This window comes from Agromyces sp. NPDC058110 (assembly GCF_042884735.1).
Lineage (GTDB): Bacteria > Actinomycetota > Actinomycetes > Actinomycetales > Microbacteriaceae > Agromyces.
This window is the reverse complement of the sequence record NZ_JBHVTI010000004.1, coordinates 456,616-512,443: the sequence shown is the minus strand read 5'-3', so window position 1 is coordinate 512,443 and position 55,828 is coordinate 456,616. Positions and strand designations below refer to the sequence as shown.

Annotated in this window: 53 protein-coding genes (1 of these 53 cut by a window edge); 34 read left to right on the top strand and 19 right to left on the bottom strand. The window is 72.1% G+C overall.

Annotation, left to right across the window (positions count from 1 at the left end):
• Positions 1–119: 119 nt before the first annotated feature.
• On the bottom strand, positions 120–1,280 hold the full coding sequence (locus tag ACFVS8_RS12575; RefSeq protein WP_387062466.1) for a Dyp-type peroxidase: 1,161 nt from the start codon (positions 1,278–1,280) through the stop codon (positions 120–122).
• Between the two features lie 37 nt (positions 1,281–1,317).
• Here ACFVS8_RS12575 and ACFVS8_RS12570 point away from each other — a divergent pair, with 37 nt between their 5' ends.
• Complete coding sequence (locus ACFVS8_RS12570) at positions 1,318–2,610, top strand: nitrous oxide reductase family maturation protein NosD (RefSeq protein WP_387062463.1); 1,293 nt, start codon at positions 1,318–1,320, stop codon at positions 2,608–2,610.
• The gene (locus tag ACFVS8_RS12565) at positions 2,607–3,341 is read left to right on the top strand and encodes a hypothetical protein (RefSeq protein WP_387062461.1); all 735 of its coding nucleotides are present in this window, start codon (positions 2,607–2,609) and stop codon (positions 3,339–3,341) included. Before ACFVS8_RS12570 ends, ACFVS8_RS12565 begins: the two co-directional genes overlap by 4 nt.
• 19 nt (positions 3,342–3,360) lie before the next feature.
• Here the strand turns inward: ACFVS8_RS12565 and ACFVS8_RS12560 are convergent, their stop codons facing one another.
• The 5 genes from ACFVS8_RS12560 to ACFVS8_RS12540 form a co-directional block, all read right to left on the bottom strand.
• On the bottom strand, positions 3,361–6,870 hold the full coding sequence (locus tag ACFVS8_RS12560) for a DUF5979 domain-containing protein (protein WP_387062458.1): 3,510 nt from the start codon (positions 6,868–6,870) through the stop codon (positions 3,361–3,363).
• A gap of 137 nt (positions 6,871–7,007) precedes the next feature.
• A complete protein-coding gene (locus ACFVS8_RS12555) occupies positions 7,008–7,436 on the bottom strand; it encodes a CHY zinc finger protein (RefSeq protein ID WP_387062456.1) in 429 nt (142 codons plus the stop codon).
• Between the two features lie 4 nt (positions 7,437–7,440).
• Complete coding sequence (gene ectB, locus ACFVS8_RS12550) at positions 7,441–8,709, bottom strand: diaminobutyrate--2-oxoglutarate transaminase (protein ID WP_387062453.1); 1,269 nt, start codon at positions 8,707–8,709, stop codon at positions 7,441–7,443.
• A gap of 45 nt (positions 8,710–8,754) precedes the next feature.
• The gene (gene sufU / locus ACFVS8_RS12545) at positions 8,755–9,225 is read right to left on the bottom strand and encodes a Fe-S cluster assembly sulfur transfer protein SufU (protein ID WP_387062450.1); all 471 of its coding nucleotides are present in this window, start codon (positions 9,223–9,225) and stop codon (positions 8,755–8,757) included.
• Entirely contained in the window at positions 9,222–10,511 is a 1,290-nt protein-coding gene (locus ACFVS8_RS12540) for a SufS family cysteine desulfurase (RefSeq protein WP_387062620.1), read from the bottom strand. Before ACFVS8_RS12540 ends, sufU begins: the two co-directional genes overlap by 4 nt.
• 189 nt (positions 10,512–10,700) lie before the next feature.
• On the opposite strand from ACFVS8_RS12540, the gene ACFVS8_RS12535 reads away from it, so the two are divergent.
• Positions 10,701–11,354 carry a glyoxalase gene (locus ACFVS8_RS12535; RefSeq protein WP_387062447.1) on the top strand — a complete coding sequence of 218 codons (654 nt, stop codon included), beginning with the start codon at positions 10,701–10,703 and terminating at the stop codon, positions 11,352–11,354.
• 40 nt (positions 11,355–11,394) lie between these two features.
• Here ACFVS8_RS12535 and ACFVS8_RS12530 read toward each other — a convergent pair whose 3' ends face one another.
• The gene (locus tag ACFVS8_RS12530) at positions 11,395–12,213 is read right to left on the bottom strand and encodes an SGNH/GDSL hydrolase family protein (RefSeq protein WP_387062444.1); all 819 of its coding nucleotides are present in this window, start codon (positions 12,211–12,213) and stop codon (positions 11,395–11,397) included.
• A 14-nt stretch (positions 12,214–12,227) separates the two neighbouring features.
• Positions 12,228–13,211: a hypothetical protein gene (locus tag ACFVS8_RS12525; protein WP_387062441.1), complete on the bottom strand. Its 984-nt coding sequence runs from the start codon at positions 13,209–13,211 to the stop codon at positions 12,228–12,230.
• A 141-nt stretch (positions 13,212–13,352) separates the two neighbouring features.
• Between ACFVS8_RS12525 and ACFVS8_RS12520 the strand changes: the two genes are divergently transcribed.
• The 4 genes from ACFVS8_RS12520 (at position 13,353) to ACFVS8_RS12505 (ending at position 18,248) form a co-directional block, all read left to right on the top strand.
• Positions 13,353–13,943 carry a TetR/AcrR family transcriptional regulator gene (locus tag ACFVS8_RS12520; protein WP_387062438.1) on the top strand — a complete coding sequence of 197 codons (591 nt, stop codon included), beginning with the start codon at positions 13,353–13,355 and terminating at the stop codon, positions 13,941–13,943.
• Between the two features lie 104 nt (positions 13,944–14,047).
• Positions 14,048–15,439 carry a cytosine permease gene (locus tag ACFVS8_RS12515; RefSeq protein WP_387062435.1) on the top strand — a complete coding sequence of 464 codons (1,392 nt, stop codon included), beginning with the start codon at positions 14,048–14,050 and terminating at the stop codon, positions 15,437–15,439.
• Positions 15,436–16,635, top strand: a complete 1,200-nt coding sequence (locus tag ACFVS8_RS12510) for a DUF917 domain-containing protein (RefSeq protein ID WP_387062432.1) — start codon at positions 15,436–15,438, stop codon at positions 16,633–16,635. Before ACFVS8_RS12515 ends, ACFVS8_RS12510 begins: the two co-directional genes overlap by 4 nt.
• On the top strand, positions 16,635–18,248 hold the full coding sequence (locus ACFVS8_RS12505; RefSeq protein ID WP_387062429.1) for a hydantoinase/oxoprolinase N-terminal domain-containing protein: 1,614 nt from the start codon (positions 16,635–16,637) through the stop codon (positions 18,246–18,248). The genes ACFVS8_RS12510 and ACFVS8_RS12505 overlap by 1 nt, the downstream gene beginning before the upstream one ends.
• A 33-nt stretch (positions 18,249–18,281) precedes the next feature.
• On the opposite strand, the gene ACFVS8_RS12500 is transcribed toward ACFVS8_RS12505, so the two are convergent.
• The 4 genes from ACFVS8_RS12500 to ACFVS8_RS12485 form a co-directional block, all read right to left on the bottom strand.
• Positions 18,282–18,863: a GNAT family N-acetyltransferase gene (locus ACFVS8_RS12500; RefSeq protein WP_387062426.1), complete on the bottom strand. Its 582-nt coding sequence runs from the start codon at positions 18,861–18,863 to the stop codon at positions 18,282–18,284.
• A gap of 110 nt (positions 18,864–18,973) precedes the next feature.
• Positions 18,974–19,381, bottom strand: a complete 408-nt coding sequence (locus tag ACFVS8_RS12495; RefSeq protein WP_387062423.1) for a nitroreductase/quinone reductase family protein — start codon at positions 19,379–19,381, stop codon at positions 18,974–18,976.
• A gap of 62 nt (positions 19,382–19,443) precedes the next feature.
• Positions 19,444–19,734 carry a DUF4287 domain-containing protein gene (locus tag ACFVS8_RS12490; protein WP_387062420.1) on the bottom strand — a complete coding sequence of 97 codons (291 nt, stop codon included), beginning with the start codon at positions 19,732–19,734 and terminating at the stop codon, positions 19,444–19,446.
• Between the two features lie 23 nt (positions 19,735–19,757).
• On the bottom strand, positions 19,758–20,165 hold the full coding sequence (locus ACFVS8_RS12485; protein WP_387062418.1) for a cupin domain-containing protein: 408 nt from the start codon (positions 20,163–20,165) through the stop codon (positions 19,758–19,760).
• 95 nt (positions 20,166–20,260) lie between these two features.
• Here ACFVS8_RS12485 and ACFVS8_RS12480 point away from each other — a divergent pair, with 95 nt between their 5' ends.
• Positions 20,261–21,253 (top strand): DUF5937 family protein, encoded by a 993-nt coding sequence (locus tag ACFVS8_RS12480; RefSeq protein ID WP_387062415.1) that lies wholly within the window; start codon positions 20,261–20,263, stop codon positions 21,251–21,253.
• A 4-nt stretch (positions 21,254–21,257) separates the two neighbouring features.
• On the opposite strand, the gene ACFVS8_RS12475 is transcribed toward ACFVS8_RS12480, so the two are convergent.
• Positions 21,258–22,274 (bottom strand): LacI family DNA-binding transcriptional regulator, encoded by a 1,017-nt coding sequence (locus tag ACFVS8_RS12475; protein ID WP_387062412.1) that lies wholly within the window; start codon positions 22,272–22,274, stop codon positions 21,258–21,260.
• Positions 22,275–22,463: 189 nt separating this feature from the next.
• On the opposite strand from ACFVS8_RS12475, the gene ACFVS8_RS12470 reads away from it, so the two are divergent.
• The 8 genes from ACFVS8_RS12470 (at position 22,464) to ACFVS8_RS12435 (ending at position 31,846) form a co-directional block, all read left to right on the top strand.
• Entirely contained in the window at positions 22,464–23,738 is a 1,275-nt protein-coding gene (locus ACFVS8_RS12470) for an ABC transporter substrate-binding protein (RefSeq protein WP_387062410.1), read from the top strand.
• A 62-nt stretch (positions 23,739–23,800) separates the two neighbouring features.
• On the top strand, positions 23,801–24,826 hold the full coding sequence (locus ACFVS8_RS12465) for a carbohydrate ABC transporter permease (RefSeq protein ID WP_387062407.1): 1,026 nt from the start codon (positions 23,801–23,803) through the stop codon (positions 24,824–24,826).
• Complete coding sequence (locus ACFVS8_RS12460; protein WP_387062404.1) at positions 24,823–25,752, top strand: carbohydrate ABC transporter permease; 930 nt, start codon at positions 24,823–24,825, stop codon at positions 25,750–25,752. Before ACFVS8_RS12465 ends, ACFVS8_RS12460 begins: the two co-directional genes overlap by 4 nt.
• A 50-nt stretch (positions 25,753–25,802) precedes the next feature.
• On the top strand, positions 25,803–28,148 hold the full coding sequence (locus tag ACFVS8_RS12455) for a glycoside hydrolase family 3 N-terminal domain-containing protein (protein WP_387062401.1): 2,346 nt from the start codon (positions 25,803–25,805) through the stop codon (positions 28,146–28,148).
• A gap of 80 nt (positions 28,149–28,228) precedes the next feature.
• The gene (locus tag ACFVS8_RS12450) at positions 28,229–30,025 is read left to right on the top strand and encodes a hypothetical protein (protein ID WP_387062398.1); all 1,797 of its coding nucleotides are present in this window, start codon (positions 28,229–28,231) and stop codon (positions 30,023–30,025) included.
• Between the two features lie 164 nt (positions 30,026–30,189).
• Positions 30,190–30,627, top strand: coding sequence for an ArsR/SmtB family transcription factor (locus tag ACFVS8_RS12445; RefSeq protein WP_387062395.1), 438 nt, complete (start codon positions 30,190–30,192; stop codon positions 30,625–30,627).
• The gene (locus tag ACFVS8_RS12440) at positions 30,624–31,055 is read left to right on the top strand and encodes an SRPBCC domain-containing protein (protein ID WP_387062392.1); all 432 of its coding nucleotides are present in this window, start codon (positions 30,624–30,626) and stop codon (positions 31,053–31,055) included. Before ACFVS8_RS12445 ends, ACFVS8_RS12440 begins: the two co-directional genes overlap by 4 nt.
• On the top strand, positions 31,055–31,846 hold the full coding sequence (locus ACFVS8_RS12435; RefSeq protein WP_387062389.1) for an SDR family NAD(P)-dependent oxidoreductase: 792 nt from the start codon (positions 31,055–31,057) through the stop codon (positions 31,844–31,846). The genes ACFVS8_RS12440 and ACFVS8_RS12435 overlap by 1 nt, the downstream gene beginning before the upstream one ends.
• Before the next feature lie 74 nt (positions 31,847–31,920).
• On the opposite strand, the gene ACFVS8_RS12430 is transcribed toward ACFVS8_RS12435, so the two are convergent.
• On the bottom strand, positions 31,921–32,670 hold the full coding sequence (locus ACFVS8_RS12430) for a FadR/GntR family transcriptional regulator (RefSeq protein WP_387062387.1): 750 nt from the start codon (positions 32,668–32,670) through the stop codon (positions 31,921–31,923).
• A 135-nt stretch (positions 32,671–32,805) separates the two neighbouring features.
• On the opposite strand from ACFVS8_RS12430, the gene ACFVS8_RS12425 reads away from it, so the two are divergent.
• From ACFVS8_RS12425 to ACFVS8_RS12375, 11 genes are all read left to right on the top strand, one after another.
• A complete protein-coding gene (locus ACFVS8_RS12425) occupies positions 32,806–34,173 on the top strand; it encodes an ABC transporter substrate-binding protein (protein WP_387062385.1) in 1,368 nt (455 codons plus the stop codon).
• Positions 34,174–34,181: 8 nt separating this feature from the next.
• Positions 34,182–35,126: a carbohydrate ABC transporter permease gene (locus ACFVS8_RS12420; RefSeq protein WP_387062383.1), complete on the top strand. Its 945-nt coding sequence runs from the start codon at positions 34,182–34,184 to the stop codon at positions 35,124–35,126.
• A complete protein-coding gene (locus ACFVS8_RS12415; protein WP_387062381.1) occupies positions 35,119–36,063 on the top strand; it encodes a carbohydrate ABC transporter permease in 945 nt (314 codons plus the stop codon). The genes ACFVS8_RS12420 and ACFVS8_RS12415 overlap by 8 nt, the downstream gene beginning before the upstream one ends.
• A 4-nt stretch (positions 36,064–36,067) precedes the next feature.
• Positions 36,068–37,219, top strand: a complete 1,152-nt coding sequence (locus ACFVS8_RS12410; protein ID WP_387062377.1) for a mandelate racemase/muconate lactonizing enzyme family protein — start codon at positions 36,068–36,070, stop codon at positions 37,217–37,219.
• Positions 37,216–38,232: an MBL fold metallo-hydrolase gene (locus ACFVS8_RS12405; RefSeq protein WP_387062374.1), complete on the top strand. Its 1,017-nt coding sequence runs from the start codon at positions 37,216–37,218 to the stop codon at positions 38,230–38,232. Before ACFVS8_RS12410 ends, ACFVS8_RS12405 begins: the two co-directional genes overlap by 4 nt.
• Positions 38,229–39,302: a Gfo/Idh/MocA family protein gene (locus ACFVS8_RS12400; RefSeq protein ID WP_387062371.1), complete on the top strand. Its 1,074-nt coding sequence runs from the start codon at positions 38,229–38,231 to the stop codon at positions 39,300–39,302. Before ACFVS8_RS12405 ends, ACFVS8_RS12400 begins: the two co-directional genes overlap by 4 nt.
• Positions 39,299–40,537, top strand: a complete 1,239-nt coding sequence (locus tag ACFVS8_RS12395; RefSeq protein ID WP_387062368.1) for a CaiB/BaiF CoA transferase family protein — start codon at positions 39,299–39,301, stop codon at positions 40,535–40,537. The genes ACFVS8_RS12400 and ACFVS8_RS12395 overlap by 4 nt, the downstream gene beginning before the upstream one ends.
• Entirely contained in the window at positions 40,537–41,697 is a 1,161-nt protein-coding gene (locus ACFVS8_RS12390; protein WP_387062365.1) for a hypothetical protein, read from the top strand. Before ACFVS8_RS12395 ends, ACFVS8_RS12390 begins: the two co-directional genes overlap by 1 nt.
• Positions 41,694–42,476, top strand: coding sequence for an enoyl-CoA hydratase/isomerase family protein (locus ACFVS8_RS12385; protein WP_387062362.1), 783 nt, complete (start codon positions 41,694–41,696; stop codon positions 42,474–42,476). Before ACFVS8_RS12390 ends, ACFVS8_RS12385 begins: the two co-directional genes overlap by 4 nt.
• A 73-nt stretch (positions 42,477–42,549) precedes the next feature.
• Complete coding sequence (locus ACFVS8_RS12380; RefSeq protein WP_387062360.1) at positions 42,550–43,719, top strand: fumarylacetoacetate hydrolase family protein; 1,170 nt, start codon at positions 42,550–42,552, stop codon at positions 43,717–43,719.
• A gap of 38 nt (positions 43,720–43,757) precedes the next feature.
• Positions 43,758–45,293, top strand: coding sequence for an aldehyde dehydrogenase (NADP(+)) (locus tag ACFVS8_RS12375; protein WP_387062357.1), 1,536 nt, complete (start codon positions 43,758–43,760; stop codon positions 45,291–45,293).
• A gap of 127 nt (positions 45,294–45,420) precedes the next feature.
• On the opposite strand, the gene ACFVS8_RS12370 is transcribed toward ACFVS8_RS12375, so the two are convergent.
• Both ACFVS8_RS12370 and ACFVS8_RS12365 read right to left on the bottom strand, forming a co-directional pair.
• The gene (locus ACFVS8_RS12370; protein WP_387062354.1) at positions 45,421–46,179 is read right to left on the bottom strand and encodes an SDR family oxidoreductase; all 759 of its coding nucleotides are present in this window, start codon (positions 46,177–46,179) and stop codon (positions 45,421–45,423) included.
• Positions 46,176–47,261: a zinc-binding dehydrogenase gene (locus tag ACFVS8_RS12365; protein WP_387062352.1), complete on the bottom strand. Its 1,086-nt coding sequence runs from the start codon at positions 47,259–47,261 to the stop codon at positions 46,176–46,178. Before ACFVS8_RS12365 ends, ACFVS8_RS12370 begins: the two co-directional genes overlap by 4 nt.
• Positions 47,262–47,411: 150 nt before the next feature.
• Between ACFVS8_RS12365 and ACFVS8_RS12360 the strand changes: the two genes are divergently transcribed.
• Complete coding sequence (locus ACFVS8_RS12360) at positions 47,412–48,386, top strand: aldo/keto reductase (protein WP_387062349.1); 975 nt, start codon at positions 47,412–47,414, stop codon at positions 48,384–48,386.
• A 22-nt stretch (positions 48,387–48,408) separates the two neighbouring features.
• Here ACFVS8_RS12360 and ACFVS8_RS12355 read toward each other — a convergent pair whose 3' ends face one another.
• Complete coding sequence (locus ACFVS8_RS12355) at positions 48,409–49,227, bottom strand: FadR/GntR family transcriptional regulator (RefSeq protein WP_387062346.1); 819 nt, start codon at positions 49,225–49,227, stop codon at positions 48,409–48,411.
• 98 nt (positions 49,228–49,325) lie between these two features.
• On the opposite strand from ACFVS8_RS12355, the gene ACFVS8_RS12350 reads away from it, so the two are divergent.
• From ACFVS8_RS12350 to ACFVS8_RS12325, 6 genes are all read left to right on the top strand, one after another.
• Positions 49,326–50,213 (top strand): amidohydrolase family protein, encoded by an 888-nt coding sequence (locus tag ACFVS8_RS12350; RefSeq protein ID WP_387062343.1) that lies wholly within the window; start codon positions 49,326–49,328, stop codon positions 50,211–50,213.
• 62 nt (positions 50,214–50,275) lie between these two features.
• Positions 50,276–51,136 (top strand): fumarylacetoacetate hydrolase family protein, encoded by an 861-nt coding sequence (locus ACFVS8_RS12345; RefSeq protein WP_387062340.1) that lies wholly within the window; start codon positions 50,276–50,278, stop codon positions 51,134–51,136.
• Entirely contained in the window at positions 51,133–51,975 is an 843-nt protein-coding gene (locus ACFVS8_RS12340) for an SDR family NAD(P)-dependent oxidoreductase (protein WP_387062338.1), read from the top strand. The genes ACFVS8_RS12345 and ACFVS8_RS12340 overlap by 4 nt, the downstream gene beginning before the upstream one ends.
• A complete protein-coding gene (locus ACFVS8_RS12335) occupies positions 51,972–52,295 on the top strand; it encodes an L-rhamnose mutarotase (RefSeq protein ID WP_387062336.1) in 324 nt (107 codons plus the stop codon). Before ACFVS8_RS12340 ends, ACFVS8_RS12335 begins: the two co-directional genes overlap by 4 nt.
• A gap of 32 nt (positions 52,296–52,327) precedes the next feature.
• Complete coding sequence (locus ACFVS8_RS12330) at positions 52,328–53,125, top strand: alpha/beta fold hydrolase (protein WP_387062333.1); 798 nt, start codon at positions 52,328–52,330, stop codon at positions 53,123–53,125.
• A gap of 91 nt (positions 53,126–53,216) precedes the next feature.
• The gene (locus ACFVS8_RS12325; protein ID WP_387062331.1) at positions 53,217–53,627 is read left to right on the top strand and encodes a pyridoxamine 5'-phosphate oxidase family protein; all 411 of its coding nucleotides are present in this window, start codon (positions 53,217–53,219) and stop codon (positions 53,625–53,627) included.
• An 83-nt stretch (positions 53,628–53,710) separates the two neighbouring features.
• On the opposite strand, the gene ACFVS8_RS12320 is transcribed toward ACFVS8_RS12325, so the two are convergent.
• Both ACFVS8_RS12320 and ACFVS8_RS12315 read right to left on the bottom strand, forming a co-directional pair.
• The gene (locus ACFVS8_RS12320; protein WP_387062618.1) at positions 53,711–54,826 is read right to left on the bottom strand and encodes a DNA glycosylase AlkZ-like family protein; all 1,116 of its coding nucleotides are present in this window, start codon (positions 54,824–54,826) and stop codon (positions 53,711–53,713) included.
• A 5-nt stretch (positions 54,827–54,831) separates the two neighbouring features.
• Positions 54,832–55,828 carry the 3' portion of an FAD-binding oxidoreductase gene (locus ACFVS8_RS12315; RefSeq protein WP_387062328.1) on the bottom strand. The gene runs 380 nt beyond the window's last position, so only the last 997 of its 1,377 coding nucleotides appear in the window; its start codon lies off the right edge, out of view; the stop codon is at positions 54,832–54,834.

Sequence of the window (55,828 nt, the reverse complement as noted above, 5' to 3'; positions counted from 1 at the left end):
CGGCCCTCAGGTTAGGGAAGGCTCACCCGCGGCGGGTCGCCGAGATCGCGGGCACCTGAGGCGGGCCTAGCGCGAGCTCGGAGCGGCGCTCGTCGCGGCGGCTCGGCGGCGGCCAGACGTCAGGCCCGCAGCGCGGAACCGAGCGGACGCTCGGCCGTGAATCCCGGAAGCACGACGAACGCGGCCGATGCCGTCGTGCGTGTGAGATCGAGCAGCGCGTCGCCCTCGTCGAGGCGCTGCTGGGTGCGCACGAAGAACTCACGGTCGCGCTGGAACGACACGAAGACCGCCCCCTGGTCTTCAGGCCCGGCGCTGTAGGAATAGCTGCGCCGCAGCATCAGCCCGTCGAGGCCGGCCGGCAGCGGATGCGCGCGTCGCACATGCGCGTCGACCGGGATGTCGGGCACCCCGGAAGCGGACTTCGCGTGCAGGTCGGGGTCGTCGAGTGCGCTCCCGCCGGAGAGCGGCGCACCGCTCGACCGCTTCCGCCCGACCAGGCGCTCCTGATCGGGCACAGCCAGGGACTCGATCGCGGCGGTGTCGATCGGCATGACCCGGATGACGGCGACCGTGCCGTCGGCGAACGGGCCTTCGGGAACCCAGACCGACTCCTGCAGCTCCGTCGGCGTGCGGGGGATGCTGAGCCCGTCGTGGAATCCGATGAGGTTGCGGGTGGCCGGCCCGTCTGGAGCCGAGGTGAACCCGTCGCTGCGCCAGCGCTCGGTGCCGCCGACGACCCCGCAGAGGGTACTGCGCGCGAGCGAGGCGACGGCGCCGTCGTCGGCCCGGCAGAGCAGGAGGAGATCGCCGCCGGTGCGCTCGTCGGGGATCTCGTCGCGGCGGAACGCGGGCAGCTCGGTCGCGGGCGCCTCGAGCCCGAGCGCAGCGAGGACGCGGCCGCCCACGCCCACCGTCACCGTGAGCCTCGACGGGTCGAGTCCGGCGAGCGCGGGATCGGCCCCCGTCGCGAGGTCGGCGATGCGTGCACCGACCGCGTCGAGCAGGTCGGCGAGCCGCGCCGCCTCGACGTCGAGCACCGACAGCGCGAGATGGCGCTGCAGGACCTCGGGTCGGTCGACGCCCGCCTGGTGCGCTCCGCCGGGCTCGATCGTGGTGGGCCGGGAGTCGCCCCGCGGCTCGCCGTCGGTCCCGGTGGACGAGCCCCCGACGGCCAACCCGGCTGCCGCCCCGGCGACCACTCCGGCGACCCCAGCCCCGACTCCGGCGAGCAGGAATCCGCGTCTGCTGGTGCCCGTCGGCGAGTGGTCGTCCGGGGACATAGGTTCACCTTAAGTGGGCGTCGATAGGATGACAAGCATGCCCGCGCGAACCCTCGTTGCACTGTTCGCGTCGGCTGCGCTGCTGCTCGGCGGCTGTGCGCAAGCGGCCCCCGAGGCCTCGACCTCGCCGCGCACGATCGACGTGCCGGGCGACGCTGACACGATCCAGGCCGCGGTCGACCAGGCGCGTCCGGGCGACCGCATCGAGGTGGCCGCCGGGGTCTACGAGGAGTCCGTCGCGATCTCGACGCCCGAGATCGTGCTGCACGGCACCGACCGCGACGGCGTCGTGATCGACGGCGGGGGGCTCCGCCCGAACGGCATCGTGGTGACGGCGCCCGGGGTCGCCGTCGAGAACCTCACGGTGCGCGACCACACGCTGAACGGCGTGCTCGTGACCGGGCTCACCGAAGACGGCGGGCTCGCGCGCGGCAGCGACGGGTACACGCGACTCGACCCCGACGAGTACCCGCCCCTCCAGGGGTTCGCCGTCCGGTACGTGACCGCGTCGAACAACGGACTGTACGGCATCTACGCCTTCGACGCCCAGCACGGCGTCATCGAGGAGAACTACGCCTCGGGTCACGCGGACTCCGGCATCTACGTCGGGCAGTGCCTCGAGTGCGACATCGTCGTGCGTTCGAACGTGGCCGAGTCCAACGCGGTCGGCTACGAGCAGACCAACGCCAGCGCCCCCGTGACCGTCGTGCAGAACCGGTTCACGGGCAACCGGGTGGGCGCCTCGATCCTCTCCGACTACCAGGAGGCGTTCGTGCCGCAGAGCGGCACGACGTTCGCCGGCAACCTGGTCTCCGACAACGCGCGTGCCGAGACCCCCGAGGAGGCGAACGGCGCGTTCGGCATCGGCGTCGCGATCTCCGGCGGTCAAGACGACCTCCTGCTCCGCAACCTGGTGTCGGGGCATCCGACCGCGGGCGTCATGATCGGGTCGAGCGAGGACATCCCGCCCGATCGCAATCGCCTCGAGGCCAACGTCCTCGACCGCAACGTGCTCGACCTCGCGTACACGGCATCGGAGCGCGCTCCCGGTGCAGGCCTCTGCGCGACCGGCGACACCATCACGACGACCTCGCCGTCGGGTCTCCTCACCGGGTGGGACTGCGCCGCCGGCGGCAGCCCGCGCGCTGCCGGCGTCGCGATCACGGGTGCGGCCGCACCGGCGGGCATCCCGTTCACCGACGTGGTCGCCCCGCCGCCGCAGCCGTCGATGCCGAGCGATGCCGATCCGGGCATCGCCGTGCCCGAGATCGATCTCGAGGCGATCGGCGTGCCCGGCGACGACCTGCTCCTCGATCGGACCGCTCGATGACGCACCGACCCGCCGCCGCGCCCGCCGTGCTCGCCGCGGTGCTCGCCCTCGTCGCCCTGCTCACCGGCTGCACGGCGTCGAGCCCGAGCCCCGCGCCGACGCCGAGCGAGACCGAACGCCCCGTCACGCAGGAGGAGTCCGAACGGCTCGCGGTGGCACGGTTCCGCGTGTACGAGCAGCAGCGGGTGCGGCTGTCGGCGACGGTGCCCGTCGACGGCCAGGTGCTGCACCTCGACGGTCGCGCCGACATGCGCGCCCACGAGGCGACCGCGGCGGTCGACGCCGGTGACGGCCGGTGGGCCCTGCTGCAGTGGACGCTGTCGGGGAAAGCCGTGCAGGAGGTCGCCGCGGAGCCCGACCTCGATGCCGCGCTGCCCGACGGCGAGTGGACCACGGCGCCGCTCGTCGCCGACGACCCGCTCGACTCGGCGCTCGCGTTCGTGCTGAACCTCGCGTCGGATCGCCCCGAGAACCCCCTGCTGCTCCGTCAGAACGGTGCACTGCTCATCGGCGGCGACGAGGTCGACAGGGTCGAGGTCGACGTCTACGTCGCGCCCGGGCAGGACGAGCGCGTCAACCGCCTCGTCACCTACGCGGTCGACCGCGACGGACTGCTCCGCCGGGTCGTCGCCCAGACCGGCGGCTCCGAACCGCTCGTGGTCGTGCTCGAGCCCGACGCATCGGAGGCGGTCATCCCACTCGTTCCCGACCTCGCGACGCCGGCGGGCTGACCCGAGGGCAAGACGCGCGTCAGGAGCGATCCGCGCGTCGTCGGAGTCGGCTGCCGAAGGCGAGCAGGAGCCCGGCCGCGAGGAGCGCGATGCCCGCCGCGAGCGGCGCGGTGGCGTCGACACCGGTGTTGGGGAGCGGCGTGGGCGGCCGATAGCTGTTCGTCACCGTCACCACCGGCACGGTCGCACCGGTCGGGCCGAGCGTGACCGTTCCGGAGACGCTGCGCTGCCAGGTGCCGGCGAGCCCCGAGGCTCCGGGGTCCTCGGAGACCGTGCATTCCGAACCGACCGGGAGGTCGGTCGCCAGCGGGACCGTGGTCCCGTCGGCTGCGAGGCTCCAGGTGCCGGAGCCCACCGGCTGCCCGCGGAACGTGCACGACCACTCGCCGGTGTACGTGGTGCCCGCAGGAACCGAACCGCTCGGGTCTTCCACCCGCTTGAGGATCTCGAACCCGGTGGATGCGACGACGAACGCGTTCGTGACCGTGACGACCTCGACGTCGCCGCCGTCGGGTCCGAGCGTCACGGTCGCCGGGGCGACGGCGGAGGGCTGCCAGTCGCCGTCGGTCGTGGTCGACGGCGGGTCCTCGGCGATCGTGCAGGTCGCGCCGACCCGTATGGCATCGTCGAAGACGTGCGTCGTGGCGCCGGCCTCGACCTGCCAGGTGCCGGACCCGGCAGGGCCCCCCTCGAACGTGCACTCCCAGGTGCCGGTGTAGACGGTGTCGGAGGGCACGACGCCGAACGGATCGTAGAGCGCCTTCGTGATGTCGAACCCGGCGGGGAGCACCCGGGTGTTCGTCGCGGTGATGGTGGTCACCGGGCTGCCGCCCTCGACGAGCACCCATCCGGCGGGATCGACCACGACGGAGTGGTTGGGGTCGGTCGCCTCGGTCACCTGCACCTGCGTTCCGACCGGGATCCCGGTGATGGTCTGCGAGCCGCCCACGGGGAGCGTCACCGTCGACGGGGTCACGACGTAAGGATCGCCGCGGAAGTCGCGGCCCTCGATGTCGAGCGTGTACGTGCCGGGCAGCGGCTGCGGATCGCCCGCCGCCTTGGCCACCACGAAGGAGGTCTCCGCGTAGAACCCCGCGTCGAGGTTCGGGTCGTTCTCACCGGGGCCGCCGGCCGTGTACGGCACCACGCCGGTCGCGGGATCCGCATCGGAATCGATCGTCGGATCGGATCCGGCGCCCTGCAGTGTGAAGGTCACCGCCGACCACGGCACGGTGCCGAATCGGGCGTCTCCGTCGAACAGGTCGCCCGAGGTCGGCTTCACGAACGTCACCGTGTAGTCGCCGCCGCCGGGGACGAACCCGGCCGTGTCGTTGACGCCGCCCGACCCGGCCGAGCTGAAGTAGTACTGTCCCGCGGCATCCGTGGTCGTCGTGCCGATCACCGTGCCCGCCGGATCGCGCAGCTCGACGGTGACACCGGGCACCGGAGGCTCATCGGGGTCTTGGAGGCCGTCGTGGTCGGCGTCGTACCAGGCCACGTTGCCGATCTGCAGCGGAGCGAGCTGCAGCAGCGCGGAGACGTCGCCGAGCCCGCCGGCCTTGGCCAGCGAACCCTCGATCGGCATCGAGGTCATCCTGCCGCGCACGGGCTGACCGTCGTCGGTGTCGAACCAGGCGAAGCCGTTGGTGCGGAACTCGCTCACCGTGTCATAGCCCGACGACAGGATCTGGTCGGCGCCGGGGAGTGCCGCGAGGCCGCCGGTCGTGTTCTCCTGGTGCTCGTCGCGGCGGCCGACGTCGGTGGCGAAGACGTTGCTGTCGTTGAAGAACTCGGCGCCGCCCGGGCCCTGCGGGAGGGGGCCGGTGCTACCGGCGGTCGTCTTGCCGCCGACCGTGCCGTCGTTCTCGAGGGTGAACGAGCCGTCGGGGTTCGCCGACGCCGTCAGCAGGTCGCCCGCGGAGAACACCTGGTACGCCACCGTCGGTTCCACCGCCGATCCCAGGAACGGCGCGACGTTCTGGTATCCGATCTGGAACGACATGCGGTCGGCGAATCCGAGCACGAGGTCGCCGTCGGCCGACAGCGCGAGGTCGGAGAGGATCGGCTGCGGCCACGCGATGTTGGTGTCGGTCGGGTCGTTCAAGCCGAACTCGGCGGCGTCGAAGGTGTCGCGCCACGGATGCCACACACAGGAGTGCATGTTCTGAGCGATCGCGCACGTCGAGGAGCCCGGTGCGAACGCCTGGCCCTTCTGGTAGTCGAGGTCGGCTCGGAGCACTTCCGACCCGGGCGACGCGAGGTCCGCAGGCGATGATTCGGGGGCGGCGCGCACGACGGCCTTCACGCCGTCGATGCCGGCGGCCGTCGAGTCCTCGATGTACCCGACGACGAGTCGGCCGTGCAGCACGGCCAGCGCCCACGGCCGGTCGGCGTCCGCGAGGCCGAGCGGGATCGACGTGCGCAGCGTCTTCGAGGCGATGTCGATGACCTCGATGCGCTTCTGCGCGAGGTTCATGACGTACAGGGCCGACTGGTCGCTCGAGATCGCCATTCCGCCGATGCCGATCTTCCCGGCCCCGACGTAGGCGGCGTCGTCGCCGGCCGGGTCCTGCGGTCGGATGAAGCCGCCGGGGTTGCCGTTGCCGTAGGGCAGCCCGCGCGCCGTGTAGTCGGTGTCGAAGGTGCCGAAGTCGATGCCGAGGGTCGAGAGGTCGAGCCAGGTCTCGACCGCTCCGGGGGTGCCGATGCGTCCGGTCGCCGGATCCATGACGGTCGGCACGCGGTAGATCGCGGCGAACCCGCCGGGGCCGAAGTCGACCTGGCGGCGGAGCACCGAGGCCGCGAAGACGTCGCCCGTGCTCTTCTGGCCGACCGTGGCCCAGAGCGCCCCGGTCTGGTCGAACGTCGCGAGAGCGGTCCGGCCGTCGGGCAGGCCGAAGTACGGCCCGGGATACGCGCCGTCGTTCACGAAGTTGAAGTCGTTCGCGGCGCTCGGGCTCGTCGACCCGGTCTGCCAGGGGTAGGCCGCCAGCGAAACGCCCTGCTCGGGGTTCGCGGCGTTCACCTGGAACTGGCGCTGGCCGGCGTACACGATCGGCGAGACGACCGGCGTGTCGAGCCCGGCCCCGGAGTAGTCGTCGGGGGCGTTGACGCCGAAGTCGATGCCGGTCGCGCCGAGGGTCGTGATGCGGACGTTGGAGCCCGACTGGCCGGGTGAGGGGTTCAGCACCGAGAACGAGGGGTACATGCCGATGGGCAGGTCGGTGAACTGCACGCGGATCTGATCGGTGTATGCGGCCGTGACGCTGAGCGTGTAGGTGCCGTCGGCGGCGGAGACGGCGGTGCCGACCGCGGTGTCGTGCGCGTCGTACGCCGTGACGGTCACCCCGGCGAGGCCGCGTTCGCGCGGCGCGGCGGGGTCGGTCGGCGCCGGGTCGAACACCCCGTCGGAGTCGTAGTCCTGGAAGACGGTGCCCGAGACGCTGCCGTCGGCGGCCGTGGCGGCGAGCGGACCGGTCGCGAGGGGGGCCGCGACGACCGCACCCGCCGCGAGCAGCGCCCACAGCACAGGAATCGACGGACGCGAATGCGTCCGTCTGCCATCGGCCTGCCTGCCGAGTACCGTCATGGACCCTCCCCCCGGGTCCCTCCAGTATTACCGACCCCGTGGGAGGGCGCCATCATCCCGCCGCCGGGGCGGGCGGCTCACAGCTCGAAGTAGAGGTGCGTGTGCAGGGCGCATCCGGGGTTGAACGGCGCCTCGCAGCGGGGGCAGTCTGCGGCACCGAGATACTCGTCGATCGTGAGCTCCGAACCGCAGACCCCGCACAGCACGGCGCGCTCGTCACGTCGATCGAGGGGCCACTGGGATGCCGCGTGCCCGGCCGCCTGCGCATGGCACAGATGGCACGGGTAGTACTCCCCGCAGCAGAAGAACCTCATCGCGACGACGTCGAGCTCGGTGCGGTAGTGCACGCACCGGGTCTGGTCGTCGACGACGGGTCCGAGCACGCGCGGCCGGCCTTCGGGCGCGACGGTTGCGCCGCGCGGCGCGGCCGCGGGAGCGCCGGGCGACGCGGCCGCGGTTGCGCCGGGCGAGGCGCTCCCGTGCGCCTCGGCCGGCCGCGCGGTCATCGCGTCACTCGGCCAGGGCTGCCGCGAGGCTCTCGCGCACGATCGCGAGACCGGCGCGGAGTTCGTCTTCGGTGATCGTGAGCGCGGGCAGGAACTTCAGCACCTCGTCGTAGGCGCCGGAGGTCTCGATCACGAGGCCGCGCGTGAACGCCTGCTTCGAGATGCGGGCCGCGAGGCCGCGGTCGGCGTCGCACGCGAGGCCGTACATGAGGCCGCGACCGCGCACGACGAAGTCCTGCTGGGGGTTCGCTGCGGCGATCTGCTCGAGCTCGGCGCGCAGCAGCGCCGACTTCTCGGCGACGCCGTCGACGAGTGCGGTGTCGGCCCAGTAGTTCTCGAGGGCCGCGCGCGCCGAAACGAACGCCAGGTTGTTGCCGCGGAAGGTGCCGGTGTGGGCGCCGGGCTTCCAGACGTCGACCTCGGGGCGCAACAGCACGAGCGACATCGGCAGACCCGAGCCCGAGATCGACTTGGAGACGGTCACGATGTCGGGAACGATGCCCGACTCCTCGAACGCGAAGAACTCGCCGGTGCGGCCGACGCCCGCCTGGATCTCGTCGAGGATCAGCAGGATGCCGCGTTCAGCCGTGATGGCCCGCAGGCGCTGCAGCCACGCGGCGCTCGCGACGTTGATGCCGCCCTCGCCCTGCACGGCCTCGACGATGACGGCGGCGGGCAGGTCGACGCCCGAACCCGGGTCGTCGAGCATCTTCTCGAGCAGGTCGAGGGTGTCGACGTCGGCTCCGAGATAGCCGTCGTAGGGCAGGCGCGTGACGTTGTCGAGCGTGATGCCCGCGGCGCCGCGGTAGTGGCTGTTGCCGGTCGCGGCCAGTGCGCCCGTGCTCAGCCCGTGGAACGCGTTCGTGAAGGCGACGACGTTCGTGCGGCCGGTGGCCTGGCGTGCGACCTTGAGCGCCGCCTCGACGGCGTTCGCGCCGGTCGGGCCGGTGAACTGGAGCTTGTGGTCGAGCCCGCGGGGTTCGAGCACGAGACGCTCGAAGGCCTCGATGAACGCCTTCTTGGCCGAGGTGGCCATGTCGAGGCCGTGGATGATGCCGTCGCGCTCGAGGTACTCGATGAGGGCACGCGTGAACAGGGGGTTGTTGTGCCCGTAGTTGAGCACGCCGGCGCCCGCGAAGAAGTCGAGGTACTCGCGGCCGTCTTCGCCCACCAGCGTCGAGCCGACGGCCCGGTCGAACACGACCGGGAACGCGCGCACGTAGCCGCGCACCTCGGACTCGCGGCGGTTGAAGACTTCGAGTTCGTCGCTCATGGCAGGGGGAACCTCTTTCAGGTCGGCGTCGGCGGTGCTACGAGCCTAAGCCTCTTGGCTGGGCGTCTTCACCGCGGCGCCGGCCTCGACGAGGCACGCTTCGAGCGCGACCCACGAGAGCATCGCGCACTTGACGCGCATGACGTACTTCGAGACCCCGTGGAACGCGATGGCGTCGCCGAGCAGCTCCTCGTCGGGCTCGCCGGCGCCCCGGGAGCGCAGCATCGTGCGGAATCCGTCGATGAGCTCGCGCACGTGCGCGGTGTCGGCGCCGACCACGAGCTCGGTGAGCGCCGAGGCCGAGGCCATCGAGATGCTGCATCCGTCGCCCTCCCACCCGAGGGCCTCGACCGTCGTGCCGGTGGGGTCGAGCCGGATGCCGAGCGTGATCTCGTCGCCGCACGTGGGGTTCAGCTCGTGGTGCGACGCCTGCGGGTCGGCGAGGGCGCCGTCGCCGACGCGACGCTTGGAGTGGTCGAGGATGAGCTCCTGGTAGAGGCCCGACAGGTCGCTCATGCGTTCACCCCGAAGAAGTCGCGCACCTCGGCGAGGGCGGCCGTGAACCGGCGCACCTCGTCGGCGGTCGTGTAGACGTAGGCGCTCGCGCGGGTCGTGGCCCGCAGGCCGAGTCGGCGGTGCAGCGGCTGCGCGCAGTGGTGCCCGACGCGCACGGCGATGCCGCGGGAGTCGAGGAACTGGCCCACGTCGTGCGCATGCACGCCGGGCACGTCGACGCTCGCGAGGGCGCCGCGCTCGACACCGGGGCCGCTGCCCACGAGCCGGATGCCGTCGAGGCGCGAGACCTCGTCGACGAGCAGTGCCGCGAGCTCGACCTCGTGCTCGTGCACGCGGCGCATGTCGAGCCGCTCGAGGTAGCGCACGGCCTCGGCGAGCCCGACCGCCTGCGACACGGGCTGCGTGCCGGCTTCGAATCGCTGCGGCGACGGCAGGAAGTCGGCGGTCTCCATGGTCACGGTCGTGATCGTCGAACCGCCCGTGCGGGCGGGCGGCAGCGCGTCGAGCAGGTGCTCGCGGCCGTAGAGCACGCCGATGCCGTTCGGGCCGAGCATCTTGTGCGCCGAGAAGGCCGCGAAGTCGACGCCGAGCGCGGCGAAGTCGGTCGGGCGGTGCGGCACCGACTGGCAGGCGTCGAGCAGCACGAGGGCGCCGTGGCGGTGGGCGAGCTCGACGACCTCGGCGACGGGTGCGATGTGCCCGGTGACGTTCGACACGTGCGCGAAGGCCACGAGCCTGGTGTTCGGCCCGATGACCGACGCCGCGTCGTCGATGGTCCACGTGCCGTCGTCGTGCACGGGGATCCACCGCAGCGTCGCGCCCGTCTTCGCGGCGAGCCGCTGCCACGGGATGAGGTCGGCATGGTGCTCGGCCTCGGTCACGACGATCTCGTCGCCCTGGGCGAGCCGGAACACGTCGGCCTCCGAGCCGCCGAGGCCGGCCGCGGCATCCGCCATGCCGAGCGCGACGATGTTGATCGCGTCGGTCGCGTTCTCGGCCCAGACGATCTCGCGCTCGCCGGCGCCGACGAAGCGGGCGACCGTCGCGCGCGCATCTTCGAACGCCATGGTCGAGGTGCCTACGAGCGTCGAGGCGCCGCGGTGTACGGCCGCATTCGCCTGCTCGAGGAACGCGCGTTCGGCGTCGAGCACCTGCACGGGGCGCTGGGCGGTGGCGCCCGAGTCGAGGTACGCGAGCGGGAAGCCGTTCAGCTCCTGCGCGAGGTACGGGAAGTCGGCGCGGATGCTCGCGATGTCGAGCGGCTCGGTCGCCGTCTGCGGAATCAAGGTCACGGTGGGTTCTCCTGCGCCCTGGCCTGCGCGAGGGTTCGCGGACGGCGGCGCACTTCCAGTCTGACGCACTTCGGCTGGGAGAGGCCCGCCCCGGGGCAGATCGTCCGGGTGCGGCATCCGGGTGCGGCATCCGGTCAGGAATCGAGAAGCGGGGTGCACCGCCCGGTTCGTAGCGTGAACAACATGAACACCATCGACTCCATCATCATCGAGGCGACCGACGTCACAGCCGCCGAAGCCTTCTACGACAGCGCCTTCGGGCTCGGCGACCGGGTTCGCGTGCGGCGATCGGATGCCGCGAGCAGCGGGTTCCGCGGGTTCACGCTCTCGCTGGTCGCCGCCCAGCCGGCCGACGTCCATTCGCTGTTCGACGCCGCGGTCGCCGCGGGAGGCACGCCGATCAAGCCCGTCACGAAGTCCATGTGGGGCCACGGCGGAACCGTGCGCGCCCCCGACGGCACCATCTGGAAGATCGCCACCTCGGCGAAGAAGGACACCCGTCCGGCCTCGCGCGCGGTCGAGTCCGTCGTGCTGCTGCTCGGCTCGGGCGACGTCGGCGCGAGCAAGCGCTTCTACACCGAGCAGGGCCTGCGCGTCGGCAAGAGCTTCGGCGCCTACGCCGAGTTCTCGATGGACGAAAGCCCGATCCGGCTCGGCCTCTACGCCCGCAAGGCGCTCGCGAAAGACGCGGGCGTGCCGATCGAGGGCAGCGGTTCGCACCGCATCGTCATCGTCGGCGACGGCGGGGCGGCGACCGATCCCGACGGGTTCCGCTGGGAGGCCGCAGCGCCGCGCCCGGCTCCGACCGCGACCGCCGACGCGACGGCCACCGCCTGAGGCGTCCCAGGCCGGTGAGGTGGATGCCGCGGCATCCGCCTCACCGGTCTGCGCACGCGCCCGGACCGACGGCGCAGATGGCCGCCAGCCGTGACGTGACGGCCGGTCGGAACGCGTCGGCCCAGATGCGGTACCCGCGGTCGTTCGGGTGGAACAGGTCGCCCGCGAACTGCGTCGTCACGCCCCACATGCCCTGACGGTTCGTGCGGGCGAACAGCGGCACCACCGTCAGCCCGCGCGCGGCGGCCGCGGCGCGCAGCCTGCGGTTGGCGGCCCGCACCTTCGCCTGCGCGGGCGGGAAGTAGAAGCTCGGCAGGTCGGCCACGATCGCGTGGTCGGGCAACGCGCCGAACAGCTCGCGGATCTCGCGTTCGAACCGTTCGACGTCGAAGTCCGCGATGTCGTTCGCGCCGATGCAGACCGTGAGCACGTCGGGCTCGAGCCGTTCGAGCACCGGTAGCTCCGAGTCCAGTGCGATGCGCAGCGTCGCCCCCGAGATGCCGAGGTTGACGGTGCGCACCGGGCGACCGGATGCCGCGGCGATCGCCCGCCCGATGAATCCGACGTAGCTGTGGGAGGGCCTGCTCGCCCCGATGCCCTGCGCGGCGGAGTCGCCGATCGCGACGTAGAGCAGCTCGCCCGGCCCGGCGCGCTGCTCGCGCCAGTACGCCGAGTTCACCGGGATCGCCTCGGCGAGGGCCGTGCGCCAGTGGTGTTGGCGACGCGCGAGCCACCGCCACCACAGGGCGACTGCGGCCGCGGCGGCCGCGAGCAGCACGGCGACGACCGCGCCCCGCCCCCGACGCGCGGGCCTCGGGCGTGCGGGGCGCTTCGCGCTCGCGGGGCGGGACGGTCGCACGATCGTTCGCCGCCCTATTCGGCGGGCGGCAGCAGCTCGTCGAGCGCGTCGGGTCGCGCCCAGCGCAGCACGCGTCGGGCGCGCAGCGTGTTCCACGGGCTGGGCTCGCCGGGTGCGGCGTCGAGCGCGAAGAACACGGCCCCGTTCCAGGGGTCGCCCGCGGCCCAGGTGCCGCCGTCGCGGCGGTGCTCGAGCAGCAGGTCGACCGCGGGCGCCAGGCGCGGATCGGGGGCCGTGCCGTCGACGAGCCCCGCTGCGCGGAAGTGGTCGAGCGAGCGCAGCACGTCGTAGACCCAGTACGGCGGGAAGATGAAGTTCTCGTAGCGTTCGCGCACGATGCCGCCGGTCGACTTGCGGCGGTAGAGGTTGCGCTCGAGCAGGTACTCCTCGCCGCGGTGGCGGGCGTCGATCAGGGCGGCATCGGGTGCCGAACCGGCTGCCGTCGACGCGACCTCATGGGCGAGCAGCCCCTCGAGCACGCAGAGCGTCGAGTCGAACGACGAGCGCCTCGATTCCTCGATCGGCTCGCAGTTCCAGCCGCCGTCGTCGAGCTGCCCGTCGAGGAGCAGCCCGACCATGCGTTCGGCGCCCTCGCCGAGCACCCCGAAGTAGGCGGATGCCGCGAGCACCCCGCCGTTGACGCACGCCTCGACCTCGCCGTCGAAGAAGGGGAGCCCGCCGTCATCCTCGTTGAAGCGCACTCCCGCAGTCACCCGGTCGATCGCGGTGCGGACGGCCTCGGCCTCGGGGTCGACGCCGAGGCGGCGCAGCGACTGCAGGGTCCACATCACGCTGCGGCGGTCGCCGTCGATGCCGTAGGCCTCGCCGCCCCAGTACCCGTCGGCCGTCTGCAGCGAGAGCAGCCGTGCGGCGGAGCCCTCGTTCGCGACGCGCGAGCGCTCGGCGGCGACGACGTCGTCGGGCTCGTCGAGCAGGTCGCGCATGACCTGCCAGCGCACGGAGGGGTCGGACTCGAGCAGCCAGTCGGTGACATCCATCGCTCCATCGTGGCCCGACCCGCCGACGTTGCCAAGGGGCCCTGGCGCATCCGGCGTCACACCTCTTGCGGACCGGGGCGCGACCGCCTATCGTTCCCCTAACTAACGATCGTTAGGCAGTCGACAGGCGGGCGGAACGCGATGACCAGAGCACGGATCGTCACCGAGGCGCGCCGCGCATTCGGGCGCAAGGGGTACGCCGAGACGAGCCTGCGCGAGATCGCCGAGGCCGTCGGCATCAAGACGCCCTCGCTCTACGCGCACTTCGCCAGCAAGGAGGCGCTCTACGAGGCGACCTACGCCGAGGTCGTGGTCGAGCACACCGCCTACTTCGAAGCCCTCGCCAGACGGAGCAGCAGCATGGAACCCCTCGATCGACTGCACCACCTGCTCGGCGGCATCGAGTCGTACTATCGCGACCGCACCGACTACGCCGAGTTCAGCCTGCGCGCCGCGGTCGCCGAGATCGCGCCCGACGGAGAGGGCCTGCGCGAGATCTTCCTCGACTCCGAGTCCGCGCTCGCCGAGGCGGTGCGGGAGGCCTACGACGACGGCGTCGCGGCCGGCAGCTTCACGCCGGGCGACGCCGACGGCTTCACGGCGCTCGTGTTCGTCATCATGGACGGCCTGTTCCTGCAGCTGACCCATTACAGCCCCGAGCTCCACCGCGAGCGCTTCGACCAGGCATGGCGGTACCTCTCCGCGATCCTCACCGCGAGCCGTCCCCGATGAGCATCGCGCCGCGCCGGAGCCACGAGCTCCTGGCTAGCGGCCGTCGCCCTCACGCGGCCTGCACCCACCCCCACCGTTCGACCCCCCACTCCCAAGGAACCCACATGAACACCACGGACTACGAACACGACGCCGTGCCCCACGACCAGCGGAAGGGCTGGATCTCGATCGCGGCCGTCTGGATCGCCATCGGCATCGACCTCTCGGGCGCCTTCCTCGGCGTGCAGCTCGCGAACGGCATGGACTTCTGGACGGCGATCGGGGCGACGATGCTCGGCTCGCTGCTCCTCGGCCTGCTCGCCATGGCCTGCGCCTACGTCGGCGCGGCGACCGGCTTCTCGTCGGCGGTCATCGCCCGTGCGGTGTTCGGCCGCATCGGCGGGGCGGTGCTCGCCCTCGCCATCTCGATCAGCCTGGTCGGCTGGTTCGCCGTGCAGGCCGGGTTCTTCGGCCTCAACGCCCAGATCGCGGTGACCCAGTTCACCGGCGTCGAGGTGCCCGTGCAGGTGTTCACCGCGATCGGCGGCGTGCTCATGGCGCTCACCGCGTTCTGGGGCTACCGAGCGATCAGCCGGCTGAGCTCGCTCGCCGTGCCGCTGCTGCTCGGGCTGCTCGTCGTCGGCATCGTGGTCGCCTTCGTCGTGAACGGCACCGCCGGCCTCGACGCGCCGGTCGAGACCGCCATCTCGTTCGGCGCCGCCGTGTCGCTCGTCATGGGCATCTTCGTGCTCGGCGTGGTGCTCGCGCCCGACATGGCGCGCTGGGCGAAGACCCCGAAGCAGTCCATGGCCGCCGGATTCGTCGGGTTCTTCTTCGGCAACTCGATCATCCTCGTCGTCGCGATCGTGCTGGCCCGCATCGTGAACGAGTCCGAGCTCATGCTCATCTTCTTCGTGCTCGGGCTCGGCGCCGTCGCGGTGGTCGTGCTCATCCTCGCCCAGTGGACGACGAACACGACCAACCTCTACTCGGCCGGCCTCGCCTTCGCGTCGATCAGCGAGCGCCTGCCGCGTCGCGCGTCGACCATCGGCCTCGGCATCATCAGCATCGTGCTCGGCGTGCTCGGTGCCGCCGACTACTTCGTGCCGTTCATCCTGCTCATCGGCACGATCATCGCCCCGTACGGCGGCGTGTACCTGGCCTCGTACTTCACGGCCCGCCGCGCGGCGCGCTGGCAGCACGGTTCGGATGCCCCGCTCATCCACGTCTGGGCCGTGGTGGCATGGGCGGTCGGCATCCTCGTCGCGCTCGCGACGACCGACCCCGCCGCGGGCCCCGGATTCGGCTGGTTCTCGCTCACGACGATCTCGGCGCTCGACGGGCTCCTCGCGGGCTTCGTCGCCTACCTCGTCCTGCTGCCGCTGCACCGCCGCGGCGGCCGCGATGCCGCGGTCTCGGCCGAGGCGGCCGAGGCGGCCGAGGCCGGCGATGCCGTCGAGTCCGGCCTGCCCGGCGACCGCGTCGCCGACGGCCGCGCCGACGAGGTGCTGGCATGACCGCACGGCACACCTCCTCCGAGGCATCCGGCCGGGTGATCACCGAGGCCGACATCGACGAGATCGCGGTCGGCGCCACCGTGCTCGGCACCGGCGGCGGCGGAGACCCGCACGTCGGCGCGCTCATCGCGAAGCGGCTCATCCGGTTGCACGGCGACGTTCCGATGCTCGCGGTCGACGACCTCTCCGATGACGACTTCGTGGTGCCGATCGGCGGCATCGGCGCGCCGTCGGTCGGCGTCGAGCGCATCCAGTCGGAGTCCGAGCTGCTCCTGGCGCTTCAGGCCATCGAGCGTGCGACCGGTCGCACGCCGACGGCCGTGATGCCCATCGAGGTCGGCGGCGGCAACTCGATGGTGCCGATCGCGACCGCGGCGATCGCCGGGCTCCCCATCGTCGACGGCGACGCCATGGGGCGCGCCTTCCCCGAGGCGCAGATGGTGACGTTCCACCTCGCGGGCCACGGCCCGGGGGCGACCGTGCTCGTCGACCACCACGGCAACGAGATCGTCATGCGCCCCGTCGACGGCGCGTGGTCGGAGCGCCTCGCGCGCGCCGCGACGGTCGAGATGGGCGGCGGCGCCACGATGATCGACTACGCGTACGGCGGCGACGTCGTGCGCGACTGCGCGATCCCCGAGACGCTGACGCTCGCGAAGCGCATCGGCGGCATCCTGGGCGGCCGGGGCGCCGGCGGCGGCGAACTGCGCGACGACCAGAAGATCGCCGCGCTCTGCGACGAGCTCGACGCGGTGCGGCTCTTCGACGGCAAGGTCGTCGACCTGCAGCGCGCCGTCGAGGGCGGCTTCACGCGTGGAGCCGCCGAGCTCGACGGCGTCGGGGTCGATCGCGGCAGCTCCTTCCGCCTCGACTTCCAGAACGAGATGCTGCTCGCGCGACGCGACGGCGAGCTCGCCGCGGTCACGCCCGACCTGGTCGCAGTGCTCGACCTCGCGACCGGCATGCCGATCACGACCGAGGCCCTGCGCTACGGCGCGCGCGTCTCGATCATCGCGATGCCCTGCCACGAGAAGTGGCGCACCCCCATCGGGCTCGAGACCGCCGGGCCCGCCCACTTCGGCTACGACGTCGACTGGGTGCCGGTCGAGGACCTCGCGAAGGCCAGGGCCGCGACCGAGGCCGAGGCCGGTTCCGCCGGCGGTTCGAGTGCCCGCGCACGGAAGGAGGCGGCGTGATGGACGCCCGCACGATCACCCCCGGCTACCGCATCGGCATCGACGTCGGCGGCACCAACACCGACGCGGTCGTGCTCGACGAGCGGCTCGCCGTGGTCGCCTCGGTCAAGCGGCCGACCACGGCCGACACGGGCGACGGCGTGGCTGCGGCCATCGACGCCGTGCTCGAGGCATCCGGCGTCGACCCCTCGCTCGTGACCCACGCGATGCTCGGCACGACGCACTGCACGAACGCGATCGTCGAGCGGCGCGGCCTCGGCCGGGTCGGCATCCTGCGACTCGGTGCGCCAGCTACGACGGCCGTTCCGCCGCTCGAGGGCTGGCCCGCCGACCTCCGTGCGGCGATCGGCGAGCACGCGTACCTGATCAGGGGTGGATACGAGATCGACGGTCGCGTGCTCGCGCCGCTCGACGAGCAGGCCGTGCGCGACGCGTGCGCGCGCATGCGCGGGGAGGTCGATGCGGTCGCCGTGGTGGGCGTGTTCTCGCCCATCGACGAGCACCAGGAGGAGCGCGTCGCCGAGATCGTCGCCTCCGAGCTCGACGTGCCGATCTCGCGGTCAGCGCGCATCGGGTCGCTCGGCCTGCTCGAGCGCGAGAACGCCACCGTGCTGAACGCCGCCCTCATGCGCACCCTGCGGCAGATGGCCGCCGGGTTCGTCGCGGCGCTGCGCGACCGGGGCATCCCGGCGACCCCGTACTTCGGGCAGAACGACGGCACGCTGATGACCCTCGACTACGCGCTCGAGTTCCCGGTGTTCACGATCGGCTGCGGACCCACCAACTCGATCCGCGGCGCGGCGCACCTCTCGGGCGCCACCGACGCGCTCGTGGTCGACATCGGCGGCACCACGACCGACATCGGCGTGCTCGTCGACGGGTTCCCGCGGCAGTCGTCGCACGCGGTCGAGATCGGCGGCATCCGCACGAACTTCCGCATGCCCGACGTGCTCTCGGTCGGGCTCGGCGGCGGTTCGATCGTGCGCGCGGGCGCCGTCGGCGACGGGCGGGGCGCTGGTTCCGATGCCGACGCAGACGCCGGCGCCGGAGATGTGACGGTCGGGCCCGACAGCGTCGGCTACCGGCTGCCAGAGGAGGGCCTCGCCTTCGGCGGACGCACGCTGACGGCGACGGATGTCGCGCTCGCCGTCGGCGGAGCGAGCATCGACGGCCTCGAGCCGCCCGTGATCGAGCCCGGGCTCGGAGCCGCCGCCTGGGCCGCGATGCGGGAACTCCTCGAGGACACCATCGACCGGATGAAGCCGAACGCCGAGCCCGTGCCGGTCATTCTCGTGGGCGGCGGCAGCATCGTCGCCCCCGACGAGCTCGCCGGCGTCGGCGACCTGATCCGGCCCGCGCACTTCGGCGCCGCGAACGCCGTCGGTGCCGCGCTCGGCGAGGTGGCCGGCCAGGTCGAGAAGGTCTACCGCGTGGTCGGCGACGGCCGGGCGTCGCGCGACGACGCCGCGCGCGAGGCCTCGGACCGGGCCAGGCTCGCCGGGGCCGATCCGGCGACGATCGAGGTCGTGGCGATCGAGGAGCTGCCGGTGGCCTACACCGACGGGCAGGCCGTGCTGATCCGGGCGCGCGCGGTCGGACGGCTCGCCGCGTAGACGCCGGCGCCGGTCGGGCGGCGGAGCGTTCCGCTACCCGGCCGGCGCGAGGTCGAGGCGCATCAGCACGCGCGGGAAGCCGTTGATCACCGACGTCGTGTCGGCGGCCTTCTCGAAGCCTGCTCGCTCGAAGAGCTTGCGCGTGCCCACGTAGGCCATGGTGAGGTCGACCTTCTTGCCCCGGTTGTCGACCGGGTACCCCTCGATCGCGGGTGCGCCGCGATCGCGCGCGAAGTCGACGGCCCCGGCGAGCAGGGCGTGCGAGATGCCCGCACCTCGGTGCCCCGGGCGCACGCGGATGCACCACACCGACCACACGTCGAGGTCGTCGACGTGCGGGATCTTGCGGTTGCGCGCGAAGCTCGTGTCGGCGCGCGGGTGCACCGCGGCCCAGCCGACGACCTCGTCGCCGTCGTAGGCGAGCACCCCCGGCGGCGGGTCTTCGGCGCAGAGCTCCCGCACGCGCTCGCCTCGGGCGGGCCCCTTCAGCGCGAGGTTCTCCTTCGACCCGATGCGGTAGCTCAGGCAGAAGCAGACGTTCGCGTCGGGGCGCTTCGGCCCGACCATGGTCGCCACGTCGTCGAACACGGTTGCCGGTCGGACCTCGATGCCCATGGGAGCAGCATGCCGCCACCCTCCGACATCCGACATCCGACCCGCTGCCATCCGGCCTGCCGGCATCCGGCCCGACGGCCCGACGGCCCGCCGGCGCGGCGGACGCGCGGTCAGGCCGCAGGCCGCCGCTCGAGGCGCACCACCGGCAGCGTGCGGTCGACCTTCGCCTGATGGTCGGCGAAGAACGGCGCGAGCTGCAGGATCGAGTCCCAGGCGCGGTCGCGCTCGGCTCCACCCAGCACGACCGCGGTCGCGTCGTAGGCCGCGCCGTCGACCTCGACGTGCACGCGGGGGTCGACGAGGAGGTTGCGAAGCCACTCCGGGTCCTCGGGCGCGGCGTTCGCCGAGCCGACGACGTGGTCGGCGTCGGGCAGGGCGAGGCGCATCATGGGCGTCGTGTGCGGCTCGCCCGTGCGTCGCCCGGTGGTGGTGAGCAGCAGCAGCCGTTCCCGGTGCATGCCGGGCGGGGTGCGGCCCGCCCGGAAGTCGGCGACGACGGCATCGTCCGTTTCGGTCATGCCCCCATCGTCGACGGGAACGGCCGCGCTCGGCACTCCCTTGCGCGATGGGGCGCCGCGCGCTAGAGGTTCGGGTTCGTCGCGGCCCCGTCGAGCCAGAGGGTGTCGGTCGGGTCGCTGTGCGCGGTGCCCGACTCGACGTGCTTCGCGCTGATCTGCGGGCCCTTGGTGATGACGTGCACGAGCGCCATCGCGTGGCCGCGGCCGAGGCCGTAGTCCTCGGCGAGCCACGCGACGATCGGCGTGGCCTTCGTGGTCTCGTCGAACCCGCGCTCGTGCGCGAGCTCGACGAACTGGCGGGGCGTGAGGCCGGTCTTCGTCTCGATGTTGTCGAGGTAGGCCTGGAAGCTCATGGTGTTCCTCTCGAAGGGCGGGCTCAGTCGGCCCACGTCTGGATGATGACGGCCGAGGCGTGGATGCACAAGACCTCGAGCCGTGTCGTGCCGGTGTTCTCGAACTTGTGCCACACGCCCGTGGGCACGGTCGCGGTGTCGCCCGCCGTCGCCGCCACCCGGCGGTCGCCGATCGTGAGCGTCGCGTCGCCCGAGAGCACGACCCAGGTCTCGGGGTAGGGGTGCCAGTGCAGGTCGGTGCCCTCGCCCGGCTCGTAGTCGACGTGGAAGTACGACACGCCCGACCCGTGCTCGACGCCGACGAAGCGGCGCGTGCGGCCGGTGCCGATGCGCAGCTCGTCGTCGGTCACGAGGTCGGCGACGGCCGGCTTCACGGGCGGGTCGGTCGTGGGGGCGAGGGTGATCTCGGCGGGGCCGGATGCGGTGATCATGAGCGGTCTCGATTCGTCTGAGGGGAGCGGATGCCGGTGGTCGGCCTGTGCTGCAAGGCTCCGCCCGCGGCATCCGCCCGCGTTATTGTTTCGATGTGGATCGAAACATCGTGGAGTTCCATCTCGCGCCGGGCGACGTCTCGGCCATCCGCTTCGGCGTCTCGCCGGGGCACGAGCTCTGCAACGCCATCCGCGTGCTGCAGCGGCCCGAGGAGCACCCGCTGCAGTGGGGGTGGCTCCGGAGCGTGCGCTCGACGCTGCCGGGCGACGCCTTCGACCTGATGCGGGTCGTGATCGGCGCCGAGGGGTACTTCCCCGACTTCTTCACGGCGACGCCCGCCTGGGACATGCAGCCGGGCGACGAGTTCGCGCGGCTCCGCGAGGTGCCGGCCGAGCTCGTCAGGGCCGACCTCGCGAAGATGATCGCGCGGTCGACGGGGGAGCGGCAGCGCGCCATCCGCCGCATGCACGACGAACCGCTGCGGGCGCGGGCCATGATCGCCGACGCCTTCGAGCAGATGTGGCAGGCCGTGCTCGCCCCCGTCTGGCCGCAGCTCGAGCGCATCCTGCGCGCCGACATCGCCGTGCGGTCCAGGCGCATCGCGACCGAGGGCCTCGGCGGCATGGTCGGCTCGCTGCACCGCACGGTCGAGTGGGGCGACGACGCCGTGCGCGTGGAGCTCCGCATGCACCGCGAGGCGCTCGACTGCCGCGGCAGCGGGCTCGTGCTCGTGCCGGCGGTCATGACCTGGACGCACGGATGCTCCGTGCTCACCGAGCCGCCGGCGCAGCCCACGCTGTTCTACCCCGCCCAGGGTGTGACCGAGACGTGGGCGCGCGACCCGGGTTCAGCGGCCGCGGCCCTCGGAGCGCTGCTCGGGCCGGCGCGTGCCGAGATCCTGCTCGCGGCGCATGCCGAGCGCACGACCTCGCAGGTCGCGGTCGACGCGGGGCTCGCGATCTCGACGGCCTCGCATCATCTCGCGGTGCTGCGGGGGAGCGGGCTCGTCGCGAGCCGCCGCGAGGGCGCGCGCGTGCTGCACCTGCGCACGCCGCTCGGCGAGGCGGTGGTCGGCGCGGCGCTCTGACCGCTCAGCGCGAGCGGGTCGGCGGCGGTGCGGTCGAGTCGCGCACCACGAGCGAGGTCGCGAGCTCGATGCGCCGCGAGGGCTCCACCTCGACGTCGGGGTCGCCGAGCTCGAGCACCATGCGCGTCGCCTCGCGGGCCATGTCGCCGAGCGGCTGGCGCACGGTCGTGAGGTTCGGCGAGATCCACTTGCAGAGGTCGACGTCGTCGAAGCCCACGACCGACAGGTCGCGGGGGATCGACAGCCCGGCCCGCTGCGCGGCGAGGTACACGCCGTGCGCCTGGTGGTCGGAGCCGGCGAAGATCGCGGTCGGCCGGTCGTCGAGGGCGAAGAACCGCTCGGCGCCGGCCTCGCCGCCCGCCACGCGGAAGTCGCCGTAGACGACGAGGTCGGGATCGAAGGGGATGTCGGCGCGCGAGAGCGCGGCGCGGTACCCGTCGAGGCGGTCGCGCGAGCAGGCGAGGCGTTCGGGGCCGGTGACGATGCCGATGCGGCGGTGCCCGAGCGAGAGCAGGTGCTCGGTGGCGGTGAGCCCGCCGGCCCAGTTGGTGGCGGCCACGATCGGTGCCGTGGAGTCGGCGCCGCCGTGCGAGTCGATGAGCACGATCGGGGTGTTGAGCCGGGCGAGCTCGGCCTCGGCGCCGGCCTGCAGCTCGGAGACGACGAGCACGATGCCGTCGGAGCGCCTGGCCGAGAGCTGCCGGATCCAGTGCCGGTTGCCCGCCCTGCGTCCGTGGGTGGAGGTCACCACGAGCCCGACGCCGGCACGCGCGGCCTCGCTCTCGGCGCCGATGATGAGCTGGTGCGCCCACGTGGTCGACAGGTCGAAGATGACGAAGTCGACGAGGCCGACGCGCTGCCTGGCCGACGCACCCCGGCGCGCGTAGTCGTGCTCGCTCAGCAGTTCGAGCACCCGGTCGCGGGTCTCGGCCGAGACGCCCGGTCGGCCGTTCAGCACCTTCGAGACTGTGGGCACCGAGACCTCCGCCATGCTCGCGATCTCGGCGATAGTGACGCGCATTGGCCGCTCCTTCAGTGCTCAATCGAGAGAAAGTTTCGTATGGGTTTCGGTCGAGTTGTTCGCTCGGCTTGAGCATCATTCTGCACCACCGTTAGCGTGCATTCCACGGAAGGATCGAAGAAAGTTGCCCATGGCTTTCTTCGATCTTTCCTCCCCCCACCACAGCACTTCTTCTCAAAGGAGAGAGACATGAGATCACGTCGCCTCGCGGCCGCGGGAGTCGCGGCCCTCGCGACCGCCGGCCTCCTGGCCGGATGCTCCGGCGCGACCGACGCGCCGAGCGCGGACGGCGAACTGCCCACCGGCCAGACCCTCAGCGTCTGGACCTTCGGCGCGACCGGCCTCGAGGACTCCATGCAGGCCTGGGCCGACGAGACCGGCAACACGGTCGAGATCAAGACGAGCGAGTTCGACCCCCACCACGAGCAGCTGCTCACCGCGCTCGCGTCCGGGGCGGTTCCGGATGTCGCGCTCGTCGAGACCGGGTACAGCTCGGCGTTCAAGCCGAGCGCCGACTACTTCGTCGACCTGCGCGATCTCGGCGCCGACGACCTGAAGGCCGACTTCCTCGACTGGCGCTGGGAGCAGGGCGTCGGACCGGAGGGCCAGGTCTTCGGCCTGCCCACCGATGTCGGCGGCCTCGCGCTCGCCTACCGCACCGACCTGTTCGAGGCGGCCGGCCTGCCGAGCGACAGCGCAGGTGTCGAGGGGCTCTGGTCGAGCTGGGAGGACTTCGTCGACGTCGGCGAGCAGTACACCGAGCAGACCGGCAAGCCGTTCCTCGACGACGCGGGGCTCTTCTTCCAGACCGTCTACAACCAGGGCGACGAGAAGTTCTACGCCGACGAGGACACCCTCGTGTACGACACCAACCCGCAGGTGCAGAAGGCGTGGGACCTCGCCTCGAGCGCGAAGGGCATCTCGGCCAACCTCGCCGCCTTCAGCCCCGAGTGGAACACCGCCATGGCCAACGGCGACTACGCGGTGCAGCTCGCCCCCGCGTGGATGATGAACTACATCCAGGGCCAGGCGCCCGACACCGCCGGGAAGTGGAACGTCGTCACCCTGCCCGAGGGCGGCGGCAACTGGGGCGGTTCGCAGATGACCGTGCCGAAGAACGCGAAGAACCCCGAGCTCGCCTACGACATGCTGCAGACGATCCTGACCCCCGAGAACCAGCTCGCGGTGTTCAAGGAGTTCGGCAACTTCCCGTCGACCCCCGAGCTGTACACCGACGAGGCGCTCACGGGCTTCACGAGCGAGTTCTTCTCCGGTGCCCCGGTCGGCAAGATCTACTCCGACAGCGTGCTCGCACTGAAGCCCGTCTACGAGGGCCCGAAGGAGCGCGCGATCCTGCGCGAGTTCGGCCTCGGCATCGACCGCGTCGAGAGCGGCGAGGAGACGCCCGACCAGGCGTGGGACTCGACGATGGACGCCATCGCGCTCGAGCTCGACAGCAAGTAACCCCCTCACCCGGCCGGAGCCGTGCCTCGTCGCGGCTCCGGCCCATGCCCCTCGGAGGCACTGTGGCCACGACCACCATCGCCGACGCGCCGCGCGTTGGCGCAGCGGAACCCGAACGGCCGCCGGCATCGCGGCGCCGCCACCGGGTGCCGATCACCCCTTACCTCTACATCGCGCCGTTCTTCATCGTGTTCGGACTGTTCGGGCTGTTCCCGCTCGTCTACACCGCGGTGATCTCGCTCTTCGAGTGGAACCCGATCGGAGACAAGACCTTCATCGGCCTCGAGAACTACGCCTTCCTCGTCGCCGACCCACGGTTCTGGAACGCCGCGGGCAACACGCTCAGCATCTGGGTGCTCTCGACCGTGCCGCAGCTGGCGTTCGCGCTCGTGCTCGCCGCGGTGCTGAACCAGGCCCTCCTCAAGTTCAAGACCGGGTTCCGCATGGCCGTGCTCGTGCCGAACATCACCTCGGTGCTGGCCGTCGGCATCGTCTTCACCCAGTTGTTCGGGCGCGACTACGGCATGATCAACACCGTCATCGAGGCGTTCGGAGGTTCCCGCATCGACTGGGTGCGCGAGGGCTTCGCGAGCCAGGTCGCCATCTCGACGATGATCATGTGGCGCTGGACCGGCTACAACGCGCTCATCTACCTCGCCGCCATGCAGTCCATCCCGAGGTCGCTCTACGAGAGCGCGGAGATCGACGGCGCCGGGCGCATCCGCCAGTTCTTCGCCGTGACGATCCCGCAGGTGCGTCCCACCATCATCTTCACCGTCATCGTGTCGACCATCGGCGGCCTGCAGGTGTTCGCCGAGCCGCTCATCTTCGGCGGGCAGGGCGGCGTGACGGGCGGCCAGTCGCGGCAGTTCCAGACGCTCGCGCTCTTCCTCTACGAACAGGGGTTCCGCAACCTCGACTTCGGCTACGGCTCCGCCATCGCGTGGGCGCTGTTCCTCATCATCGTGGTGCTCACGGTGGTCAACCTCACGCTCTCGAGCCGCATCGCCTCCGACGAGACGCGGCCGAATGGCCTCGGCCGGGTTCGCCTGCGTGGCCGCATGACCAGGAAGGAGGGGGCGAAGTGACCACCACCGCCCTCGCGGAGACCGTCTCCCGCGACCTGCCCGACGCGCTCTCCGGGCGCGGACCGAGCCGTCGCGCACCCCGCACGCGGCGCCGGCGCGGTACTCCCGGGAGGGTCGGCTGGTTCACCTACCTGGTGCTCGGCGTCACGACCCTGCTCTCGCTGTTCCCCCTGTACTGGATGTTCGTGGTCGCCTCGAACGACTCGTCGTCGGTGAACAAGGTGCCGCCGGTGCTCGTGCCGGGCGACCAGTTCCTCGCCAACACCGCCCAGGTGTTCGAGGCGGTGCCGTTCGGGCTGAACCTCCTGAACAGCGTGCTCGTCTCGGGCGCGATCGCGATCGGCCAGGTGCTGCTCTCGGCGCTCGCCGGGTTCGCGTTCGCGAAGCTGCGCTTCCCGGGTCGCAACGCCCTGCTCGTGCTCGTGGTCGGCACCATGACGGTGCCACTGCAGCTCGCGGTCGTGCCGCAGTTCATGATCGTCACCCAGCTCGGCTGGGTGAACGACCTGCGGGCGCTCATCGTGCCGGGGCTCGTGACCGCGTTCGGGGTCTTCTGGATGCGCCAGGCCATCGACAACTCGCTGCCCGACGAACTGGTCGACGCCGCCCGACTCGACGGTGCGCGGAGCCTGCGCGTCTTCTGGAGCATCGCGCTGCCGTCGATCCGGCCCGCCGCATCGGTGCTCGGCCTGTTCGCGTTCATGGGCGCGTGGAACGACTTCTTCTGGCCGCTCATCGTGCTGAACTCGCCCGACGCGTTCACGGTGCAGGTCGCGCTGCGGCAGCTGCAGTCGCAGGCCTACGTCACCGACTACGGCGTGCAGATGGCGGGCACCGTGCTCGCGACCGTGCCGCTGCTGCTCATCTTCGTGCTCCTCGGCCGGCAGATCGTCGGCGGCATCATGGACGGCGCGCTGAAGTCGTGACGGCCGCCCCTCTTCCTTCCTCCCTCACCGACGTCACCGAAACGAGCCGCATGAGCGACACCCTCGACCTGTCCGACGACCTCCTCGAGCGGATGCCGCGGCTCGCGCCCGTGGCATCCGACCGCGTCCGCGACCTGCTCGCGCAGATGTCCCTCGACGAGAAGCTCGCCCAGCTCGTGGGGTTCTGGGTCGACGAGGGCGGGGCGGTCGTCGCCCCGCTGCAGGACGAGATGGTCGAGGCCGTCGACCTCGAGCGCTTCGCGGCGAACGGGCTCGGCCACCTGACCCGTGTGTTCGGCACGGCGCCGGTCGACCCGATCGAGCGCGCGGCGTGGCTGCGCGCCTTCCAGCGGCACCTCGTGGCGAACACCCGCCTCGGCATCCCAGCCATCGCGCACGAGGAGTGCCTCACCGGCCTCGCGGCCTGGCGGGCCACGACGTTCCCGACCCCGCTCGCGTGGGGTGCGGCGTTCGACCCCGGGCTCGTCGAGCGCATGGGCGCCGCGATCGGCGAGTCGATGGCCGCGATCGGCGTGCACCAGGGCCTCTCGCCTGTGCTCGACGTGATCCGCGACCCGCGCTGGGGGCGCGTCGAGGAGTGCATCTCCGAGGACCCGTACCTCGTCGGCACGCTGGGCTCCGCCTACGTGCGCGGGCTGCAGTCGCAGGGCATCGTCGCGACGCTCAAGCACTTCGTCGGCTACTCGGCCTCGAAGTCGGGGCGCAACCTCGCCCCCGTCTCCGCCGGGCCGCGGGAGGTCGCCGACACCCTGCTGATCCCGTTCGAGATGGCCGTGCTCGACGCGGGCGCGCGATCGGTGATGCCCTCGTACGCCGAGATCGACGGCGTGCCGGTCGCGGCGGACCCCGCGCTGCTCACCGGGCTGCTGCGCGAGCGCTGGGGCTTCGACGGCACCGTCGTCGCCGACTACTTCGAGGTCGCGTTCCTGCACTCCCTGCACCAGGTGGCGCCCGACCTCGGGCGTGCCGCTGCGGCCGCGCTCGCCGCCGGCGTCGACATCGAGCTGCCGACCGGCGACGCCTACCTCGAGCCGCTCGCCGCGCTCGTGCGGGCCGGCGCGGTCGAAGAGGGTCTTGTCGACCGCGCCGTGGTGCGCGTGCTCGCCGAGAAGGAGCGGCTCGGCCTGCTCGACGCCACGTTCGCCGAGCCCGAGGGCGACGCCGCCCCCATCGACCTCGACCCGCCGGCGCACCGTGCGATCGCGGCAGAGCTCGCCGAGGCATCCGTGATCCTGCTCGCCAACGACGGCGTGCTGCCGCTCGCCGCGCCGGGCCGCATCGCCGTGATCGGGCCCAACGCCGACCGCAGCGCCGCGCTCTTCGGCTGCTACTCGTTCACGAACCACGTGCTCGGCCACCACCCCGAGGTGCCCATGGGCATCGCGGCGCCGACCGTGCTCGAAGCGTTGCGCGCGGCCTCCGCGGCGACCGACGGCCCCCTCGCCGGAGCCGTGCTCGTGCACGAAGCGGGCTGCGCCGTCGACGACGCCGACCGCAGCGGAATCCCCGACGCGGTCGCGGCGGCCGCCGGTTCCGAGCTGGCGATCGTCGTCGTCGGCGACCAGGCCGGCCTGTTCGGCCGGGGCACGGTGGGCGAGGGCTGCGACCGCGACGACCTCGAACTGCCGGGCGTGCAGCGCGAACTCGTCGAGGCGGTGCTCGCGACGGGGACCCCCGTCGTGCTGGTGCTCCTCACGGGTCGGCCCTACGTGATCGACTGGGCGCTCGAGGGCTGCGCCGCCGTCGTGCAGTCGTTCTTCCCCGGCGAGGAGGGCGCCGCCGCGATCGTGCGCGTGCTCGGCGGCGAGGTCAACCCGTCGGGCCGGCTGCCCGTGACCATGCCGCGATCGGCGGGGGCGCAGCCATTCACGTACCTGCATCCGACGCTCGGTGCGCCGTCGAACGTGAGCACCGTGGCGACGACGCCGGTGCTGCCCTTCGGGTTCGGCCTCTCGTACACGTCGTTCGAGCAGGAGCTCGTGCGGGTGCGCGCCGAGGTGCCGACCGACAGCAGCCTCGAGGCATCCGTCGCCGTGACGAACACGGGCGACCGCGCGGGCGCGCACGTCGTGCAGCTCTACGCGCGCGACGAGTACGCCTCGGTCACGCGGCCGTTGTCGCAGCTCGTGGCGTACGCGCGCGTGCACCTCGAACCGGGGGAGCGGTGCGTCGTCGACTTCGTCGTGCCCGCCACGAGGCTCGCGTTCTCGGGCGTCGACCTCGCCCGCATCGTCGAACCCGGCTCGGTGCTGCTCGCCGCGGGCGAGTCGTGCACCGACCTCGACCGGGCGCAGCGCGTCGAGCTCACGGGCCCGGTGCACGCGGTCTCCGTCGACGACGAGCGGATGTCGCGCGCCACGGTCCGAGACGTTTGACGCGGCCCGCCTCGCAACCCACCCCGAAGATCCACCCCGCCCGCGATCGCGTGCGGGCCAGTCTCGAATCCGGAGGAGCCATGAAGCAACGAAGCCTCATCACCACCCTGATCGTGGGGGCGCTGTTCGTCGGCGCGCTGCCGACCGCGGCGGCGGCCGCCCCCGCCGCACCATCCCCGATGGCCGCGGCGTCGACGGGCGGCGGTCGCGACCCGCTCGCCGGTGCCGTCAACCTCCCGAAGCAGGGCAAGGTCGACTTCATCCTCGGCCAGGACGGCGGAACGCTCGAGACGTTCGCATCGACCGTGCTCGACGCCGATCGCCGGTTCCCGCAGCCGAGCGGTGTCTCGCTGTTCACGAGCGTCAACGGGCTGACGCCGCTCAACGGCCTGTGGAGCCCCGTCGACTACCGTGTGGGCCGCACGGACTTCGAGGAGGTGCTGAGCCGCTACGACGGCGCGCTCACGATCGGGCTCGAGCTCATCGACTACTCGCAGGACCTCGGCACGCCGGGACGCAACCTCGGGCTGCGCGCGATCGCGGGCGACGCGAGCGTCGACGCGGCGACCATGGCGAAGTACCGCGGTTGGATCGACGAGCTCATCGGGTACGCGGATGCCACGAAGCGCGACGTGTTCCTCAAGATCGGCTACGAGTTCGACGGGCACTGGAACGGGTACGACCCGGAGTCCTACGTCGCCGCGTTCCGCTACATCGCGCACCGCATCGACGTGCTGAAGGCGAAGCGCGTCGCGACCGTCTGGCAGACGGCGGCGTGGGGTGCGGCGATCCCAGAGCAGGCCGTCGTCGGCGCCGGGGCGTACGACGCGGCGGGCGCGATCGTCGCCGGCGACGCGGCATCCCACTGGAACCGCTGGTACCCGGGCGACGACGCCGTCGACTGGATGGGCCTCTCGCGGTTCGCCGCCGAGAGCTCGTCGAAGCCCGGTCGTCCGTGGTCGTGCGACCGGGGCGAGCCCGGCGCACCCGACACGACGGTTGCCCCGCCCCGCGTCGTGCAGGACTCGCTGCTCGACTTCGCCCGCGCGCACGCGAAGCCCGTGATCGTCGCCGAGGCGTCCCCGCAGGGCTACGACCTCGGCGAGCTCACGGTATCGTGCATCTTCGCGAACGGCTCGCCGGCTCCCTACGCGCAGCGCACGCCCGTGAGCGTCGACGAGGTCTGGAGCGAGTGGTTCGCGCCGACCTTCGACTTCGTGCGGGCGAACCGCGACGTCATCCGCTCGTTCACGTACATCAACACGGACTGGGACGCCCAGGGCAACTGGGCGTGCACCGGTCCCGGCGCCTGCAATGCGGGGTACTGGGGCGACAGCCGACTCGAGGCGAACCCGCAGATCCTCGAGCGCGTGAAGGCCGAGCTCTCGGACCAACGGTTCTGGACCGGCGCCGATCGACGCGCGAAGGCGTTCACGGCACCCGACTTCTCGAAGGGCCGCGGCGTGTACGAGGCCGAGTACGCCGAGGCCTCGACCTGGCTCGACTGCTGCGGGCTCGGCGGGCTGCCGCAGACCGCCGCGAACGCGTCGAACGGGCGCGAGGTGATGCTCATGAACTTCGGTGACGGCGGTGCCGGAACGTACGGCATCACCTTCGAGGGCGTCGATCCGGGGCGCCGCGTCGACGTGACGCTGAACTCGATTCGCGACGGATTCGAGCAGTCGGATGCCACGTTCAGCCTGCTCGTCGACGGCAAGGCCGTGGGCGGCCCGGTGCTCGTGCCGAAGCTTCCCGCCGGTCAGTACGCGACGGTCTCGTTCGACGTTCGCGTCAAGAACCGGTCGGACGTCACGGTGCAGCTGAACTCGAACACGGGCGGCAACCTCATCTGGGTCGATCGCATCGTCGTGCGCTGACCCGCTGCCGCTTCCAACGGGCAGAACTCCGGATGCCGCGGGCGACACGCCGCGCGCCAGGTCGGTCCGGGCGGCGTGTCGCCCGCGGCATCCGGAGTTGCGCACGGGGGTGGATGACCTCCGGGTGATTGACGTCCGCCCGCGGCCGGCGTATATTCACCCGTATGGGTGAATATACGTTGGACGCCGTGCTCAGCGCGGTGGCGGACCCGACCAGGCGGGCGATCCTCGACCGCCTGCTCGACGGCGACGCGCGGGTCACAGACCTGGCACGCGAGTTCCCGATCTCGCTCAACTCCACGAGCAAGCACATCAAGGTGCTCGAGCGCGCCGAGCTCGTGCATCGCGACGTGCGCGGGCGCGAGCACGTGCTCTCGCTGCGGGCCCAGTCGCTCGGCAACGCCGTCGCCTGGATGGAGCGCTACCGGGCGTTCTGGGAGGAGCGGCTGGCCGCCCTCGAGGCGTTCGTCACGTCCGACGAGGCCGACGTCGCGCAGGCCGTCGGCGTCCCGCAGCCCGTCGGCGTCCCGGGCGGCTCGGGCGTCGCGGTCGGCGATGCGCCGGGCGGCGACGAAGCGACTGAAGGCGGGGCAGCCCGATGAGCGCGGTGGTGACGGTGAGCCGGCGGATCGCGGCATCCGCCGACCGGCTCTTCGACGCGTGGCTCGATCCCTCGGCGCTCGCCGTGTGGATGCGCCGCGACGGCAGCGAGCCGTCGACCGCGGTGATCGATCCGCGCGTGGGCGGCGCGTTCGCCATCACGATGAACGACCCGGAGGGCGCGTTCCTGCACGGCGGCACCTACACCGTGATCGACCGGCCGCGCCGGCTCGAGTTCACCTGGAGGTCGGATGCCACGCACCAGACGGACTCCGTCGTGCGCGTGAGCTTCGAGCCCGACGGCGACGCGACGGTCGTCGAGGTGAGGCACGAACAGCTGCCCGACGCGCTCGCCGTGCAGCTGCACACCGGGGGATGGACCGAGATCATGTCGGGGTTCGCCCGGCGCTATGCGGAGGAGGCGGCCTGATGCTGCTCGAGGGGAAGGTCGCCGTGATCCACGGCGGCGGGGGATCGATCGGATCGACGACGGCGCGCGTGTTCGCCCGCGAGGGTGCACGCCTGCATCTCGCGGGGCGGAGCCTGCCACGGCTGGAGGCTGCGGCATCCGCGATTCGCGAGCTGGGCGGCGAGGTCTCCATCGCCGTCGTCGACGCCATGGACCAAGCCGCGGTCGACGCGCACGCCGACGACGTGCTCGCGCGGGAGGGGCGCATCGACGTCGCGCTCAACGCGGTCGGCTTCGACCACGTGCAGGGGCTCGCGATCGCCGACACGTCGCTCGACGACTACCTGCACCCGATCACCGGCTACCTGCGCACGAACTTCGTCACGGCCAAGGCCGCGTCGCGCATCATGAGCGCGCAGGGGAGCGGCGTGATCCTCACGATCTCGACGCCCGGCGCCAGGCTCACCGGCCGGGGCCTCATCGGCAACGCCGCGCAGAGCGCCGGGCTCGAGGGGTTCTCGCGGGCGCTCGCCGGCGAGCTCGGCCCCGCCGGCGTGCGGGTCGTGTGCGTGCGCCCGCACGCGTTCCGCGACGCATCCGACTCGTACACGCTCGACATGTTCGGACGGATCGCGGATGCCGGCGGCACGAGTCTCGACGACTGGTGGAGCGGCCTCGCGTCGACCACGCTGCTCGGGCGGCTGCCGGCCGTCGACGAGGTGGCGGAGTACCTCGCGTTCGCGGCATCCGATCGAGCGGCGTCGATGACGGGCGTCGTGTCGAACCTGACGGCGGGGGCGCTCGTCGACTGACGCGGGGGAGGCAGCGGCGGTGGCGCCGATGCGGCCCGGGTGCGCATCGCACCCGGGCCGCTCCGGCGTTCGGATCAGCGCTTCGGGTTCGGCGGGCGGCGGCGCTCCCACGCGTCGATGATGTGCGCGCGCATCGCGGCCTCGGCCTCGTCGGGGTCGCCCGCCTCGATCGCGGCGAAGACCCGCTCGTGCTCCTCGAGCGTGATGTCGAGGCTGCTGTGCAGGTGGAAGCGGGCGCTCTCGCGCGCCTCGGCGAAGAGCGTGCGCACGATGCTGTCGGCGAGGCGGTTGGCCGTGATCTCGCCGACGACGCGGTGGAAGACGACGTCGGCCTCGCTGAACGCGGGCTCGTCGTCGATGGTCTCGCGCATGAGCTCGAGTGCGGCGCGCAGGCGTTCGAGCTGCTCGGGCGTGCGGCGCGCCGCGGCGTCTCTGGCGATGACGGCCTCGAGGCTCGCGCGCACGACGCTGAGGTCGTCGAGCGTGCCGAGGCTGGCGTCGTGGGCGACGAGGGCGGCGAGCACGGTCGCGTCGATCATCTTCCACGAGTCGGGCGAGAGCACCTGGGTGCCTCGGCCCTGGGCGACGGTGACGAGCCCCTTCTCCTCGAGGCGCTTGACCGATTCGCGGATGACGGTGCGGCTGACGCCGAACTGCTCGCAGAGCACGGCCTCGGGGGGCAGCGAGGTGCCGGGTTCGAGGTCGCCGCGCACGATCGCGTCGACGAGGGCCCCGACGACGGACTCGCCGAGGCGGGGTGCGCGGGTGCGGGCGGCGAGCGTGGGGTACTCGGCCACGGGTGCCGGCGCCATCGATTCGGACATGGCGACAGCATAGCGCCCGGAATTAGTAATACCTATGACGTCTCTTGCGGTGTTGATAAGACGTATGATGTAATCAGTTCGCCCCGCCCCCTGGGGTGCATGTCGTCAGAGACGCCGACCAGAACAGGATGCGAAATGTCACAGCACTCGTCCTCCCGCCGCCGAGCCCTCCGGCTCACGGTGGCCGCAGCCGCCGCAGCGGGGCTCCTCGCCCTCACCGCGTGCTCCTCCGACTCCTCGGGCGGCGGTGACACGTCGCTCGGCTTCACCCAGGCCGAGCAGGTCGCCGACAGCCCCATCACCGTGTGGGTCGACGCGTCGCGCGAGCCGGCCGTCACCGCGTTCCAGGAGAAGTACCCCGACATCGACGTCACGCTCGAGACCTACGACGGCAACGCCGGCGGCAGCGGCTCGTTCCAGAGCAAGATCGCCCTCATGGACCAGGCAGGCGAGGGTTGGCCCGACGTCGTGTTCTCCACCCAGCAGAACGACGCGATCTGGGCGTCGAAGCAGACCACGAGCGGCGAGCAGGGCTTCGCCGCGCCGCTCAACAAGGGCTTCATCGAGCAGGACTTCCTCGACGGCTTCGCCGCCGGCTCGCTCGACTACACGACCATCGACGGCACCGTCTACGGCCTCCGCAACGACCTCGCGCAGACGGTCTTCTACTACGACCAGAAACTCCTCGACGAGTTCGGCTACGACGAGCCCACCACGTGGGAGGAGTACGGTGAGCTCGGCGACAAGCTCGCCGCCGAGCACCCCGGCTACATCCTCGGCAGCATGGGCGACAGCTTCATGACCTACGTCTACTACGGCGGCTCGGAGTCGCCCGTGTTCCAGTCGCCCGAGGCGAACGTGTTCCACTCCGACACGGCCGACGCGAACTCGGAGAAGATCTCGAAGATCATCGACGGCATGCTCGCCAACGGCACGCTCGTGCAGGACAGCTTCTTCAGCGCCGACTTCGCCTCGAAGTACGCGGGCAAGCTCGTCGGCGTACCCGGCCCGGTCTGGTACACGGGCGCCATCTTCCAGGGCGGTCTCGCGGTACCCGCGGGCCAGATCGGCGTCAGCGCGCCGCTCACCTGGGAGGGGGGCGAGGTCGCGGCCGGCAACGTGGGCGGCGGCGTCTGGTACGCCTCGAGCCACTCGAAGAACCTCGACGCCGTGAAGACCTTCCTCGAATTCGTCACGAGCGCCGACGAGTTCCAGGTCGACGCCTCCTCCGGCTACCCGGCGTACACGTCGGCCGCCGAGAAGTGGCTCGACAAGCAGGCCGAGGCCGGCTACTTCGTGAACGACGACTTCAAGACCGTGATGTCGGATGCCGCGGGCCAGGTCTGGTCGGGCTGGAACGTCACCTCGTGGAGCCCCGAGACCGCATGGGCCAAGGTCGTGATCCCCGGCATCGCCGAGGGCAAGACCGTCGAGTCGCTGCTGCCGGCCTGGCAGAAGGAGCTCGAGAACGAGGCCACCGTCAACGGGTACTCGGTCGAGTAAGCAGCACCGTGACCGTCACCGCACCTCCGGTTCCGGTCGACGCCGTCCCCTCGGGGCGGCGTCGGCCGGAGTCCCGGCGCGCCTCGCGCGTCAACGCCGGCCAAGCCCGCTTCGGGTACGTCTTCGTCAGCGGCTACACCCTGCTGCTGCTGGCCTTCGGGCTCCTGCCCACGCTGTACGCGCTCTACCTCTCGTTCACCCGCAACGGCCAGTTCGTCGGCGTCGACAACTTCGTGCGCGTGTTCGGCGACTACCGCTTCCTCCCGGCCGTCGGGCACGTCGCGCTGTACGTGCTGTTCTGGCTCGTGAGCCTCATCGTGCTCGTGGTCGTGCTCGCCATCGTGGTGCACGGCATCCGCGTGCGCTGGCTCGGCGCGTCCGCCCGGTTCCTCTTCTACATCCCGGGCGCCATCGCCGGGGCATCCAGCGTGCTGCTCTGGCTGTTCGTGCTCGACCCGACGGTCAGCCCGGTCTCGGCGCTGCTGCACGCGTTCGGCTTCGAGTCGCTCGTGAACGTCGTCGCCGTCGGCAACCTGCCCGTCGTCTTCACGGTCATCGCCTTCTGGGCCGGCGCAGGCTCGTGGATCGTCATCATGTACGGCGCCCTCAACAACATCCCGGTCGAGGTCATGGAGGCCGCGCGCATCGACGGCGCCGGACCCGTGCAGACCGCGTGGCACATCCAGCTGCCCATGCTCACGAAGTGGATCAGCTACATGGGCGTCATGTCGCTCGCGGCGGGCACCCAGCTCTTCGTCGAGCCGAAGATCCTCGCGCAGGCGACCAAGAACGTCGTGCCCGAGGACTACTCCCTGAACCAGCTCGCCTACCTCTACGCCTTCCGGCAGAACGACTTCTCGGGCTCGGCCGCCATCTCGGTCATGCTGCTCGTGGTCGCGCTGGGGCTGTCGGCGATCTTCATCTTCCGCGGAAAGCTGTTCGAACGTGACTGACCTGACCACTCGCGCCCTCGTGACCGGCGAGTCCCGCCGACGCGCGGAACGCCGCGAACGCCACACCCTCACCCCCGGCGAATGGATCGGGCGGGCCGTCGTCGTGCTCGTGCTCCTCGTGTTCGCGGCCTTCTTCATCCTCCCGATCGTGTGGCTGCTGCTCGCCCCGACGAAGACCAACAAGCAGCTGCTGCTCGACGGCCCGTTCGCGTTCGGGTCGTTCGACCAGCTCGCGGCGAACTGGAACGAGCTGTTCGCCTTCGGCAGCGGCGTGTTCACGACCTGGATGGGCAACTCGGCGTTCTACTCGTTCGCTGCGCTCGCCATCACCCTGGTCGTCAGCATCCCGGCGGGCTACGCGCTCGCGCTCATCGAGTTCAAGGGCCGCAGGCTGCTGCTCGTCGTGACGCTCATCGTCATGCTCATCCCGAACACGGCGCTCGTGCTGCCGATCTTCCTCGAACTCTCGGCGGCGAAGCTCATCGGAAGCCCGCTCGCGGTGATCCTGCCGTTCTCGTTCTTCCCGTTCGGCGTGTACCTGACGTACATCTACTTCTCGACCGCGGTCTCGCGCGACCTGTTGAACGCCGCGCGCATCGACGGCGCCGGCGAGCTGCGCGTGTTCGCGCAGGTCGCGATGCCGCTCGCGACGCCCGTGATCGCGCTCGTCGGCTTCTTCAGCTTCGTCGCGAACTGGAACAACTACTTCCTGCCATTCCTCGTGGTCGGCGGCACGAAGATCCCGGTGCAGGTGGGACTGGCCAACCTGCTCGCCAACGTGCCGGCGTTCAACCCGACCACGGCGTCGAGCATCGTCATCCAGCTGCCGACGCTCGCGCTCGCGACGCTCATCTCGGTCGCACCGATCCTGCTCATCTTCCTGTTCGCACAGCGGTTCCTCGTCTCGGGCATGACCGCCGGCGGCACCAAGGAGTGACCCCATGAAGATCACCGGGTACCGTACCCTCACCGCCCAGCAGCACTGGCGCCGCTCCATCGGCGACGCGAACGGCCACATCACCGAGGCCGTCACCGAAGTGCCCATCGTCATCATCGAGACCGACGAGGGCGTCGAGGGCGTGGGCATCGGCTCGCACGCCGACCTCGCACGCCTGTTCCCCGCGATCGACGGCGAAGACCCGCGCGGCGTCGCGGCCCTCTTCGACCGCATGCTCGCGCAGGTGTTCAAGTCGGGCCACGCAGGGGCGACCTACGGCGGTGTCGCGACGTTCGACGCCGCGCTGTGGGACCTCAAGGCGAAGGCCGCGGGCGAACCGCTCTGGCGTCTGCTCGGCGGCCGCGACCGGTTCGTGCCCGGCTACGCGTCGGGACTCGACATCGCGCTCGGCGACGACGAGCTCGCCGCGTTCTACGGCGAGTTCGCCTCGCGCGGATTCGTGGCGGGCAAGCTCAAGGGCGGTCTCGACTTCGACGCCGACCTCCGTCGCCTCGGCATCCTCGCCGATGCGCTCGGGGCCAACACCTCGCGCCCCGGCCTCATGTTCGACGCGAACGAGTCCTGGCAGGTCAAGCAGGCCGTGCGATACGTGAGCGCGCTCGAGGAGCACGTCGACCTGCTCTGGGTCGAGGAGCCGCTGCGTCGGTGGGACGCCGAGGGCCACGCCCGGCTCAGCACGGCCATCCGCGCCGCGGTCGCGACGGGCGAGAACCTCACGGGCGTCGACCAGTTCAAGCCGTTCTTCGAGGCCGGCGCGCCCGACGTCGTGCAGGCCGGGGCCATCTGGGGCGTGAGCCACATGCACCGCCTGGCGCTCGCCGCGGCCGCCCGCGACCTGCCGATCAGCCCGGTCGGCTACAACGCCAACCCGGCCGTCGCGCACGTCATGACGGCCGTGCCGAACCACCTCACCACCGAGGTGCAGGCGGTCGAGTTCGCCGACGGCATCGACGTCGACCACGAGTTCGCCGACGGCGGCATCGTCTTGAGCGACGAGCCGGGTGCCGGCATCCGCATCGACGAGGTCGCCATCGAGGGCGCCCGCCGCGGCGAGGGCTGGGCGAACCCGGCCGGCCCGCACATGCGGCCGGTGCGCGCGGGCCTGCGCGTCGTGCTCGACGGGGTCGAGCGATGAGCGGCGCGGCCGGCGGAGCGGCGGAGCAGACCGCGACCGGCGCGATCCACGGCGAGGTCCGCCCCGGACTGCACCGCATCCAGGCGCCGCTGGGCGAGCGGTTCGTCGCCCTGTACCTGCTCGTCGGCGACGACGCGGCACTGCTCGTCGACACCGGCATCCGCGAGTCGATCACCGAGACGCTGCTGCCGTACCTCGACGCTGTGGGCATTCCGCGCGAGAAGCTGCGCTGGGCGGTCAACACCCACTGCGACTACGACCACACGGGCGGCAACGGTGCGCTCAAGGCCGCGATCCCGACGGCGTCGATCGTCGCGCACGCGCTCGACTCCGACCTCGTCGAAGACGTGCAGCGGCTCATCGACGAGCGGTACGGCGAGTTCCGCGCCACTGACGGCTTCGACGACCCGCCCGAGACCACCGAGTACCTGCGGGCCGTCTCCGACCTGGTGCCGGTCGACCTGCGGGTCGCGGGCGGCGAGGAGTTCGACCTCGGCGGCCGCACCGTGCGCGTGCTGCACGTGCCCGGCCACAGCCCCGGACACGTCGCCGTGTACGACGAGGCCAATCGCGCCCTGCTCATCGGCGACGCGACGCTCGGCGCGAGCGTGCTGTTCGCCGACGGGCGCCCGGCGTTCCCGCCCACGTACCGCGACACCGACCCGTACGTCGAGAGTCTCCGGGCGTTCCGCGCGCTCGACGCCGACCTGCTGCTCACCGCGCACTACCCGGTCTACGAGGGCGAGGGCGTCGCCCGGTTCCTCGACGAGAGCGAGGCGTACACCGAGCGCATCGACGTGATCCTGTCGGAGCTGCTCGCCGCACGCGCGGAGCCTGCGACCACGCTCGAGCTCGTGCGCGAGGCGGGCTCGGCCCTCGGCCCGTGGGGCGCCGACGCGCTCGATTACTCGGTCTTCCCGGTGACGGGCAACCTCGAGCGCCTCGAGCAGCGCGGGCTCGTGGCATCCGCCGTCGACGGCGACGGTCGCCGCACGTGGAGGTGGGTGCGATGAGCCGCGTGCGACTGGGCGCCGTGGGCGCCGGCTGGTGGGCGACGAGCAACCACTTCCCGATCTTCGCCGCGCGCGATGACGTCGACCTCGTCGGAGTCTGCGGCATCGGGCCCGAGCTCGACGCCGTGCGCGACCAGTTCGGCTTCGGCATGGCCACGACCGACTACGACGACCTGCTCGCGCAGGAGCTCGACGCCATGGTGATCGCGACCCCGCACGACCTGCACCACCCGCAGGCCGTCGCCGCGATCGAGCGAGGCCTGCACGTGCTCGTCGAGAAGCCCGTCACGCTCGACGCCGCGCAGGGCTGGGACCTCGCGGTCAAGGTGCGCGAGCACGGCGTGCACTTCCTCGCGCCCTACGGCTGGAACTACAAGCCGTTCATCGTCGAGGCCAAGCGCCTCGTCGAGGCCGGGCACCTGGGCGAGATCCAGCACGTCGTGTGCGTCATGGCCTCGCCGACGCGCGGCCTGTTCGCGGGCGACACGAACCACATCCGCGCGCTCTGGGACTCGAAGACGAGCGGCCCCGACCCCCGCACCTGGCAGTCGCCGGCGCGCGGCGGCGGCTACGCGCACGGGCAGGTCACGCATTCGAGCGCCCTCATGTTCTGGTTGAGCGAGCTGCGTGCGGCATCTGTCATGGCGAAGGTCTCGAACGCCGGAGCCGCGGTCGACCTCTTCAACGCCGCCGTGATCACCTTCGACACCGGTGCGCTCGGCGCGCTGTCGGGTGCGGCGACGGTGCCCGACGGCGACCCGTACCAGGTCGACATCCGCATCTTCGGAACCGAAGGCGTGCTCATGCTCGACACCGAGCGCGAACGCGCCTGGGTGCACCGCTACGACGGCACGCGTTTCGACATCGACGTGGAGCCCGGCGCGGGCGCGTACGAGTGCATCGTGCCGCCGAACCGGTTCATCGACCTCATCACCGGGGCGAGCACCGAGAACAACTCCGACGTCGAGGTGGCGGCCCGCTCGGTGGAACTGATCGACGCCATGCTGCGCAGCGCCGCTGCGGGAGGAGCAGAAGTGAACGTGCACGACCACGAGGAGCAGGCCGCATGACCGGGCACGAGACGGGCGCGCGGGGCGTGCTCGACGGGTACCGGGTGCTCGACTGCTCGATCGCCATGGCGGGGCCGTTCGCGGCGCAGCGCCTCGGCGACCTCGGCGCCGACGTGGTGAAGGTCGAGCCCACGACGGGCGAGTGGCAGCGCCACGCGGCCGCCGGCGGCGCGGCGGGCAACGAGATCAACGTGTCGTTCCTGTCGCTGAACCGCAACAAGCGCTCGGTCGCGCTCGACCTCAAGTCGCCGGAGGGCAAGGCCGCGCTCCGCGAACTCGTCGCCGGGGCCGACGTGTTCCTCCAGAACTACCGGCCGGGCGTGGCCGCACGTCTCGGCGTCGACTACGAGTCGCTCCGGGCGATCAACCCGTCGATCGTCTACGTGTCGATCTCGGGCTACGGCGAAGACGGCCCGTACCGCGACCGCCCAGGCCAGGACCTGCTGCTGCAGGCCATGTCGGGTGCCATGTACTCCGCGGGCCGCGACGGCGACGAGCCCTCGCCCGCCGGGCAGTACCTCGCCGACGCGATCACCGCGTCGACCGCGTTCGAGGGCGTGCTGGCCGCGCTGCTGCACCGCGAGCGCACGGGCGAGGGCCAGCTCGTCACGGTCAACATGCTCGACGCGCTCACCACGCTGCAGATGCAGGAGCTCTCGGTGTACACGGTCGGCCGCAAGGCCCAGCAGCGCTCGGCCGAGCCGCACGCGCACGTCTACATCCGCGCGCCCTACGGCGTCTTCGAGACGAGCGACGGCTACGTCGCGCTCGCGTTCGCCGACCTGCACGAGCTCGGCCGCCTCATCGAGGAGCCGTCGTTCGAGGGCTGGTCGAGCGAGGTCGAGGGGTGGAGCAGGCGCGACGAGATCCACGCGAAGACCGCCGCGAAGCTCCGGCAGCAGACGGCGGCGCACTGGATCGCCCTGCTCGGCGGCGCCGGCATGTGGATCGGCCCGGTCAACGACTACGCCGGCCTCGTCGAAGACCCGCAGATCGTGCACAACGGCACCTTCATCGAGTACGAGCACCCGACCGAGGGGCTCGTGAAGACCCCCGGGTTCCCGTATCGCTTCTCGGCGACGCCGCCCCGGCTCGACCGCGGCGCGCCGCGCGTCGGCGAGCACACCCGCGAGGTGCTGCGCGAGGCCGGCTTCGACGATGCCGCGATCGACGCGCTGCTCGCCTCGGGCGCGGCGCGGGCGACGGATGCCGCGGCCGCCGTCGCCGGCGTCTGATGACCGGCTACCGGGGTCTCACCTGGGACCACCCGCGGGGGCGGGACGCGCTCGAGGCGGCGGCCGGTGCCGCGGCCGGTGCGAGCTCATCCGAGGCCGAGCCGCTCATCACGTGGGACGTGCACTCGCTCGAAGGCTTCGAGTCGGCCCCCATCGCCGAGCTGGCCGAGACGTACGACGTGATCGTGCTCGACCACCCGCACCTCGGCGACGCGCTCGCCGCAGGCGTGCTGCGGCCCATCGACGATCTCTACCCGCCGACCTACGTCGCCGGTCTGCGGTCGGCCGCCGTCGGCCCGAGCACGCCGTCGTACACGCTCGACGGCCGCCTGTGGGCGCTGCCGCTCGACGCCGCGACCCAGGTCGCCGTTCGCCTGCCCGAGCGGCTCGACGCGGCGCCCGCGACGTGGGCCGAGGTGCTCGAACTGGCGGAGCGCGGCGGCGCGCCCGTCGCGCTGAGCCTGGCCGGCCCCCACGCGCTGCTCACCCTCATGTCGGCGTGCGTGGCGTTCGGGCAGGAGCCCGCGACCGCTCCCGGCTGCGGCCTGCTCGACGTCGAGGTCGCGACGACGGCGATCGAGGTGCTCGCCGCGATCGCCCGCCGCGCCCCGGCCGGCAGCGACCTGCTGAACCCGATCGGGCTGCTGGAGCGCATGCGACGCGACCGCGACATCGCCTACATCCCGCTCGTCTACGGCTACGTGAACTACGCCGTCGGTGCCGGGGGAGCGCTGCGATTCCACGACGCCCCGGCGACGACGGCGTTCGGGCGCCGCGGTTCGACGATCGGCGGCACCGGCATCGCCTTCACGACCCGTCGCGAGCCGTCGCGCGCACTGCTCGACCACCTCGGCGGACTGCTCGCGCCCGCGGCGCAGGCCGGGTTCATCCCGGAGCACCACGGCCAGCCGAGCCTGCGTTCCGCCTGGCGCGACGACGCCGTGAACGCGGCATCCGGAGGCTTCTACCGCGACACGCTCGCGACGATCGAGCAGTCCTGGGTGCGCCCCCGCGTGCCCGGCTACACGCCCTTCCAGTCCGCGGCATCCGCCCTGGTGCGAGACGCCGTGCTCGACGGCGCCCCGGCCCGGGCGACGATCGCCGCCGTCAACACCCGCTTCGACGCCCTCGCGTCGATCGCCGAACGGAGCCACGCATGAGCGCACCCCAGCACGAGCAGATCCGCACCGAGGTCGACGGCCACGTCGCGATCATCACGATCGACCGCCCCGAGAAGCTCAACTCGGTCACCCCCGAGATGTCGTACGCGCTCGTCGACGCGATCGAGTGGGCGGATGCCGCGGCCGAGGTCCGGGCGATCGTGCTCACGGGTGCGGGCGAGCGCGCGTTCTGCGCGGGCTCCGACATCCGCACGCTCGACACGTATGCGACGCCGTGGGAGTTCCGCAACCGCACCGACTACTGCGACGCGATCCGCGCCGCGCGCAAGCCCGTGATCGCCGCGGTCAACGGGTACGCGTTCGGCGGCGGCCTCGAGACCTCCCTCATCTGCGACATCCGCCTCGCCTCGACGACGGCGAGCTTCGCCGCACCCGAGATCAAGCTCGGCTGGATCGGCGGCGGCGGCATGTCGACGTTCCTGGCGCACTCGATCGGGCCCTCGAACGCGGCCGTGATGCTCATGACGGGCGACCCGATCGACGCCGAGATGGCGCTCAGGTGGGGCCTCGTGAGCGAGCTCGTCGAGCCCTCGCGCCTGCTCGAGCGCGCCGTCGAGCTGGCGCGCGTCATCGCCTCGCGCCCGCCGATCGCCGCCGAGACCGCGAAGGCGAACCTGCGCGCCGCGTTCAACATGACGCAGGATGAGGCCATGCGCTACGAACGCGACCTGCAGACCGTGACGTTCGCCACCGACGACGCGCACGAGGGGCGCGCGGCGTTCGCCGAGAAGCGCGCCGGCGTCTTCCATCGTCGCTGAGCGCGCGCCGCACGGCCCACCACGTCCACCGCACCGCAGACCACCGCACCGCAGAACACCGAGGAACCGCATCATGACCTGGCCAGCGCCCCGCGACATCCTTCCCGTCGATGCCGACCGCGCGACCCTCGTGGGCCGCGCCTGGACGCGCGAGGGCCCTGTCGTCGTCGTGCTCCGCCCCGAGGGCGCCGTCGACGTCTCCCGCACGTTCCCGACCGTTCGGGCGCTCACCGAGCACGCCGATCCGGTCGCAGCGCTCGCCGCAGCCGACGGGCCGGTGATCGGCACGCTCGACGAGCTCCTCGCGAACACGCCGCCCGAGACGCGCGACGATGCGCGCCCGTGGCTGCTCTCGCCGATCGACCTGCACGTGGTCAAGGCCGCCGGCGTCACGTTCCCGGTGTCGATGCTCGAGCGCGTCATCGAGGAGCGTGCGCGCGGCGACCAGGACGCGGCGGCCACGATCCGCGCCGAGATCCTCGGCACGATCGGCGGCTCGCTCGACGACCTGAAGCCGGGCTCGCCCGAGGCATCCGCCCTCAAGGACCTGCTGCTCGAACGCGGCTGGTGGAGCCAGTACCTCGAGGTGGGCATCGGCCCCGACGCCGAGGTGTTCACGAAGGCGCCCGTGCTCGCCACCGTCGGCACGAACGTCGACGTCGGCGTGCATCCGGCCTCGAAGTGGAACAACCCCGAGCCCGAGGTCGTGCTCGTCGTGAGCTCCGACGCGCGGATCGTGGGTGCGAGCCTCGGCAACGACGTGAACCTGCGCGACGTCGAGGGCCGCAGCGCGCTGCTGCTCGGCAAGGCGAAGGACAACAACGCGTCAGCCTCGGTCGGCCCGTTCATCCGGCTGTTCGACGACGCCTACACGCTCGACGACCTGCGCGCCTCGGTCGTCTCGCTGACGATCGACGGCGCCGACGGCTACCGTCTCGACGGCACGAGCGAGCTCGCCCGCATCAGCCGCGACCCGGCCGACCTCGTCGCCCAGGTCGTCGGCGCCCACCACGGGTACCCCGACGGCTTCGTGCTCTACCTCGGCACGATGTTCGCCCCGGTCGACGACCGCGACGTGCCCGGTCGCGGGTTCACCCACCACGACGGCGACCTCGTGCGCATCGCGGAGCCCCGCCTCGGCGCACTCGTCAACCGCGTGCGCCCGACCGATGCGGCGGAGCCGTGGACCTTCGGCATCGACGCCCTCTACCGATCCCTCGCCGCGCGCGGCCTGCTGCGCTGAGCGCGCCGACCTCGCCCACCACCGACCTCGGAGACCCCATGCTCACCACCACCGACCCCCGCACCGGCACCGTCACCGACACCGTGCTCGACGCGACCGCTCCCGAGCAGACCGACGCCGTCGTGCGGGCCGCGCAGGCAGCGTTCGACGAGCTCGCGACCCGCGATCGCGGCTGGCGCGCGGGCCTGCTCGACGCGCTCGCCGACGCGCTCGACGCCGACCGTGCCGCCCTCGTCGAGGTCGCCGACCGCGAGACCGGACTCGGCCCGGCCCGGCTCGACGGCGAGGTCTCGCGTGCCGCGTTCCAGTTCCGCCTGTTCGCGGAGGCGGTGCGCGAGGGCGGCTACCTCGAGGCGGCGATCGACCACGGCGGGCAGACCGCGCTCGGCCCGGCACCCGAGATCCGGCGCCTGCTCGTGCCCATCGGCCCGGTCGCCGTCTTCGGGTCGAGCAACTTCCCGTTCGCGTTCTCGGTGGCCGGGGGCGACACGGCGTCGGCCCTCGCGGGCGGCAACCCCGTCGTGCTGAAGGCGCACTCCTCCCACCTCGAGACCTCCGCGCGCTCGTTCGCCGTGCTCTCGGCCGCCGCGTCGGCGTACGGTGCCCCCGACGGGGTGCTCGGCATCGTCTACGGCACGGGCGCAGGCGGGGCGCTCGTCTCGCACCCGCTCGTGCGCGCCGTCGGCTTCACCGGATCGCTCGGCGGCGGGCAGGCGCTGATGGACCTCATCGCACGCCGCGACGAGCCCATCCCCTTCTACGGCGAACTGTCGAGCCTGAACCCGCTCGTCATCACGCCCGGCGCCGCAGCCGCGAGGGGCGGCGAGATCGCCGACGGGCTGTTCGGCTCCTTCACGCTCGGCAGCGGCCAGTTCTGCACCAAGCCCGGCATCGCGTTCGTGCCGAACGGCGCCGACGGCGATGCGCTCGTCGCACACCTGGTCGAACGGACGACGGATGCCGCGGCATCCGTGCTGCTCAACGCGCGCATCGCGACCTCGTTCGACGAGATCCGCGACCGGCTCGTCGCCGACGGGGCCGTCGAGCTGCTCGCCCGGGGCGGCTCGGGCGCGGATGCCGCAGGTGCCGCCGCGGGTTTCACTGCTGCGGGCTTCACGGCCGCACCCACCGTGCTCGGGGTCGCCGCCCGCGACATCACGGCCGAGGTCGCCGAGGAGGCGTTCGGGCCGCTCGTCGTCGTCGCGCGCTACGACACGGATGCCGACATCTTCGTCGCGCTCGACGCCGTGCCCGACTCGCTCACCGCGACCGTGCACAGCGAGCCCGCCGAGGCCGATGCGGTGAACGCGCTGGTCGCGAGGCTCGCGCCGCGCGTCGGTCGGCTGGTCTTCGACGGCTACCCGACAGGCGTGCGCGTCTCGTGGGCGCAGCACCACGGCGGACCGTGGCCGGCCACGAACTCGCAGCACACGTCGGTCGGCGTGAGCGCCATCCGCCGGTTCCTGCGGCCGCTCGCCTATCAGGACGCGCCCGAGTCCGTGCTGCCCGCCGAGCTGCGCGACGACTTCCGTGGGATCCCGCGTCGCGTCGACGGGGTGCTGCAGCTCGCCTGACACCACGGCCGGGCGGAGCGTGTGCGCAGCCCGGGCGGGTGCTGCGCGGACGCGAATGGTCGCTCATGAGTCCGTGAAGCGACCATTCGCGTCCGCTCGAGCCGGTCGGGGGCGCCAGCGGACGGGCTCAGCGCCCGAGCCAGCCCCCGTCGACGGGCAGGATGACGCCCGACACGTAGTCGGATGCGGGCGCCGCGAGGAACACGGTCGCCCCGGCGAGGTCGTCGGGGCGACCCCAGCGACCGGCCGGGATGCGGCCGAGGATCGCCTGCGACCGGTCGGCGTCGGCGCGGAGGTTCGCGGTGTTGTCGGTCGCGATGTAGCCGGGCGCGATGGCGTTCACGGTCACGCCGCGCGAGGTCCACTCGTTGGCGAGCGCCTTCACGAGCCCTGCGATGCCCGACTTCGCGGCGGCGTAGCCGGGCACGTTGATGCCGCCCTGGAAGCTCAGCAGGCTCGCGGTGAAGATCACCTTGCCGTGCCCGCGTTCGAGCATGCCGTTGCCGACGGCCTGGGTGAGCACGAACTGGCTCGACAGGTTGATCTCGACGACGCGGTCCCACCAGTCGAGCGGATGCTCCGCGGCGGGCGCCCGTTCGATGGTGCCGGCGTTGTTCACGAGGATGTCGACGTCGCGGGCGCGCAGCTCGTCGCCGAGCGCGACGACGGCCTCCCGGTCGGCGAAGTCGACGGTGCGGGCCTCGAAGCGGCGCCCGTGGGCTTCGACGGCCGCGGCGATCGCGCTGCCCTCGGGTTCGAGCGTCGCGCTCACGCCGATGATGTCGGCGCCCGCGGCGGCGAGGGCCTCGGCCATCGCGAAGCCGATGCCGCGCTTCGCGCCGGTGACGACGGCGGTGGTGCCGGTGAGGTCGAACGAGACGCTCATGCGGAGACCGCCTGCGTTCCCGTGACGGATGCCGCGGCATCCGTCACCGCGTCCGCGCCGGGTTGCCCGGCCCGCACGTCGACGAGCACCTTCATGGCGCGGCCCGCCTCGAGGTCGTCGAACGCGGCGCGCGTCTCGGCGAGCGGCACGATGCCCGTGATGAGCACGTCGGCCGGGATGGTGCCGTCGGCGACGAGCTCGACCGCGCGCTCGAAGTCGGTGCGCTGGTAAACGCGCGCGCCGAGGATGCGCAGCTCCCGCCAGAACACCCGCTGGAGGTCGATCTCGCGGGGGGTGGGGTGGATCGCGACGACGACGAGCGTGCCGCGCACCTTCGCGAGCGAGGTCGCACCGAGCACGGCCTGGGCTGCGCCCGACACCTCGAACACGACGTCGGCGCCCGCGCCGCCCGTCCACTGCTCGACCCAGGCGACCTGGTCGGTCTCGCGAGGGTTGATGGTCGTGAAGCCGAGCCCCTCGATCTGCGCGCGGCGGTTGGCGTCGAGCTCGATGACGGCGACCTCGGCTCCGAAGGCTCGGGCGACGGTCGCGATGAGCACGCCGATGGGGCCGCCGCCGATCACGACGGCCTGCTCGCCGCCCGTGATCTCGGCGCGGCGCACGTCGTGCACGGCGACGGCGACGGGTTCGACGAGCGCGGCGGCGTCGAGCGCGATGCCGTCGGGCAGCCCGACGAGCACGTCGGCCGGCACGTTCCAGAACGCCTGGAGGGCGCCGGGGGAGTCGATGCCGATGAAGTCGAGGTTCTGGCAGATGTGCTCGTTGCCCGCGAGGCAGGCGGGGCACGTGCCGTCCCACGCGAGCGGCATGACCGTGACGGCCTGCCCGACCGCCCAGCCGTCGACGCCCTCGCCGAGCGCGTCGACGGTGCCGCTCATCTCGTGGCCGAACACGAGCGGCATCTGCACGCGGGCGTCCATGCTGCCGTGCAGGATGTGCAGGTCGGTGCCGCAGAGGCCGACGTAGGCGACGCGGATGCGCACCTGGCCGGGGGCGGGCGGCACGGCTGCGGCCTCGGTGATGGTGATGGTTCGGTCGCCCGTGTACGCGGCGGTCAGCATTGATCCTCCAGAGGGAATTCGGGCGTATTGAGCAGATCAATCACCCCGTATCCCGTTCAGTATGGCAGACAGATGGCGAGATCATTCGAAATCGTCTAACCTTTCATCGACGCCGTCACGCGTCGAAGCACAGACGCCTGGAGGAACTCGATGGAGAGTCGCACGCTGCGATCCGGACTTTCGCTGACCGGACTCGGATTCGGGGCGGCGCAGCTGGGCAACCTGGCCCGTGCGACCACCGACGACGAGGCGGCGGGCGCCGTCGCCGCGGCGTACGACCGCGGCATCCGGTACTTCGACACCGCCCCGCACTACGGACTCGGCCTGTCGGAGCGTCGCCTCGGCGCCGCGCTGGCGGCCCACCCGCGCGACGAGTTCGTGGTCTCGACCAAGGTCGGCCGCCTCATCGTGCCGAACGACGGGTGGGACGGCGTCGCTCGCGACGACGAGGGCTTCGACGTGCCCGCGAGCGAGCGGCGGCAGTACGACCTCAGCCGCGACGGCATCCGCCGCTCGATCGACGAGAGCCTCGAGCGGCTCGGCCTCGACCGCATCGACATCGCCTACCTGCACGACCCCGACGCCTACGGGCCCGAGGCGCACGCCACCGCGATCCCGGCGCTCATCGAGCTCCGCGACGAGGGCGTCGTGTCGGCCGTCGGTACCGGCATGAACCAGTCGGCCATGCCGACCGAGTTCGTGCTCAGCCACGACATCGACCTCGTCATGCTCGCCGGCCGCTACACGCTGCTCGAGCAGGGTGCGCTCGACGACCTGCTGCCTGCGGCCGCCGAACGCGGCGTCGGCATCGTCGCGGCGGGCGTCTACAACTCCGGCCTGCTCTCGCGCGACCGGCCGCCGGTCGACGCGCGCTACGACTACCTGCAGGCGCCGGCCGAGGTCATCGCGCGCGCGAACGCCATCGCCGACATCTGCGAGGAGTTCGGCGTGTCCCTGCCCGAGGCCGCGCTCGCGTTCGCGCTGCGGCATCCGTCGGTCGTGTCGGTCGTCGTCGGCATGCGCACGGCCGAACAGGTCGAGCAGACCCTCGAACGCCGGGCCGTCGACGTGCCCGACGCGCTCTGGGCGGCCCTCGTCGAACGCGGCCTGCTGCGCGATGCCTGAGCGGACGGTGCGCGCGGTGTCGTCAGGCTCCGGATGCCGCGGGCGCGCCGTCGGCGGCCTCGTCGGCCCCGCCGTCGAACTGGCTCGCCGTGAACTCCTCGACGCCCAGCACGTGCACCTGCATGCGGATGCGCGCCCGGTCGGGGTCCCGGGCCTCGAGCGCGGCGAGGATCGCACGGTGCTCGCGCTGGGTCGACTGCACCGCGTCGTGCTGGTGGATGGCGCGCCACATGCGGGCGCGGGCGGTGCGGCTCACGAGGGCGTCGATGATGGCCGCGAACGCGGGGTTGCCGCTCGCCGTGGCGATGATGCGGTGGAACTCGGTGTCGACGTCGATCGTGCCCTCGAGGTCGACGTCGTCGTCGCCGAGCAGCGCCTCGCCGTTGTCGAGCACGCTGCGGGCGGCGGCGAGTTCGTCGTCGGTGATGCGCAGCGCGGCGTGGGCGGCGGCCTCGGGCTCGAGCACGCGGCGCACGCCGAGCAGGTGCACGCTGTTCTCGGGGCTCTGGAGCTCGGCGAGCATGCCGAGCGGCTCGAACAGGCGCGCCGGGTCGAGCGAGGTCACGTAGGTGCCGTCGCCCTGACGGGTCTCGAGAATGCCCAGGATGACGAGCGCCCGCACGCCCTCGCGCAGCGGCCCGCGCGAGACGCCGAGGCGTGCGCCGAGCTCGCGCTCGATCGGCAGGCGCGACCCTGCGGTGAGCTCACCGCTCGTGATCATCTGACGGATCCCGTCGATCACGACCTGGGCTCGCGAGCGCGACGGCGTGTCGGCGGGGTCGGAATCCACGCTGTCGGATGCCTCGATGGCGCCGTCCTGCGCCGCGGTCTCGCTCGTCATGGGCACAGCCTAGGCGACTGCCGGCGTTCGCCCCGCGAATTCGTCAGATCAATGACCCGCCCGCGCCCCGCTGCGCGGCACGCCCGACAGGAGCGAGCATGACCGGCATCATCGACAGCCACCAGCACGTCTGGAACCTGGAGCGCGCCGAGTACGCGTGGCTCACGCCCGCGGCGGGGGTGCTGCACCGCACGATCGAGATGGACGAGGTGCTGCCCGAATTCGCCGCCGCGGGCGTCACGGGCACGGTGCTCGTGCAGTCGGCCGACAACGACGACGACACCGACCACATGTTCGAGGTCGCCGCGCGGTTCGACGCCACCGACGCGCCCGTCGTGCGGGGGGTCGTCGGGTACGTGCCGCTGCACGAACCTGCGCGTGCCGCCGAACGCCTCGCCGAACTGCAGCAACGGCCGCGGTTCTGCGGCGTGCGCAACCTCATCCACGACCGGCCCGATCCGCGCTGGCTGCGGCGCCCCGACGTCGACGAGACGCTCGGCCTGCTCGCCGCCGAGGGTGTGCCGTTCGACGTGGTCGGCGTGCTGCCCGAGCACCTCGAGGCCGTGCTCGAGATCTCGGCGCGGCATCCGGAGCTCGACATCGTGATCGACCACCTCAACAAGCCGCCGATCGGCGCCGACGACGCGTTCGGCACGGGCGCCTGGCAGCCGTGGACCTCGCTCATCGCCGAGGTCGCCGAGAACCCGCGCGTGCACGCCAAGCTCTCGGGCCTCTACTCGGGCGTCGGCGACCCCGCGAGCTGGACCGTCGACACCGTGCGCCCCGTGTTCGAGCATGCGCTCGCCGTGTTCGGCGCCGACCGCCTCATGTACGGCGGCGACTGGCCCGTGTCGCTCATCGCCGGCGGCTACACGCGCGTGTGGCAGGGCATCTCTGCCCTCTTCGGCGAGCTCGGCGACGCGGAACGCGCCGACATCCTCTCGGGCACCGCAAGCCGCTTCTACTCGCTCGACGACCGGGCCTGACGGCGCCCCGGCCCACTCCCGCTCGACCTCAGCACCGCACTTCCCAGATCGAAAGGCATCCCATGACCCAGTTCACCCTCGCCAGGCTCGGCGACGCCGGCACCGAGATCCCCGTCGTGCGCGTCGGCGACCGCACGCTCGACGCCCGCCCGATCACGGCCGACTTCGACGGTGCGTTCCTCGCCGCCGACGGCATCGCCCGCATCGAGTCGGCGCTCGGCGAGCTGCCCGAGCTCGACGCCGCCGAGGTCGCCGGCCTCCGGATCGGCGCCCCGATCCCCGCGCCCGGCAAGGTCGTCTGCATCGGCCTCAACTACCGCGACCACGCCGAGGAGACGGGTGCCGCGCTGCCCGCCGAGCCCGTGGTCTTCATGAAGGACCCGTCGACGGTGGTCGGCCCGTTCGACGACGTGCTCATTCCGCGGGGATCGGTGAAGACCGACTGGGAGGTCGAGCTCGGCGTCGTCATCGGCAGCACCGCCCGTTACCTCGCCTCGCCCGACGAGGCGCTCGCGCACGTCGCCGGCTACGCCGTGTCGCACGACGTGTCGGAGCGCGAGTTCCAGCTCGAGCGCGGCGGCCAGTGGGACAAGGGCAAGAGCTGCGAGACCTTCAACCCGCTCGGGCCCGTGCTCGTGCCGGCCGCCGATGTGCCCGACCCGCAGGCGCTCGGGCTGCGCCTCTCGGTGAACGGCGTCGAGCGGCAGAACGGGTCGACCGAGAACATGCTCTTCTCGGTCGCGCACGTCATCTGGTACCTCAGCCAGTTCATGGTGCTCCGCCCGGGCGACCTCATCAACACCGGCACCCCGGCGGGCGTCGCGCTCGGCCTCGATGGCAACCCCTACCTTCGCGCCGGCGACGTGGTCGACCTCGAGATCGACGGCCTCGGCCGCGCGACCCAGAAGCTGGTGCAGGCATGAGCGGCGCGGCCGGCGCCGGCCGCGGCAGCGCGGGCTCGGCCACCGGCGAGTTCGACGGACTCGTCGCGATCGTCACGGGCGGGGCCTCGGGCATCGGCCTCGCGACCGCGCGGACCCTCGCCGCCCGCGGCGCGACGGTCGCCGTGCTCGACCGCGCGCTCGACGGGCTCGACGCCCCCGACGCGCGCGACCCCGAGCGCACCGTCGGGGCCGGGCTCACCGGCTTCGTCGCCGACGTCACCGACCGCGCCTCGATCGAGGCCGCGGTCGCCTCGGTCGCCGACCGCTTCGGCGGCATCGACATCGTCGTGAACAACGCGGGCATCAGCGCCGTCGGCACCGTCGAGGAGAACGACGACGCCGAGTGGGCTCGCGTGCTCGACGTCAACGTCATCGGCATGGCCCGGGTCACGAGCAGCGCGCTGCCGTGGCTGCGACGGTCGAACGCGGCATCCGTCGTCAACGTCTGCTCGATCGCCGCCCTCAACGGCCTGCCGCAGCGCGCGCTCTACTCGGCCTCGAAGGGCGCCGTGCTCGCGCTCACCTACGCGATGGCGACCGACCACGTCGCCGAGGGCGTGCGCGTCAACTGCGTGTGCCCGGGCACCGTGTACACCCCCTTCGTCGAGCGGATGCTGGCCGGCTTCGCCGACCCCGTCGCCGAACGAGCGGCCCTCGACGCGCGCCAGGCCACCGGCCGCATGGTCGAGCCCGTCGAGGTGGCGGCGGCCATCGCGTACCTCGCGAGCCCGCTCGCGGTGTCGACCACGGGCACCGCGCTCGACGTCGACGGCGGCGTCTCGCACCTGCGCCCGCGCCCGGCCGGAGCCCGCTCGTGAAGCGCCTCGCCTCGGTCATCGGCATGCCCGCCGAGAACCGGGAGGAGTACGAGCGCCTGCACGCCGACGTCTGGCCGGCCGTGCTCGAGCGCCTCACCGCGAGCAACATCCGCAACTACTCGATCTACCGGCACGGCGAGGTGCTCTTCGCCTACATGGAGTACCACGGCGACGACCTCGAGGCCGACATGGCCGCCATCGCGGCCGACCCCGAGACGCAGCGCTGGTGGTCGGTGTGCGAGCCGCTGCAGCGGCCGTTCGCCGAGCGCGCCGAGGGCGAGCGGTGGATGGAGATCCCCGAGATCTTCCACCTCGACTGATCGGATGCGGCGCGGCGCGGCATGATGGCAGCATGAGCCCCGACATCCCCGGCATGACCGACATGCCGTCGCCGCAGTTCGTGATGAGCACGAACGGGCGCCGCATCGCGACGTACACGTGGGGCGACGACGACGCGTCGACCGTGCTGCTCGTGCACGGGTTCGCGTCGAACGCGCGCGACAACTGGGTGATCACGGGCTGGGTGCGCGATCTCACGCGCGCCGGGTACCGCGTGCTCGCGATCGACCAGCGCGGCCACGGGGCGAGCGACAAGCCGCACCTCGACCTCGCCTACGCCATGGACCTCTTCATCGAAGACGTCGTGACCGTGCTCGACACGTACCTGCTCGAGAGCGTGCACTACGTCGGGTACTCGCTCGGCGCACGCGTCGGCTGGCAGGTCGCGGTGGCGCATCCGGAGCGGGTCGATCGGGCGGTGCTCGGCGGGATCCCCGACGGGCGCCCGCTCGCCCGACTGCAGATCGACCAGGCCCGCGCCTACCTCGAGCACGGCACGCACGTCGACGACCCGGTCACGCGCAACTACGTGATGCTCACCGAGCGCGTGCCGGGCAACGACCTCGGTGCGCTCATCGCCCTCGCCGAGGGCATGCGACTGGGCGATGCCGATCCCGATGTCGCCAACCCGCCCCGACAGCCCGTGCTCTTCGCCACGGGCACCGAAGACGCGATCCTCGAGCGTTCGCGGATGCTCGCCGCGGCGACCCCGGGCAGCACCTTCCTCGAGCTGCCGAGGCGACACCACTTCAACGCGCCGGTCTCGCGGGAGTTCCGCCACGGCGCGATCGCGTTCCTCGACGAGGCCTGAGTTCCCTGCGACGCCTCCGCCATGCCCGTGGGGGCCGTGAGGATGCTCGGAATCCCGTGCCGACCGGCACCTGCAGGATTAGCCTCGGAGCATGAGCGACACCGCCGAAGATCGCACTCCCACCCGTCACCTCGACGCTGCCGAATGCTGGCGCCGTATCGCCGCGGCCCCGTTCGGCCGGGTCGCCGCCGCGGCGGGCGGTGACGTCGATATCTTCCCCGTGAACCACAAGGTCGATGGGGAGACGATCGTGTTCCGCACGTCGGCCGGCACGAAGCTGCTCGAGCTCACGATCCACGACCGGGTCGCGTTCCAGGTCGACGGCTACGACGACACGACGGCGTTCAGCGTGGTCGCCAAGGGCGCCGCGCACGAGTTCGACCATGCACAGGACATCGCCGAGGCCGAAAGACTCGGCATCGCCCCGTGGGCGCCCGAAGAGAAGGATCGCTGGGTGCGCATCGTCGTGACCGAGGTGCACGGGCGCGAATTCGACCGGTGACCCGCTCACGCCGGGTGCGGCCCGAGCTCAGCGAGTGATCGCCCGGTTTCCGCGGAAGAGGCCGTCGGGGTCGACGCCGCCCTTCACCACTGCGAGCCGCCCGACCCCAGGCGGAGCTCGAGCTGCAGCCACTCGGCCAGGTCGCGGATCTCGGCGTCGACGGCGGCGCGCGTCGGGCGATCGAACGGCTCGTCTTCATGGAGGGCGTGCACGGTGAACGTGCCGGCCTTGCGGTCGGCGCGGGCGTCGAGCTTGCCCACGAGCCGGTCGCCGTGCAGGATCGGCAGCGCGAAGTACCCCCACCGGCGCTTCGCCTCGGGCTTGTACATCTCGAGCGTGTACTCGAAGTCGAAGAGCTGCTGCGTCTTCACGCGGTCGTAGACCAGGCGGTCGAACGGGGAGAGCAGGGCGGTGCGGCCGCTGAAGCCCGCTCGCACCGCGTCGAGCGCGGCGGGGTCGACCCGCCACTCGCCTGGCACGCCCTCGACCTCGGCGGGCTCGCCGGCCGCCCCGACGTCGACGGGTTCGAGCGGCATCTTCGTGGACTTCGCCCTCGCGATGCCGAGCGCGGTGAGCCGTCGGCCGTTGCGCTCGGAGGTCGCCTGCTCGAGCGTGAGCACCGGCGGCTCGTCGAACGACGGATGGATCCGGCCGGCGATCGTGAAGAGCCGTTCGCGCCCGCGCCGACCCCAGATCGCGATCTCGCCCTGCATGGCGAGGCATTCGAGCATGCGGCTCACGTTGCGGTCGCCGGTCCACCCGGTCGACTGCCACGGCACCGCGCTGGTGTCGTCGAGGTCGCGCGAGGCGAGCGGCTCGGGCGAGTCCTCGAATCGGTTCAGGATGTCGCGCCGGAACGCCGCGTTCTGCTCGAGCCAGTCGCGGGCCCTGGGCCACGTCGGCCACTCGGCCATCTCGGCCCGGAAGAGCGGCAGGTCTTCGATCGGTCGCACGAGCGCGTCGAACTCGAACAGCGTGCGGTCGCGCTCGACCGCCTGCACCAGGTCGGCGGGCGAGTACGTCGAACCGAGCCGGCTCCACGCGACGAGGTCGGCGTTCGGCGCGACCGCGGCGGTCGGGTCGACCTGCAGCAGGGTGAGGTGGCGCACTATGCCCACCAGCTCGACCGGACGCTCGGCGGTGAGCAGCTGGGCGTGCACCGCAACGCGTCGCGCGGTCGCCCGATCGAGGTAGTGCACGCCGGTCAACCCGAGATCGCCCGGTTGCCGCGGAAGAGGCCGCCGGGGTCGACGCTGCCCTTCACGGCCGCCAGGCGTTCGAGTGCCTCCGGGCGGTAGGCGAGCGCGAGCGGGCCCGGGCCGAGCATCGACGGGATGCCCCCGCCGCCCGGGTGCCTGGCCGCGAGGTCGCGGAGCGGCTGCAGCGCCGCCTCGGGGTCGACGCCGGGGCCGGCGAGCAGCACGCCGGTGTTCAGCACGAGCGGGGCCGAGACCGCCCCGACCGCCGCGAGGTCGGCGCCCAGCGCGTCGGCCGTCGCCCCGCCCACGGGGCGCATGCCCGCGCGCGTGAGTCCGTGCGAGGCTCCGGCCAGGAACGCCTCGACGAACTCGGCGACGAAGGCGTCGTCGTCGCTGCCGAGCGACGCCCCGAAGTCGGCCGTCGGCATGGGGTCGGTGGGTTCGGCCGCGACCGCCGCGAGCTCGCCGATCGTGAACGGGGTGAGGGCGTTCGCGATGGGTTCGGCGACGGCCAGCACTCGGTCGGCGTAGCCGCGCCCTGTCGCTTCGTCGCCGACGTGCACGAGGCTCACCGTGGCGACCGTGCGGCCGCGCAGGTGCGGCGGCATGACCGGCAGGTCGGGGAACTGCATCATGCCGACGTCGAGCCCCAGGTCGGGCACGTCGCGGCCGAGCGCGAGCGCCGCCGCGATGACGAGCTTCGCGTGCTCCGCGTCGAACACGAGGCCGCCGCCGAACAGCGCCTCGCCGGGGAACAGTTCGAGCTCGATCGCGGTGATGACGCCGAAGCCGGCTGCGCCGCCGCCGCGCAGCGCCCAGATCAGCTCGCGGCCCTGTTCGTCGTCGTCGTCGAGGCCAGTGACACGGCGCACGGCGCCCGACGCGTCGACCAGTTCGAGGGCCGCGATCGACCGGGCGGTGAGGCCGTGGAGCCGGCTGAACATCGAGTGCCCGCCGTTGATCGCGAGACCCACGACGTTGACCTCGGGGTTCGAGCCCGCC

Coding starts and splice junctions, on each gene's coding strand:
- ACFVS8_RS12575 (WP_387062466.1), bottom strand. CDS start 1,280: ATGTCCCCGGACGACCACTCGCCGACGGGCACCAGCAGACGCGGATTC.
- ACFVS8_RS12570 (WP_387062463.1), top strand. CDS start 1,318: ATGCCCGCGCGAACCCTCGTTGCACTGTTCGCGTCGGCTGCGCTGCTG.
- ACFVS8_RS12565 (WP_387062461.1), top strand. CDS start 2,607: ATGACGCACCGACCCGCCGCCGCGCCCGCCGTGCTCGCCGCGGTGCTC.
- ACFVS8_RS12555 (WP_387062456.1), bottom strand. CDS start 7,436: ATGACCGCGCGGCCGGCCGAGGCGCACGGGAGCGCCTCGCCCGGCGCA.
- ectB (WP_387062453.1), bottom strand. CDS start 8,709: ATGAGCGACGAACTCGAAGTCTTCAACCGCCGCGAGTCCGAGGTGCGC.
- sufU (WP_387062450.1), bottom strand. CDS start 9,225: ATGAGCGACCTGTCGGGCCTCTACCAGGAGCTCATCCTCGACCACTCC.
- ACFVS8_RS12535 (WP_387062447.1), top strand. CDS start 10,701: ATGAACACCATCGACTCCATCATCATCGAGGCGACCGACGTCACAGCC.
- ACFVS8_RS12525 (WP_387062441.1), bottom strand. CDS start 13,211: ATGGATGTCACCGACTGGCTGCTCGAGTCCGACCCCTCCGTGCGCTGG.
- ACFVS8_RS12520 (WP_387062438.1), top strand. CDS start 13,353: ATGACCAGAGCACGGATCGTCACCGAGGCGCGCCGCGCATTCGGGCGC.
- ACFVS8_RS12515 (WP_387062435.1), top strand. CDS start 14,048: ATGAACACCACGGACTACGAACACGACGCCGTGCCCCACGACCAGCGG.
- ACFVS8_RS12510 (WP_387062432.1), top strand. CDS start 15,436: ATGACCGCACGGCACACCTCCTCCGAGGCATCCGGCCGGGTGATCACC.
- ACFVS8_RS12505 (WP_387062429.1), top strand. CDS start 16,635: ATGGACGCCCGCACGATCACCCCCGGCTACCGCATCGGCATCGACGTC.
- ACFVS8_RS12500 (WP_387062426.1), bottom strand. CDS start 18,863: ATGGGCATCGAGGTCCGACCGGCAACCGTGTTCGACGACGTGGCGACC.
- ACFVS8_RS12495 (WP_387062423.1), bottom strand. CDS start 19,381: ATGACCGAAACGGACGATGCCGTCGTCGCCGACTTCCGGGCGGGCCGC.
- ACFVS8_RS12490 (WP_387062420.1), bottom strand. CDS start 19,734: ATGAGCTTCCAGGCCTACCTCGACAACATCGAGACGAAGACCGGCCTC.
- ACFVS8_RS12485 (WP_387062418.1), bottom strand. CDS start 20,165: ATGATCACCGCATCCGGCCCCGCCGAGATCACCCTCGCCCCCACGACC.
- ACFVS8_RS12475 (WP_387062412.1), bottom strand. CDS start 22,274: ATGCGCGTCACTATCGCCGAGATCGCGAGCATGGCGGAGGTCTCGGTG.
- ACFVS8_RS12470 (WP_387062410.1), top strand. CDS start 22,464: ATGAGATCACGTCGCCTCGCGGCCGCGGGAGTCGCGGCCCTCGCGACC.
- ACFVS8_RS12455 (WP_387062401.1), top strand. CDS start 25,803: ATGAGCGACACCCTCGACCTGTCCGACGACCTCCTCGAGCGGATGCCG.
- ACFVS8_RS12450 (WP_387062398.1), top strand. CDS start 28,229: ATGAAGCAACGAAGCCTCATCACCACCCTGATCGTGGGGGCGCTGTTC.
- ACFVS8_RS12445 (WP_387062395.1), top strand. CDS start 30,190: ATGGGTGAATATACGTTGGACGCCGTGCTCAGCGCGGTGGCGGACCCG.
- ACFVS8_RS12440 (WP_387062392.1), top strand. CDS start 30,624: ATGAGCGCGGTGGTGACGGTGAGCCGGCGGATCGCGGCATCCGCCGAC.
- ACFVS8_RS12435 (WP_387062389.1), top strand. CDS start 31,055: ATGCTGCTCGAGGGGAAGGTCGCCGTGATCCACGGCGGCGGGGGATCG.
- ACFVS8_RS12430 (WP_387062387.1), bottom strand. CDS start 32,670: ATGTCCGAATCGATGGCGCCGGCACCCGTGGCCGAGTACCCCACGCTC.
- ACFVS8_RS12425 (WP_387062385.1), top strand. CDS start 32,806: ATGTCACAGCACTCGTCCTCCCGCCGCCGAGCCCTCCGGCTCACGGTG.
- ACFVS8_RS12410 (WP_387062377.1), top strand. CDS start 36,068: ATGAAGATCACCGGGTACCGTACCCTCACCGCCCAGCAGCACTGGCGC.
- ACFVS8_RS12405 (WP_387062374.1), top strand. CDS start 37,216: ATGAGCGGCGCGGCCGGCGGAGCGGCGGAGCAGACCGCGACCGGCGCG.
- ACFVS8_RS12400 (WP_387062371.1), top strand. CDS start 38,229: ATGAGCCGCGTGCGACTGGGCGCCGTGGGCGCCGGCTGGTGGGCGACG.
- ACFVS8_RS12395 (WP_387062368.1), top strand. CDS start 39,299: ATGACCGGGCACGAGACGGGCGCGCGGGGCGTGCTCGACGGGTACCGG.
- ACFVS8_RS12390 (WP_387062365.1), top strand. CDS start 40,537: ATGACCGGCTACCGGGGTCTCACCTGGGACCACCCGCGGGGGCGGGAC.
- ACFVS8_RS12385 (WP_387062362.1), top strand. CDS start 41,694: ATGAGCGCACCCCAGCACGAGCAGATCCGCACCGAGGTCGACGGCCAC.
- ACFVS8_RS12380 (WP_387062360.1), top strand. CDS start 42,550: ATGACCTGGCCAGCGCCCCGCGACATCCTTCCCGTCGATGCCGACCGC.
- ACFVS8_RS12375 (WP_387062357.1), top strand. CDS start 43,758: ATGCTCACCACCACCGACCCCCGCACCGGCACCGTCACCGACACCGTG.
- ACFVS8_RS12370 (WP_387062354.1), bottom strand. CDS start 46,179: ATGAGCGTCTCGTTCGACCTCACCGGCACCACCGCCGTCGTCACCGGC.
- ACFVS8_RS12365 (WP_387062352.1), bottom strand. CDS start 47,261: ATGCTGACCGCCGCGTACACGGGCGACCGAACCATCACCATCACCGAG.
- ACFVS8_RS12360 (WP_387062349.1), top strand. CDS start 47,412: ATGGAGAGTCGCACGCTGCGATCCGGACTTTCGCTGACCGGACTCGGA.
- ACFVS8_RS12355 (WP_387062346.1), bottom strand. CDS start 49,227: ATGACGAGCGAGACCGCGGCGCAGGACGGCGCCATCGAGGCATCCGAC.
- ACFVS8_RS12350 (WP_387062343.1), top strand. CDS start 49,326: ATGACCGGCATCATCGACAGCCACCAGCACGTCTGGAACCTGGAGCGC.
- ACFVS8_RS12345 (WP_387062340.1), top strand. CDS start 50,276: ATGACCCAGTTCACCCTCGCCAGGCTCGGCGACGCCGGCACCGAGATC.
- ACFVS8_RS12340 (WP_387062338.1), top strand. CDS start 51,133: ATGAGCGGCGCGGCCGGCGCCGGCCGCGGCAGCGCGGGCTCGGCCACC.
- ACFVS8_RS12330 (WP_387062333.1), top strand. CDS start 52,328: ATGAGCCCCGACATCCCCGGCATGACCGACATGCCGTCGCCGCAGTTC.
- ACFVS8_RS12325 (WP_387062331.1), top strand. CDS start 53,217: ATGAGCGACACCGCCGAAGATCGCACTCCCACCCGTCACCTCGACGCT.